Source organism: Paenibacillus amylolyticus (assembly GCF_047302515.1).
GTDB lineage: Bacteria > Bacillota > Bacilli > Paenibacillales > Paenibacillaceae > Paenibacillus > Paenibacillus amylolyticus_G.
Genome location: NZ_CP168019.1, coordinates 4094483 through 4148911 on the forward strand (window position 1 = coordinate 4094483; position 54429 = coordinate 4148911).

Sequence of the window (54429 nt, forward strand, 5' to 3'; positions counted from 1 at the left end):
TTGCACGGAACTCCACACATTCAAAGCCATCTTCCAGCATGTAGCGAAGCTTCTCCTCCGTGAATGCCAGACCACCGCGCATCGACTTCTCTTGATACACCTGCCAATCATTCATAACGATCTCAGGCCCACCAATATCGCCAAAACCAGGAGCGAAACAAGTCATTCCAAAGTATCCTCCAGGCCGGAGTGCATTGTGGATCATCTCTATGTAGGGAATGCGCTGATGTGGCAACAGATGGTGCAGACAACCCGAGTCGTAGACAAGATCATATTCTTGCTCTGGGGACAATTCGAACACAGATCGACATTCAAAATGCACGTCCAGTTGCTCCTCTGCCGCCCTCTCTTTAGCCCAAGCAATAGCTGTCTCCGAAAGATCATAAGCATCTACCTGATATCCTTGGCGGGTTAAATACAACGCATTTCTGCCCGGGCCACACCCCAGTTCCAGTGCCTTGCCGCCGCTCAGCACACCTTCGTTCACATGCGCTACCAGATTCTCATCCGGATTGTTTGGGAAAAAGGGGATTGGTCTGTTCCGATCCTCATAGAAAGGTTCCCAAAACTGCTTGGCAGATCTGAAATCCGCATCGAGCATATCATATAGATCCTGTACACTTTTAATCGTCTTTTCCACAACCACATTCCTCCTTAACTGCTCCATTCAAACCTTCATTTCCGACTTCATTCCTCATCATTTTCAATAAATCAGCCACACTCTATTATAACATTTTTACCCAGTAGTTCTCTATTTTTCTTGTGTTTTTCTACTCCAAAACAGAAGCTTTTTTCCAACAAAAAAACGACCGACATGAATGTCGATCGCTTGTAATGGTGCTGTTTTAAGTTGTAACTTACTTCGCCCGTTCCAAAACTGCAAAGTAATTTCCTTCATTATCAGCAAAGTTGAAAACACGCCCGGTTGGCATCTCTACAATCTCTCCAACCGTTACATGTTTACCAGACAAGTCGGCATATAACTGATCCAGATTTTCGGTGAAGAACATTAATGAAGGTGTGCCCATGTTTACACCCGCCGACATCCGCGCCACAAACTCCTTGTTTTGGAGAATAATGCTTGTCTGCGAATTTGGGGTAGGCGCAATCTCAATCCATCTCATACCCTCGTCAAGGTTTACTTCATCCACAATGTGGAATCCTGCAACTTCCGTCCAAAATGCCAGTGATTCATCTTGATTGTTAACATACAACATAACTTGGCCGACTTTGCTAAACATGGATCAATCACTCCTCTGATCATCTAATCTCTTAACATCCTGTTTATCATTCCTCAAATTCCAATAGAGTATAACATGCAAGACAGCTTTTTGATCATCTTTCTTTGCAAGTACATGCAACTTAAACTGAAGTACACTTTTATGCTTCCACTACAATTAGTTTTTTGAAGTTCCCTTATAATGTTTTAACAAGTGAAAGTCTATGAAACCCCGAGGTATAATAATTCATATCAACACCTTCTTTTTGAAAATTCATTCGTTCATAAAATACGAGCGCTGCTTCGTTTTCTTTATGATCAAGTGTGTAAAGCATGACATCACTACATCCAAATTCAGCTATTTTTATGCATATTTTTGTAATCAGTGTACGTGCTACTCCCTGTCGAAGGTGTGATTTGCATGTAACAACGCCAACGATTTCATACCGGTTAACAGTAGGATGAAAGATATAACCAGCATGACCTATGACAACATCTGCTTCGTCAACCATGACATAATAAGCACTGATACGTTCATCCGTCATTTTTAAAAATAAATCCCAGCGCGCAGGATACTGATCGCGTATAAACGAAGGGAATTGAAAATCATGATCCGTCATCATTTTCAGCACCGCTGGCTGATCAATCGCTTGAAAAAGGCGAATAGTCATCTTTTTATCCCCTACCCTTAGTGTGCATGTAGACATCTTTTAAGTTACCAGCTTCATAATATGGATACTCTAGTTTTTGTTGAACTTGAAGGACGATCTCCGTAGACGTTAACATTTCGACCAAGTATAGTCCCAGGTCAATGGAAGCCGTAACCCCCGCACCCGTTACCGTATTACCATCACGCACTACACGCTCTGAGATTACTTCTGCACAATAAGGATTCAATAAATCATAAGCAGATGAGTTGGTAGTAGCCCTTTTTCCATTCAGGAAACCTGCTGCCCCCAACAGTAAAGCCCCGGTACAAATAGATATTTTATATGTGACATTTTCTGCCGTTCGGACCCATCGCATAAAATCCTCATCAAATCGAAGCGTTCTAGTTGATAATCCACCAGGAAAAAATACTAGGTCAAAATCCCCTAGATGAGGTAATACTGCATCGGATTTCATTTTCAGCCCACGGTCATCCGAAATTTCCTCCTTATCTGCGCAGAATGTCCATGATACGTTTTCCTTTGCTTTCAGAATCGCTAGCCAAGTCACAGCTTCATAAAATCCAGCTAAATCCATGCTTGTCATTCCATCAAATAAAACAAACGCCATTTTCATTGCCGCCACCAGTCCTTTCGTTCCCTGAATAATAAATAAAGTGTTTGATCAAAAGATCAAACACTTTGCCCAGGCGTACGGCATATAATATATGTGCTCCCTCGTGGTTCACTCCACGTTTACGCCAGTCACACATAACAGATATTTACAACTAATATACATGACATCTTTCATAATTGTATATATTATGAAATTATTGCGTGGCTTTTAACTTCTTCGTAAGATAAAGTACAACATCGTCGTCCATAATCGTTTCTTCACCCGGCTGAATGTAATGATCATGTTTGTGTACACCGTGACCGTCTGGTATGTACCCGCGATGGGCATATAGAACTTGCGCTTTGCCATAATCGGAAAACACACCTACACCAATGCCTGCTACATCCGTTCGTTCCAGAATAACTTCCTCTGCTCGGTCCATCAACCGTGAACCAATACCTTGGCGCTGGAACTTCATTAGTACATTAAAATCGTTAATTTCGGGAATGCCTTGTTCCCTGAAAGACGGGTAGCTGGAATTCCACAATACATTCACGTATCCGGCAAATTCTCCATTCAACTCGGCTACCAAGGTTACGCGTTCCCCATTCTGTTGTTCAGCCAAGTAATGAAGATACTGCTCAGGGGATCTCCCCCAACCCTGCTCCTGAAACGCCTTTGATATGATTACAGGATCGTTCTCATTTAATAGTCTGATATGTACACTCATTGAGAATCCTCCTTAAAAGATATTTCTAATAGCTATATTCCCAATCTATCCCGAAGCGATGTGATGTGAGCAACATGGTGTTTGCCGTGCCAAGCATACATGCCCAGATTGTAATCCAGTCTTGTCGTTTCTTCCGATGAGGGATGATAAAATTGTTTGGCATAATCTGCATCTGTCAGCGCGTTTAACAGAAACACCCAACGACGATGGAGGGCATCCAGAATCTGAAGCGAGAATTCGACATCCAGGTCTCTTGAATCACTCAGTTCAGCCCAGCGCTCTTCATAATAAGGCCGAATCGTTGGTGTATCCTCTGTCAGCGCCAACTTGAAACGAATCATACTGTTCATGTGGCTGTCTGCCATGTGGTGAATAACCTGTTTGAGCATCCATCCACCTTCTCGATACGGTAGACTTAATTGCTCTTCACTCAATCCCTTTACCGCTTCTCGTGCGCGTTCAGGCAACTCAGCAATGTCCTGAATCCACTTCTCCCGTTGTGCCAAAGTAACTTCACCCGTGTGTACAAATGGTCCTATCGGAAATCTTTCATCCATCCCTTATTCCTCCTTGTTTACATGATTCAAATAACTTTAAGCAGGATCTACAGGGCATATTCCATAAGCCAACAGTCTCGCATCTGTCCTTCGTGCTGCTCATGTTTCTCCAACAGCTTAATCTTTTGGAAATCACATTTCTCGTAACAGGATATCGCTCTTAAGTTCCAGGATTGAGGGTCCATAACCACTTTACGGGCTTGTTTTTCATTAATCAGATAAGCCAGCATGGATTGCATCAACTGTGTACCAATGCCTTTATTCCAGTATTCTACCTCACCAATAAACTGATCCGTTCCATAGATGATCTCATCAGTGTCTCCATAACCATACTCCGTTCGCTCTTCTTCCTCAAGCTCATAGAACTGAATGTATCCAATCGGATGTCCTCCATACTCAACGATACAACGAGTAGCACCTTCTTTCTGATTGTAAAAATGCTCTCTCACCTGTTCCAGATCATGCGGCCGATCACGCCCTTCATAGTATTGAAGAACTTCCGGGTCTGACAGCCACTTCACCAGATGTTGTTCATCTTCTGAGTCCAAGAAACGTACAGTGATTTCATTCGATTCATATACATTCATCATTCTGATTACTCCTTATTGATCTCCAGATTCTCACTCGTAACCCAACTCAGATCCTTCCCTAACAAATGCTCGTTGTGAACATAATACACCACGGGATTCTCAAGCGGCTGAGTCGTTCCATCCAAAGATCTGAGCGTTAACCGCAACTTGTAGCTCCCTATCTCATCAGGTATCGCAAACCCTATCAGATTATCAGCTGATTTCATGCTTTTCCCCTGGGCCTTCAGATACTTTTCCAGAATGACTTGATCAAGATAGGAGCTGCCAACAGACGAGGGCATGTACCACGCATCATCTTGTTCTTCAGTGAATGTGACCCCTTCCCATCCAGGGACAACGGGATACACCATATGCTGGTCCTTGTCTTCTCTTTTTCGCGTTATCTCTAACTCTACCTCAACTACATCCGTATCAATCTGCCTGATTGTGCCTGCCATCACAACATCCTGGGCACTCACACTTGGAATAACATAGCTGTATATGAGCAGAGTCACCAAGAGAATTATCGTTACTCCCGTAATCCAAAATATTGTACTTTTACGCATCTGTCTGATCCTCCCGTCTAATTAATCATACTTCCGGAGTAGCTCCTTCTCTGTTAAAGATTGAGTTAACCTAGCCAACTCAGGGGATGCCGTCCAATCACTGGAGGTGTTCAATCCATGCTTGATGGTATGTATCGCGCTATGTGCAGACATGTATATATTATGGTGGATTCCAGGTTGGACAATGATGTGCTCTCCTGCACGCATCACTCGAATCGAAAACATCTGATCGTCTCCATAACTGGCATACGCTATCCATCCGGTTTGCACCACATAAAACTCCGTTAGATTGATATGTACATGACTGTTTTGCCATGCTCCCTGGAAAGAGGCAACGGTTCTACAATAATAACTGCCGTCTTCTGTTATCATTTTATATTTTTGTTCCCCGTTCGCCATCTGCTCAAAGCTGGTTTTGACACCCGTTTCACCATATTTCTGTTCTGAAAATTCTGTGTTCAATCGGCTTCATCTCCTTATGGCCTGCCAAATATACTTGCATTCTCTTACAGCAGTTCTACCATCAACCCGGTTCTCCTTCAGCTTGACTTTCAGCTGTTCCCGGTACTCAGGCTGTGAATAATCCGGGTTTCCGGGGATATCGGAGAGAAAGATGGCAAACTCTTTTTCATCCGAGAAAATCATAAGTGCTTCGTTATATTCCTCAATCTTGATCTCCTTAAATGCATTTCTTTCCAAACGCTCACGTACCTTTGTTATATCCGTATGAATACCAATCATAACTCCACCCTTTTGTAGCAATCTCCCATGATCAATAATGGAAGTTGGACCTCTGCGATCATAGATCAGACCAAATTGCTTATCTTCAAATGGCATCTTTTCTTTTGTGCTGACACAGACAAATTCTACATTTGTTATCCTGCTTGAATGAAGACTGTTCCGAGCTATCTTTATCATCTCTTCCGAATTATCAAACCCTATAATGTGATCGGTATATTCCGACATTTTCAACGTAAACTCCCCATGTCCACAGCCTGCATCGAGCACGGATGTATACTGAGGCAGAAGCTTAATCAACCGCTCTTCAAAAATATCTTCAGCAGAGTAACCTTCCAGCGTATACAAAGCTCTACCCTTGTACCCCCCATTACGTCGTGCAATCATATCGTACCAATCCATGCTCATAGACTTCCTCCTGACAAAAATTCCCTTTATTTAAACATTCGACATAGGTACGTCGATTCTCCTGTTTGGATATACGATATATCTTTGCTAAAATATGAAACGCTTCTCTTCCAGCTTCCGTATTAAGGTCGAAGCCGCATGTATCCCATATAATAAACCATCTGATCTGGAGGTTGAGCGCATGTCATTTTTCAAGAAAATGTTAGCTAGTGTAGGTGTTGGAGCAGCCAAAGTAAATACGGAATTGCATACACCAGAGGTCACGCCTGGAGGAATCATCTCGGGGGTTGTGTACATTGAAGGTGGAGATGTGGAACAGAACGTAGATCGAATCTATCTTTCAATCAAAACCCATTACATACGGGAGCACGATGATCGTAAAGTAAAAGAAACAGCCGTTATAGCCAAATATCTACTCACCGAAGGTTTTACATTACAGCCTGGAGCCAAATTGGAGAAAGAATTTTCATTTGACCTCCCAGAAAATCTGCCAATTACACTGCATCGTGCAGAGGTATGGGTGGAGACGGGCCTCGATATTTCAAGTGCTGTAGACCCCTCAGACCGGGACAGACTGCATGTTGTTCCTAGTAAAGACATGAACACCGTGCTCGATGCAATTGATATCCTTGGTTTCAAGCTCCGTGAAGTAACCAATGACTATGCGCCGAAGCTGGGTGGCAATCTGCCATTTGTGCAGGAATTCGAATTTGTACCAACAAACAAGTTCCGTGGGCATCTGGATGAGTTGGAAGTGCTGTTCTATCCCATGGGCGATTCGCTGGAGCTGCTATTACAGATCGATCGCCGCGCTCGTGGGCTCAGTGGAATATTCTCGGAAGCGATGGGCACGGATGAAAGTTTTGTCCGCCTGCATCTGTATGAAAGACATCTGGCGCGAGGGGCGCATTCTGTCGCTCAAGGATTGGAAGAAATCATTTCCAAACATATTTAATCTATAGTTTGTGTAAACGAATAAAAACCGTCCTTTATCAGACAAATCTGATGAAGGACGGTTTTTTTGGTTGGTTCAGTTTCACAAGACAATATTTCAGGAACGCTGTGTCCAACGCTGCATTCCTGATCGAAGACCGTAATATGCGGCGGCGAGCAAAATAAATCCGGCAACAGCCATAATCATGGATGTTGTATCCCATTGAACACGGCTTCCAAAAGCAACCTTGGATTGCAATAGAGTACCCGAAGAAGCGGTGTTCATGAGATCAGGTACGTAATTCATAGTCATGATCATGCCTTGAACGATGTTCCAAGCTACAAAACCGATGATGAATAACAAGGTAACCAAAAAGGATTCCAGCGCTAATCGTTTGTTCATGATTGTCATTTTGCCTCCTCTTCCCACTCAATTAGACAAAACGTGTTGCATCTCCTGTTTCAAACGTTCTTTATTTTCGTCCACATATTGATACAGCAGGTCAAAGCTTTCTTCGTTATCCGATTGCATGCTCAAATTCGCGGCTTCCAGTTCAATCTGCTGTAATACCTCATGAATCTGTTCCCCGTGTGTTTGCAGGCTTGTCGTGATGTCATCTTCGGACAGGCCATTCACATTATCTCGTAATTGCCCGTGCGTTACACCGCTTTTGGACAACATCTGCTCTATTTTCTTCAGGATCACGACATCTGCATCATTGCCGATCCGCTCCATAGTTGTTATCGTCTCACCCAGATACTGTCCGCTGGCATTCTCAAGGAAACTGGTCATCCCGTTCATGGACAGCTCGGTATCCAGATCAATGATTAGAATGATATCTCGCAATACTTGCGGAAGTTCTGACCCACTCTCTCGAATCGTCGCAAATTCAGCCCGATAAAGGTCCATGGCAATACTCCCCACCACTTCTTCACCTGACATCTCTTCAAGCTGATCAAGTGGTAACAACTCCTGCAATTCTTCTTGTAACTTGTTCATCTTTCTCTGCCTCCTGTATCTCTCTGTCTAAATAGTTTGAACGTGTTTTTTACACTGGACCCACTACGCGGTCAGAATAAACTTCCGATCGCTGTTATCCCCAGATTTTTTTCACTCCCTTTATTAAAGGGGAAAATCCGGTGATAAAGGCGAACGCTTCGCTTCTTCAGTTTTTTTCTGTCCTCTCCGTTATCGTGTAAATTTCAAGTTCAACTACGCCGACACGTTATTACATCATAGCAGAATACGCTATATAAGTTGAACTTATGGAAGTTTACATGTTCGTGCCGAAGTCATTTTACAGGGAATATCGTCAAGTTAACATGCACTTGACCTCGGGAAAATGTTCCGCTGTTATGATCTTGGCATCACGAGTCTTGGGAGGGGTAATGATGCGCCTGGCCTTGTTCACAGACACCTATCTTCCGGAAACCAATGGTGTTGCTGGCACGCTCCACCGCTTGAGTAACCATCTGAACCGCAGAAGAATTGAACATCTGCTGTTTACTCCGAACTCCGTCATTGAAGGAAGCCATGAGACTCAAGTCCGATCGGTTGCCAACATCCCTTTTTTTCTGTATCCTGAATGCCGCATTGCTCTACCCAACAGAGCAGACACGCACAAGCAGCTACAAACCTTTCAACCCGATCTGCTGCATATCGCCACGCCTTTTAATATGGGGCTGCTTGGTCTGAGGTATGCGCTCAAACACCATCTTCCGCATGTTGTCTCCTACCATACCCACTTCGATCGTTATCTCGAATACTACCGGTTGAAAAGTATGATTCCTCTCTACTGGAAGTATATCCAGTGGTTCCACCGTGCCTGTGATGCAACCCTAACTCCATCGCAGGAAACGTTAAACACCCTGCAAACCCAAGGCATTCAGCGTCTGAAACTTTGGTCTCGCGGGATTGATTGCAACCTGTACTCCCCTGATAAACGCAGCTCGGATATCCGTGAACGATACCACATCACCGCTCCCCTTATTCTACTCTACGTTGGACGCATTGCCCCGGAAAAAGATATCGCTACACTCACGACTACCATGCAGCAGTTGCCCCAGGAAATGCAGTCCCGTGTACACTGGATCATCGTTGGCGACGGCCCATCTCTCCCGAAAATGCGTCTGCAATCCCCACCCAATGTCACCTTTACAGGTTATATGCATGGCGAAGAACTTGCTGTTATGTATGCTTCGGCAGATCTGTTTGTGTTTCCTTCCTCTACGGAGACATTTGGCAATGTGGTACTGGAAGCGATGGCTTCAGGACTCCCTGTGGTGGCGGCCAATGCTGGAGGTGTAAAGGATCTGGTATCCCACCACCGCAATGGTGTATTATTCGAGCCAGGTCAGGCTGATGCACTGATTCGGGAGATATGTCTCTGGGGAAATCACGTGAACCAATTGAGGATGATGGGACTGGAAGGCAGAGAGCTGGCTGAGCAGCGGTCGTGGGAGCATATTTTTGATACACTGATCGGGGATTATGAGGAAGCGATAGAACGTCGGAACAGACAAACGAAAAATCGAATTATTACAGCGTAGTTTTATGAAATCATCTTCTTCCAACAACCCATAACTACCGCCTCTGCCCTATGCAAAATTAAACCGGTTCGCTCGTTCAGGCTGCCATAGTATTTACACTCTGCTACGGTCAGCCTGAAACATGTTTCCAATATGCTTCATAACAAACCCTGCATCTTGGATCGGGTTGAGCTATTTACACGGTATGTAGAAACATAGAAGCCGAAGTTATTGAAATTATTTAGAGTATTTTGAATGATTGTATATATAGAAAAAGACATGACCTCATTGAACTGGATCATGCCTTTTATTGCAAACAATCTATTGGTTGAATTTACTGAACGGGACTTTGATATCTACAAACCCTTTAGCGTAGGGTGCAACCTCATAAGGGTGGAATCGGATGACGATACCTTTGTCATATAAAAAGAATTCAGATGTTTGATCAAGCTGAAAATCATAAATATTCTCTTCAAAAATAGAAACTCCTGCATTATACATGGCTAATAGACTGTTGGAGATTGATTTCTCCACCTTCTCCATCTGAGTATCGTCTTTGACATACTCGCTTAGCTTCAGTTCTTTCCCCGTTCTTAAATCATAGTTATATGATTTTGTCGCATCCATTCCATGTGCTCCGCCAGTGTACACATGATCTTCATATACCACAGATAACTTTTCTTTTGCATTGTATTTTACACTGGCCATGGTGATGTAGAAATATTTTTTGTTTGATTTCTTTTCTTCTTTGTCCAGGCGAGCTACTTTCACTGCGTGGAGTTTAAATGTCTTGTTCAGTTTATCCGTCACAGATTTATTTCCACCTGTTAGATGTATGTATGGCTGTCCTTTATAATATTGGACCTTCGTTTTCACTGTAATCGTGCTGCCTGCCTCTACATGACTACTCGGAAGAATGATAGCAATCAGTACAGTGATCAACAGGTAATTTATCCATCTCAATTTTTTTCTTTCCATTCTATATTTCAACATTATCGATTAACCCCCTTTGGCTCAAATGATATCGTTTCCTGCATTCTGTTCCATATTACCTGTGGAGTACCCTTTAGGTCTGTTCCGCTCTGAACGTTTCCAACCCAGATGTCCTCTGCTCCTGGGTGTTGTAAATAGTGCCTAAGCGTTGCTTTGATCAGAATAGACGAATGTAAGTCCAACACCTCATCCAGTGGTATCCAGAATAACTCGCCTTCATCCGAGGGCACAAAATGTCGATGCGTGGTCTCTCCGAAATATACAAACTGCTGCCAAATCTCACCACCGTTAACTTCCAACAGAATATATCGAAGCCGAAAGTGTTCGACATCCTCTTGCTTGAACCCGGTCTCTTCTTCAATCTCCCGATAGCTGGCGGTCATGGGTGTGTTCAGTTCCCCTTGTTCCAGATGCCCGCCAATGCCACCCCAAAATTCAAAATCAAATAGTCTGCTGCCCGCCTTCTTCATCATCAGCATGTCTGAGCCATTGCTCAAAAACGCTGTAGCCATCTGTCTAATCTCCATATGTATGTTCCTCGCTTTCCAAACTGGGATTATAGTAGTCTTTATTTATTTAAACTGAACTAAAGAATATTTACACTAGCCACTCCGATGACAGAACAACCTTCCGATCGCTGTTATCCCCAGATTTTTTGATTCCTTTCCTAAGGGGAAAATCCGGGGATAAAGGCGAGGTTCATGCTTCCGAAGTAGCTTTCTTTCAGAAAGCTTTTAGCTCCGCTTCTTTAGGTTATTTCTGTCCTCTACGTTTTGTGTAAATGTTATATTCAATTTATATAATCGTCTTCTACAGCAGTTTCTTCAGCTCACTTAGATGCTCAATCGTATGTAAAGGACTAGTCGTAATCCTGTCCTGCCACGGCTGGTTGACCTTCATCCAGATGGTGCTCATGCCTACGCTTGCCGCTCCCTCAATATCGTTCACCGGATGATCGCCAATGTAGATGCATTGCTCTGGGCTTAGACCGAAATGATCTAGCGCAAGCTGAAATATGCGTGGATCGGGCTTTTTGACTCCAGCCTCTTCTGAAACAATAATATGGTCGTAATCCTCCCGAATACCGAGTTGATCGATTTTCCCATACTGAATATGGGTCTGCCCATTGGTGATTAACCCGGTTTGATATTTCCCCCGAAGATGCTGAACGACTTCTCGCGCCTGTTCCATCAGAACTGAACTTCGCACATACTCTCTGCCATAGAACTCCATCAGTTCTGCATGTGGCGGATGTTCTGCCCAAGGCAGTTCATTCAACAACTCGTTGAACAGAAGGGGTTTGTCCTTATAACCATCCTGGTCGAGTTCAATAATTCGTTTACTTATATCTTCGGTTGACTCAAGGTGACCAAAATAGGCCTTGATTAAACGCTGCGTGAAGCCGTCAAAGGTCATCGTTCTGTTCAGAATTGTATTGTCCAAATCAAAAATAACGGCTTTAATATGATCCATCTTTCTTCTCCCCCAATTCCAGTACATGCGTTATCTTCTCCATACTCGTCACTTCTCTAAATCCCAAGTCGCGATAAAAAGATCCAGCAACCGGTTGATCCGTGTACAGAACCAGTCGAGCGTAATGATTTTCCGCTTTTTGAATAACCGCATCCATCAACCTGCGCCCAACCCCATGTCTTCGAAATTCTCTCATCACATAAAGCCTGCGAATTCTTCCTGTATCAGTCACTTCAGAATAAGGATCTCTGTTCAGACCGCAGATCCCAACCACCTTATCGTGCACTCTGCATTCAAAAAGCGCTTCATCTTCTTGCTCGAATGTATTGATTCCTGTCTCATATTCATGGATTAATCGCTCGATATGTCTGAACCCCTCACTGGAGCTTTCGACCAGCATCGCCACTAAATCGTCATGATTCCACACCGATATCTCCTGTATCTGCATGGTGTAACCGCCTCCATCATTTTAAATCAATGGTACACATGCAAACCCAACCATACATTGAATGATGGCCGGGTTTATCTTGTACAGCTCATTATCATTTTTTCTTTTTGTGATAGTGATAACCCGTGCACAGACCCTTTTGTTTGGATTTGGCTGAACAGTTATGTCCACCGTTCTTATCCAGTCTGCCTGGATGAGCATAAGCGGAAGAGGATACACCAACAAGTACGACAAGAGACAGGATTACAATAACAACCTTTTTCATAAGTCACCCTTCGATCAACACCCTATGCTTTAGGGCTTAATACGTGCTATATCATTCTACATGATAATCCACAATTTGGATATCCTTCATCTTTTTAGCCGATCCATTCTCATAAAATCTTAAATTGCTTCAATGCATGGGTGACCCCATCTTCACTTGCCCGCAGGGTGACATAATCAGCGCTTTGTTTAATCCGTTCTCCGCCATTTCCCATCGCAATTCCGATTCCCGCATACACTAGCAGATCCACGTCATTCTCCCCATCGCCAAAGGCCATTGTATCCTCTCTGGATATCTTCAGGTAGTCGAGAACTTTCTCTGCGGCTATAGATTTGCTGACTTCGCTCGCTTCCAGCACATTCACTACATACGGATGGAATCTCACGAATCGTAAGGAAGGAAATCTGGATTGGAATTTCTCCGTCTCCGCTTCATCCGCATATAAACAAATGCAATATACGTCCTGTTCCAACGTGCTGATTTTCTGCGGGGAATTCATGAGTCCAAGTGTATCTCTTAACGCCTCAGTAACACGACCATCTGCTGTACACAACCCGTTTGTCTCAAATGACTCTGTAAAATATGAAATACTGTGCCCATGCAACTCGGCAAACTCACTGAATGCTCTAACCATCTGTGCTGAAAGTACAGACTTATGTATCACTTCATCACCTGCTTTGATCAATGCCCCATTAGCCGAAATGATTGTATCGATTCCGAGATTTCTGAATTCTTCGCATAAATTATAGGGCCTGCCTGTGACGAGTACGACTTGAACGCCTTTACGAATCAATTCCCGGATCGACTCAGCTGTACGCGGTGATAAACTCCGATCTATTTGGCTCAGCAACGTACCGTCCACATCAAAGAATACAGCTCTAATCAAAATGTACTTCCTCCTCTGTCTTCAATTAAAAAGAGCAAGCACAGAATAACCTTGTGTGGTCTTCCTGCACTTGCTCTTGCAATTAACGGGTCTGAACATCTTGGGTACGACCCATGTACCATGATTGAAATGATTTGGCCGTATCCAGGGAAATGTCATGTGCCCGATGATGCAGTACTGGCTTGGCGCGGTTTACCGTATGAATGGAAGCCACACCGAACCAACGCTGTAACACATTACGGGTGATCTGCACTTCGATGACTTTCTCACGTTTGGAGACGAAGAGGGTTGAAGTGAGCGCCCCGGTTCGAAGTTGAATGAAATTCTGATGCAGAATGTATCGGGTATGGAAAAAGTCCATCACTCTGCATGTTGCAATCCACACGAGCAGAATCGCGGAAATCATCCACCAGGCATGTTTCTGCCCAAACACCAATGGTTTGAAATACCACAATAAACCCGTGATCATGATCCATCCCCAACTTGGTTTGAGCAGGCGCAGCCATAGTGATATTCGTGGAAGTTTTTCCATCTCTTGCGTAACCCGATAGGATGGCAGGATCTCCTCAATCAGGGTATAGGCTTGCTTCACAGGCAAGAAGGGATAGAGCGAGTTCACTTCCTGCTCGGATTCTCCCAGACTACCTGCAGTGGTCAGTTCTACTTCCGCCAGTCCAAGCAGCCTTTTCATCGATGACTGTGTAATTTTGATGGCCTGGACTCGCTCTTTCAAGATTGAAAATGACGTTTGCTCCATCATGCCCTTCGAGATATAGATCCGTTTGGCATCCGAGGTGATCTGGAAATTTCCATACTTTACGAAGGTTCTGACTATGCCCAGAGCAATAGATATGATCAATAAAACTAAAATCATCAAACCGGCAATCCACCAGGAATCAAGCCAGGTTAATAACAAACTTTCCGTTACTTCTTCATCAGGGAAGAAGTCCTTCACCCAGGAATAGAGCGTAGCCAGAACCGGAATCAGTACGAGAAAACTAAGCGAGGTAAAGGATGCTTTGAATATGTCCTTGCGGGTGGAATGATAATGAACAACCCGTTCCTGTTTTTCTTTTGCAGGTAGAGACATGACTTCATCAGTTATAACAAGTTCGGATTGCGCCTCTCCCTCTTCCATAACCTGAACTGCATCCAACGTATCATGTTCCTCTGTTGCTCCTGCTGTTTCTGCTTCTTCAGCCATATGACCTGCTACAATCTTCTCCAGCTGTTCCGCTTCGGAAAGTGAAACAACGTGTAACTGAAAGGTAGCATCTTCTCCCTTAATCCCGGTCTCGAATCGGATCGACGTCACGCGGAACAACCGATGAAACAACGTCGTATGTCGGTTCACGTTCTGGACCTTGGTATACGGTATCGTTCTTCGAGTACGGTTGAACACACCACTGTAGATGTGAAAGGCCTTAACGTCTGCTGTATAACGAGAAGTAAACCACTTCCAGATGATTGACACGATGCCGATGGAAACACCTGCATAAAAGGCGATCCTTCCATAGAAAAGCCATTGGGACTCTGAGCCCTGACGGAAAACAAACAAAAACAGGACGATGGCGAACGAATTCTTCACCAATTTCCAAAGACTCCACAGCATCGTTAATGGATGATGTCGCTTCATATCGATCATTCATCCACCTCATTAATCCGCGCATAGGACGCAATCTGATGACGGAGTGCAAGCGCGACTTCCTCTGGCAAGGCCGGGATTTCATGCGATGAACCCATCGTGCCAACCGATACGGAATAGAGTCCATATTTTCGCATCAGAGGTCCCTGATTGGTCGTAACGGATTGCACTTTCGCCATGGGGATGATCTGATGTACCTTGGTTAGCGCCCCACGCTTCAGTTGCAGGAACTCCTCATTCACATCATAGAACCAATGCTTGTATAACCATGACGGCTGGATGAAAATATCCCACACCGCATAAAGCACCGATATGGCTGTAACGCCCCACAAAATCCAACCAATCCACGTCTTCCATCCATAGATGGAGTCGAGTATTAACAGTACGGCAAGGATCAGGAAACCTATTACATTCCATATGATGGCGCTAATTCTCCACAAGTTTACCGCATGAGGGGACAGCCGTTGCTCGGGTGTATTCCACTGGATTGACATTTGTTCACTCCTTTTGTCCTCGGGTACATAAAAACACACATGATACAATGTACGAACAATCGTTCACGATCGATGCAAAAAGATAAAGAGATGACCCCTATCCAATACAGGTCGTCATCTCTTTTGTTCATTTCATTTTACTATAAAATTCTGTACTTCACATAACCAAACCATATGGTCAGTTCCTTCGCCCCAGTAGTTGTTCGCCACCACATAGGGTTCACCGAATTTCCGTTGCCACTTCTTCTGTGCGATCTGGTAACCGCTATCTAGACAGAATTGCTGAATTCCCAGCCGTTGCAGTTCAGTAACCAGTGCGAGAATGAGCGCCGAACCAACCCCCTGTCCTTGTACTTCGGACAACACATACAGGCTACCCAGTTCTCCGATACCGTTCAGCCGGCCCTCTGTACATTCTCGAATCTCCTTACCACACGGTCCATACGAGATTGTGCCTACAATAACATCTCCCATTTTGGCGACGAGGAAAAACACACTTGCTTTGATGTTTTCCTTTGCTTGCAATGCCATGTGAATCATCGCTTTTTTATGGGCTATTTCCTCCTGAATATCAACCAGTAGCGAGCCTATTCCCTCCTGTTCGAATGCTGCCGGGATCGTTGTCTCGAATACCCGATACGCTCCCTCTGCATCTGATCGTGTCAAAGGTTCAATGGTAATTTTGTCATCCACAGGTTCTTCTCCGTTCCATATACCTTCTTAATCTGTACGTCTCTGAATCAGTCTTCTTAGTTGATTCGCATCTTCAAGAGGAATGCTATATCCAGTATGCGTGTCTTCCTCGTTTACTAACAAGCCTTGCATCTTGGGATCCGTTCCCAATGAAAAATCATACCGTGTAACCGAACCATCTGCATTATTAATACTCATCTTGTACTGCGTACCATAATCAATAATACCCGGCATACGCTCTGCCTTATGTATGGCTTTCATCATGATTCGAATCTCGTCAGGTCGATCAAACTCAACATCTTGGCATGGTTCCGAGGCGAGGTTGGGATTACACGTTAAAGTGATCAGTACAGGAAGCCCTTCTTCCGCGTTCGATTCATTCGGTTGACTGCACCCTGCAATGAACGTGGCAATGACGACTACGAGCAACACTCCTACATATCTCACCATACTGCGTGCCCCCTGACTTCGTGTTAAATAAACTAGTAATGAGTAGAGAAGTAATAAATACAGTATATAATGACTCAACTGCACTAACTAACTATCTATATTCATATCAAGTTACGTAATTCCGGGTCCCATGAAGACAACATAGAGATCAGTCGCTCTATGGTCTCTTCCACAAATACCTGAACTCTCTCACCCGTGATGAACTCAGGAGTAATTCCCGGTTCTTCCCCATTAAGAAAAGAAAACGTGTGGTCCCGCCAGCGTACAATCTCATCAGCAGTTAAACGACCCGTCATGTCATAACCTGGTGAACTGTTGAGCACCTGCCATACCTCTTCGCTCCAACTTGAACCTTGATAGAGATTAAAATCGATCTGGTCCGTCTCCTGGTAATATAAATGCGACAGTTCTTCCTTGGACCTACTAATGCCTGTATGTTGATCTACCTTGTTGACCCGTTCGACGAATTCAGGATGCACACTTCGGAACCAGTAATAGTCTGTCAGCACATGCATAAAGTATCCTCGCACAAACCACTTCCATCCTTCATCGGTAAGTTGTTGCATATAGCTTGAGTAGAAATATTTCAGTTCATCAACATAATCTCCATAATCTTTCGGGTTAAAATGGGTGTATTCCTTATCATCTCTAATTGTACCTTCGCGCATATGTATGGAATCCGGGGCGATATTCCCCAGATAGAATGAACCTCGATCAGCCTGCATTTGCAGCGAGTCTGCAATCAGATTAGCAATATTGAGATGAACCATAGGTAACGGCATAGAGTTAATCTCCTTTTATCGGGAAGTATTCTACTATACTTAGAAAAAGAAACGATATAACCTACTGGTGCAACGCAGATCACGCGAATAGTGAGACTTCGCTAGGTTCCACCTTTTTTCACCGTAGATGCGTGATTATCCCTGAATTCTCTCCACTTGCATGCGGTCAAACAGCTGCTCCAGATCCGTATGGTACTCCGGGTGCTCCTTCACAAGCAGACTAATGTATTCCGACCCACACTCATAGAATACCAGACGATTAAACGGAGCTGTATCTCCAAAATGATTGCTTTCCTGTCCAAATTTTGCCCGAATCAGATTCTCAATATAACGCGCGTAACCCTCGTTCCACTCCAACCAGCTCCAGTACTCGGCTTGCTCTTCATTTAATGAAGTGAACAACGCCTTTCTAGCTGTGTGTACTAGTGTCAGGTCTTTACTCTTCAAAGCAGACAACAATGAGTTAATCCGTTCCACAACGACTTCATCTTCATACGGAAACTCATAATCCAGTTCCCATGTTACGCGCTTCAGTTCGTCCATTTTATGCTTAATCTTGAGACGGTTGACGATCCGTTCATCATATTTCTCATATACATAACAATGAACATATTCGTGGAACAGATAGACTTTCTGCTCCAGATCTTTGAACGCTGTATCCGTTACAATCGCACACATTCGTCCGTCCATATGGTGCACCGGCATAGCAGCAAGGCATTCATCTGGAATATATAAATCGTCCGGTACCGTCTTCACCCACTCATATTGCTGTGTTTTGGACGAATAATCATAGATATATAATAAAGCTTCATAGGCTACAACCACTGGATAATGTTCTGCAAACAAAGGATGTAGGCTAACCAAGTCTTTCTGAAGCTCGTTTAACTCGTTAATTTGCTCTAAAAAAGCATCCATATCATTAACCTCTCTTTACTGGATTGATGCGTTAATCATACTAGAATAGAAAAGATAAAACACTGAGAGAAAAATGATAATTCTGTTCGAGTATGAGATGGTGAACGTTAGAAGCGCTCTCCGCGTTTCTCATACAGGTAGATATCCAGTGCCTGAATCCCACGTCGGGCTAGCTTAATAAACAGGATCAGCGCATACACGCCCAGTCCATATAACAACACATTAATCAACATTAGAAATATCGTAATCATAATTGTTATTCCTCCTATTAGACCCTTTTAAATGTTCACTCCCTATTCTAGCATATTTTTCCTCAGTTAACTTTTGGGTAGATGTGAGAGTCGCTTAGCGTACTTATTGGTTGAAAAACGAAAAAATCTCCCAGACCCGTATGTTAAAGGTGGAAGATTTTTTATCCGGTATACAGTTTCCTAAGTTCGCTCACCACTGACTATATGCCAATGTTGATGCTTGGAGTCTTGATAACTGCCCAAGTTAGTTACAATCTTCGACGAGCCTGTCTGTTCCACCATGTCAGCAGCAATCTTTTTAATGACACGCATCATCTCCAATAAAAGTTCATCATTATTCTCTGCTTCTTGGGAAATGAATGACTGGATATGAATCTTGGGAATCACCACGATATGGTGTTCGTAGTATGGACGGGTATGGTGATAGGCTAGTACTTGATTTGTTTCCCAAACAATATTTACTTTTGTTTTACCACTGAGCACTTCATCACAATAAAAATCCTCCGTCATCATGCTCCTCCTTCTTCAAAATACATACGTTTAAACGTATCCTTATGATTTGGTCAAGATTCCCTGATCCACGGATTTCTGAATAAGCTGCTGCGCATACTCCCACAATGTTTCGGAACCGTTCGCAATCTCACGGTTTCTGTTTAATATCTGATCACTGGTAATGTTATATTTCTGCCACGTATCTCCCTCATTCTGATGATTATGGATCAGAGGCTGCAACCGATCGAGAGATGAGGCAAATTGTGCTTCAGGCGTCTGCTTTGCTTCAAACTCTAACCATAACTGGAGTAGTTCTTCAGCCTGTTCCTTAGGCAACATACCAAACAGCCGATGAGCCGCTTGGAGTTCACGATCATATTTATCCGTATTCCCCACCGTATCGTAGGCAAAAGTATCTCCCGCATCAATCTCAACCAGATCATGAACGAGAAGCATCTTAATGACTTTGAGGATATCCACATCCTTGTTGGCATGACTCTGCAAAACCAAGGCCATCATCGCCAGATGCCAGGAATGCTCCGCATCATTTTCAAGTCTCTCACCATGCATAATTCTCGTTTTTCGTTCAATCGTTTTGAGTTTATCAATCTCAATAAGAAATTGAATCTGATCCTGTAATGATTCGCTCACAGCACATCCTCCTTCAGATCCATCTACGAGGATAGATCATACCAGTAAACTCTATAGTTAAAATCCAGTGACATGCCAACACCCTGTGCCAGACGGATTGAGCCCGCATTGTCCGGTGAACAATCCCAATATGGATGTATACCTACACGACCGCATTCTTCTACAAAAGCTTTTGCCACCATCGTACCATAATTTCTTCTTCTGTAGACTTCAACCGTTTCAATATCAACCGCATGTGTCTGATCTGCAATAAATGCCGAAAGGCAAACACTCGCGATATCATCGTTATGCACTGCAATGTAGCCACAGCCATGCTGTAAAAAATCATCTATTGTCGTCCAGAAGTGAGAGATTTTATCCATAAGAAAAGGAAAATTGTTATAGCTTTTCTCTTCTAATAGTACTTCATCTATCCTGAGAATTTTGACTTTCTCGTCCTGTGAAGCACATATGTCGAGAGGTACTTGCTGACTTATCGAATTTGGATTCAACTTGAATACATGCTGAATATCACTGGAGATATCTCTTTTCCCGGAGATGTGCCGAAGAACATCTTCCCAGGCTTCATCCACCACACCAATTTCAACAGCATGCATATGTAAGTCCAATAACTCAGGTTCAATACGTTCCCACATGTACTCTTTCAATTCATTCAGAAAGGGCTCACTTCGAGAGTCGCCGATCAACTGAAAACCAGATTGTCCATGTACCCAAATTAGAGCTGCTGTGATATTCTCTGCATCATCTACATATATCCGTCCCGGGTTCAAGCCAGACGCCACCGCCTTGACTTCAATATTCTTACACGAGTCCGTGAGATGTTTTACTTTGTGGAAATCATGTTTATTAATCTCGGTAATCATAGGTTCATTCCTCCCGAATTCAAAACAAAGCCATAAAACGTGTGTAACCTCTATCAAATCTTATATTCATAGATTCTCGTCTCTTCATCATCGAGCAGATATCCTTTACCGATATAGGCCCAGTTATTTTTTTCATAATAATCAGTCAGATCAGTACACAAATACAGCTTGTCATACCCTTTTGCTTTCACCTCATTCATCGCATGGGTCTGAAGTTGTCCACCCAGGTTTCGGCCCCGATATTCTGGATCAACATGAAGACACGCAAACCAGGGAAAGAGATCCTGCCTGCTATTCAGATCGCTTCGCAACAAAGCGTACCCACCGATAATTCGGTCTCCGTCCAACATCACGTAAAATCTCGGCACATCGCTCTCTGTATCCACAGAACGCTCTATACAATCCCGATAGAAATGGAAGCTTGATTCCGAGCCCCATTGTTTCCAGAAATACTGTACTGCTTCTTGCAGCACGTCCGGCTTCTGCCGAGTATCAAAAATTTGCAAAATGTTCATCTCCCTTCACGCTTTTTGCTTCCGTATAGGATCAAATGTCCAATTCAACGTTCAGTTCACGCACAAAAACAGCTGTCCCCTTCATTCTGACATCCATATCCTCACCATCCCGAATCACACTCACTTGAACCTTTCCATCTCTTCCAATCTCATGCCCTTGCTCTACCACAAACTGTACCTCATCAATTTCCGGTTTCACATACGTTAGATAATAGGCACCCATTACCCCGGAGGCTGTTCCAGTCACTGGATCTTCTGTAGTACCTGAGTACGGTGAAGAGAAATGTCTGGCATGCATCATCGCATCGGAATCACGGGTTTCAAAACAAAAGGGGTGTAGGGAAGCTTTGGGATTATCAATTAAAATTCCTGGGAACAGGGAAGAATCCGGTTTCATTTTCATAAAGGAGTTCAGTTCACGAATCGGGATTAATAACGTCCAGGCTCCCGTACTTCCATAAACGATTGGAGTTGAAAGGTCAACCTCATCCAGAGTGAGATTGATGGCGCTTACCAGCTTCTCGATATCCCCCTGGAACGGTATAAACTGCGGCTGATCCTGTTTCATTTCCATGTAAATGGTGTCGGCATTGCACTCAAATCGTATGGGTAATGTACCTACATTGGTTTCAATCGTGATTAACTCTTTGTCACTTAACATCCCACGCGTCTTCAATCCATACAGTGATGCCATTGTGGCATGACCACACAGATTAATCTCATGGCCCGGCGTAAAATAACGTAATCTGACGTCAGCTACTTCAGAATTCAACACAAATACTGTCTCATTAAAACCAACCTTATAAGCGATCTGCTGCATCTCCGTCTCACTGAAATGATCAGCATCAAAAACCACTCCTGCCGGGTTACCTTGACCCGGAACGGTAGAGAAAGCATCATAATGATAAACCGTAATTCTCCCCATGGTTATAACCACCCTTGCCCTAATTTACGAGAAACACAACAGAACCAACGTAGTCATCTTATTTCCTCCCGTACCTATTAGACTGACTTAAATTCTCTATCCAAAATCGAGAAAAAGTACTGGTCTGTCCACTGATTGTTCCACCATAGTTCTTCCTGGTAGACGGCCTCCCGTGTCATACCCACATGCTTCATCAGTGCTGCTGAGCGAACGTTTTGTGAATTGCACATACCGACGACCTTATGAGCTTGTAACTCTTGAAACGAAAATTGTAACAAAAGACGTGTAGCCTCGCTCCCATATCCGTTGCCTGCGTATTCTTGAAGCACACCGTATCCAAGTTCCCAGCTTTTTCGGTAATCCACATAACTCCACATTTGAACAATACCAATGGGTGTATCTTCCGGATCATTCAAGCGGCGTATAACAAAATCATAGGCATACGGTTTCTCATCTGCGACAGCAAAATGGCTGCCATATTTCTCACGGACCTTTTCCTCATCCGTTTCAACAGTTTCCTCAAAGCTCCATATATTTGTGTCACATTCAAGTTGACATATGAAGTCGAGGTCCTGCTCTGTGACCGTTGTTATTCTTACCTTCTCTCCCACGAATTCCATGTGGATTCATCTCCTTTCTGTAAGGATCATTCCTTTTCCCCATAGTCCTTTAACAATATCGACCTGATAGTTTGACTTAATCACTTTGCCCTCAGTGACTGCTGACCACAATCTCTTACTATCTTCATGAACCATACTAGAGTTCTTATAAAATAACTTAACCGTGTTAATGGCATATCTTTTATTTAACGAGTTCTCTCTATGATTATATCTCCCTTGGGGAATAACTCTGACATAACCATCCTCACACAGACCTAGAAAAGCAGTTCTGGGGCAGCCTTTCCGTTGTCCCCAACTTCCCTCACCGAACAACTCTCCAGTTGCAAAACTCCAAGCCTCAACTGGGTTAACAAATTTCTTGGTCTCTACGTAATGAACTGCATTAATAGCGGCTTGAACATATTTGTTTTGAGACATACCAACATCCCCTTTATAAAAAAGATCATTGCTTCGGAATCTCCCACTCTGTATCAAGCAAACCTCTACCAATATTCCATTTGGCGAGCAATGCTCTCTGTTTATTTTCCAGATCAAGGTATGGTGCTGCAACGCAGGATAATGTGTCAAACATATGGATAAAATGAGGCCCTTCCTTAAAACGTCGAAGCCCTCCATATTCTTCATCATCCGCTGCCCATACAATCTTTTTAATCCCCGACATTAATATGGTACAAGAGCACATAGGACAAGGTTCACAGGTAGTATAAAGCGTCAAGTCTTTCTTCTTCGAGAATTTCTTCTTCTCTACATCCAGCAAATGTTTTCCTGCCCGACGAATGGCATCCACCTCAGCATGTGCGGTGGGGTCGCAATCCGAGAAAACTCGGTTCCTGCCTTTACTCACGACAATCCCATCCACATCCACGATTATCGCACCAATCGGATACGTTCCTTCAATAAGTGATTGTTCTGCTTCTTCCAGAGCCAAAGTTAAATATTCATAATCCGATAACTTCATTGAAAGTCCCCCTGAGTACAGTTATAGTCGCTTATAAAGCAACTTCCTTGTGTTAATGTGTAGTAAAAGTGATTGATGGGATCTCCTTAGATCGTTAAAAGTTCCTGATCGTGTACTGCTCTGCTTCACCAAGAAAATCACTTTTGGTTAACTCTTTTTCTCCGAGTAATATCCTGTAGTTCGATATCGTACCGTCATGTGAAATGATAAACGTATTGCCGCTCTGTTGCCTGCACCATTCAAGAAGCTTTTCAGCTAATATCTGGAACCGATGTGCATCCATTTGATTAATACTTTCTTCCCAATAATCGAACCCCAATTCAACGATTCTTATGTCAGTATACTGATGACTGAGCTCTTCCTTGGAATAGATCTGATCACAGACGAAAGGAACAATCTCTGGATTCTGAGGAAACATTCTTGGGCCAACCAGCAGGCTGAAGAACGCAAGATTTTTGTTAGGGGTTAGAAGGAGTGCTGTTTCGATCGTACGTTTCGTTGGACTAACCAAAATGACGTCTTCAGGCGCAAAAACCACTTGTTTACGCAACGCTATGACTTGACTTTTTCCCAATTCAGTGAGGCCAGGATGCAGACAATTTAATTGGTTTGGATAATCCATCAAGTGTTCGCCATGACCATGACGAATAAATGTAATGTCCATAGGTACCTATTCCTCTATTTCTGAATGAAGTGTTTGATGCCTTTTGCATCAAGAAGGTTACTCAGTTCCTTTTTCAAAAACACAGGATATACTTCCATCCGCTCCAGTTGGTCCAAGGAAAACCATTGGAAAGTTAACTTACCGTTATCTTCTAAACCTTTGAATTCGGTTTCACTATATAGCTTATGGGCTTCCGGCAATGTGATGAGATAATAAAAGCCAACTTCATGATACTTCAGACCATCATATTCAAAGAAATCTTCACTAACATATGCGAGCCTTTGCGCTTCTACATGAACACCCAGTTCCTCCATCATCTCTCGCACAATAGCCGCTTCTGTTGTCTCGTTTAATTTCACCCGACCTCCGGGCAGATTCCAGAAATCATCCTGTTCAGTCGTATGCAAAAGAACTCTTCCCGCATCCATCACAATACCTGCCACACGGAAGTTGAATTTGTTGTTATTTTGTTCATACGATACATTATTGTTATCTGCAGTGGTCATCTCGCTGACCACCCATCAGCAAATCCGTCCATGAATCCCATGATGAATGAGGGAATGATGAGTACGAGCAATAAAATTAAACTGGCTATGCCCCATCTAAGAATTACTTTCCGTTTGCTTCGAACACCTATAATAATTAAGATTGCGGTTGTTGCAATTAAGGCTACTCCATAAAATGTCATAAAACTGACCTCCGGTATGTATTCGTATTTCATTAAGGTTACTGCAGAATCTTTTCTAGCTTGTGCCTACAAACCTCGCGGTCATAATCCGAATTATCCAGCCATACCTTATCCATTTGCAGTAACCCATAGATTTCGGACTCCAGCTTCTTTCTTTCCTGCAAAACCTGTACCGTACCCTTAACACCCTGATGACCCTGTGCATGCCCCAAACCCTGGTTCGTATAATAATTAATGAATCCCTCTGACCATTCTTTTGGTCTTTCACTAACCGCCTTATTAAAGGTATAGGATACATCTTTCTGGTCGATATAGATGAGAAGCGGATTCAGAGCATGAATGATACGCCCCAGTTCCAATACATACTGCACGTTCTGCTCTTTGGATTGATTGCATTTTACGAGACCCATGGTTAGTGGATTCTGGATAAAACAACACTCAAATATCGTGATGCAGTCATCCTTCGTGCTTAACACATTTTGGGTGAAATCTTGCCACTTCTCGGTGATCAGCTTAACATTTTGCTCAAAAGGAATTTCGTAAATATCTCGGCTGAAAATATTCTTTACAATGTGAACGGGCAGATCTATTCCCCACTGTTCTTTCATCTTACGATAAGGAATCAGGAAACCTTGATCATGAGCAATCGCATTGCTTTCCAGAATCTCTCTGTATTCTTCATGTGTTTTCAATAAAGCCTCGAAGTCTCCAGCATAATAAAAAGATACGCCTTCGTAATCAGCAGGGTGATCCAAGTCCCCTTCTTGAAATAGTTGTACCGTCTTGCCTTGTTCTATCAAAATTTCGGATACCATTTTGGCAACCGTCGACTTGCCTGAACCCGGTAATCCTTCAATGAGTATTAATCGCCCAGCCATCATTACATCATCCTTTAGGTTGTATAAAATTTTCAGCTCCATGATCAAGACAGTGTTCTACTGTGCTTAATCAATGTCTGCAAAAATCCATTGCGCGTTATCGCCATCTTCTTTCTTTTTCCAAAACACCATCGTATTGCTATACTCTTCGTCGTTCTCATTTAACTCATTAACTATCACCAATGCCTGATAGAGCTTCCTTTGCTCCTGTATAGTTATGTCGCTCATGGAAGTAACCTTTAGAACTTTGTATCTTCCCATGCCCGATATAGGAGATTCAGGATCAATCAAACTCATATATGCTTTTTCATCCTTTTCGTATAAATAACGCATACGGGCATTCATAAGTTTGACTATTTCCAATTTGTCACCGGTATAGTTTGTTTCATCGAGATACTCTGGTGGGATGTCTTCCTTCTCATGGGATGTCGATATTTCTTCATCCTGTTGTGTCTCTTTTGCTGTGACACTTTGAGCCGAGGAATCTATTGATTGTTGTGCATCTTCAGTGTTTTCCTGGTTCTGACAGGCCACTAGAAGTAGAAATAATAATGAAACTACGGTTAACTTTTTCATAGTCAGCCCTCCATTCAATCATGGATAATACTCCCCTGGTAAAGACCTTAAATGCCTTTAATTTAAAATAGAGACTTCCTATGTATGTAAAATTTTCTCTCAAGGTACATCATAACCCATAATGTGGAATTTGCGAATAAACGAAGTTAACCATCTCTGTTTCTATCGCATTTCGCGCAAAAAACCACGCTTCTCTGCACGAGTTACATCATGCAAAGCGCGTGGTTATCAGCAGAACTTTCACTCAACTTTTGTAACTGTCCACAATCAATCTACCTATCTATCAAATAACATATTCATTATGCCGACCGCTTCAATCTGGACCTCTTTTTCTTCATTATCCGAGAAAAGGTAACTATATGTTGAAAAGATTCCCATATGCAGTATATGTCCACCTTTATAATGAAGCGTCTTTTCTTCACCGTCGATCGTCTGCGTAAACGTCCTACCTTCATTCACATCATACGAAGAATGGATGTCATGTTCACTTGCGAGCCACGCAACAAAATCTTCTTCGTTTGGATTGGTCATTACTAGAATAACGAGCAGAACAACAAGAACAACAATGCCCGTTCTTAGTCCTGCGCCCTTCTTGCCACCATGCTGTGTGTTTTCACCCTTCATCCCGTTCACCCCGTTTCTTGAACAGTAATCTCTACGTTCTTCGCCAAAACCCAACCACTCAATCCATACGAGGATGAGATCACCATATACTTGTATTTCTCCTCGATCAGCCGGATTTGCAATTCGTCATAGGAATCATAACTGACAGGCCAACCATAGCCCTTCCCCGACTATAAGGGATAAAATGCTCTATATCCCACTCATCCAGATCCAAAATAATGCTGCCATGCAGCGGTGTATCAAACGCATGGGCCATTACACCAGAGAATAAGACATCCATATTTTTCGGTACAGCATGACTTGAACGAGTGCGCATCCTGATTCTTTTGTTCTCTAAATCAACTTCGTAACTTAATATGATGTTGTCATGCAAACTTGGCAGTTCCTCCTCATTCATACTTGTTCTCCTTACCTACTTGAGAATGTTATTTAACTCTTCCGCTTTTTTCCTGCTATCCATTCTAGCATAAAAATAAAAAGCGATGACGTGCAGCACGATAGATAACAACCACATGCCGGGGAACCAGGGAGCGATGAATTGGAACATGTCTACTGAGAATAACCATATCATCGCCATACCTCCTGCAATATTGAATGTGGAAGAAATGACGATATTCCATATCGGTTTTAACGTAAAATAGTTCCACAGTATGTTATACATCATTCCAAACAACACAGCTGCAATAAAAGCAATACCCGCTATGTTCCATAAATAGGACATCTGAATGGGCAGATCACCAAAGAATATTGTAGCCAAGAGCGTGATCCATAGCGTCATTATAGTGAATACTTGAAAAAAAGAATGTCTAAGTTGAGTAATCATGATAATTTCCCCCTAAAGTTTTTAATATAAAATCGGCTGACGAAGTAACTGGAGCTATCACTCAGGTCTACCTTAATTCGAGCATGGTCTGTTGCAGAGAATGAAGTGATATACCGCGTATTGATGATCGTTTGATTATTGATTTTTACAAAATGAAGGTCATCCAGATCCTCTTCTACAAATTTCAGACGTTTATGAAGCAAGTACCTCTCACCTGAGATCACCCGGACACAGCACATCCGATCCTCTGATTCAAAGGCAACCACCGAGCTCAATTGGATCTGTATATTGCGATTATTCTTGACATGGATGACCGTTAATTGAGTTTCCGATTCGCAGATTGCCTTCTGAATACGGTCCCACTTCGACTTCTCTGCCGGATGTGTTATGACCTTGGCTAACCTTTTTTCAACTGCCGTGTCCTCTTCAAAAATGACTTTCATGTGTTTCCCCTCCTCTCACAACTCATACTACAAGCATAGTTACGACAATCCCACTGTATTGCGTTTTGTTGCAGGATTTTGCAAGTTTGTTGCATCAGCACTACATAGATACGAAAAAGAACCACTCCATGGGAGCAGTTCTTCTATTATAAGGAGGTGCTACGTTAACCTTACTCAATCTCCAGATACATCTCCTGATTTTGCAGGATTATCTTATTCATATGTGCAATAGCTGCTTGCGCCACGGTCTGATAGGTCGCATATAACGCCTCTGTTCTCTGAAGCAAAATCGGGTCCTTATCCAGATCCGTTGCTAACACCTCACGCCACTCTTCACCCACTCTGTTTTTGTCCGTAATCAGGCATTCAATCTGTTCAAGTACATTCACCATTTCATCTAAATGAAAAAAGCGCATCCCATTTTCTATTCCATTCCAACTCTTGATCTCAATGATGTTATATGCCGAAAACCAATAAAATTCTGCCAGACTCTTCGTGTGATTGTGATAGGAATAGAACAGAAATAAAGCTTGTTGCCCTTCGTGTAACTGTCGGTATATCTCTGTTTTGGCTGCCATATCTCTGCCACGTACCGAAACAAGCATCGGTTCAATACACAGCCAGCTAAGTTGTTTTGAATATATATCTTCTGGTAGAAGTTTAGCCTTCATAACATGCTCCTTTCTTGTCACCACTTTAAGGATTCTCTGGTGCTTCCACTGCCGGGTCATTCTTTCTGCCCATTCTGCGTCTGGATGTCTCCATCTTCCCTGTCGAAGGCACATGTTCAGACGCTTTAGCTAATCCGAACTTGGGCATGTTGGCGTATACGGTCTCGAAGGAACCTGTCTGAGCCTTGTATGTTTCATGATAGATTCCTACTGTTCCGTCAGTACCAATGGATCTGTTGAATTTTTTCCAAGCTTCCAAGTGTAATCCGCCCCGTGCGTATTTCTCCAATTCATCGTAAGAGCGCCAGTATTGTAGTAACGTCACCCCGCGCCAGCTTATAAAATATTCTGTACTCAGAAAACCGGTCTCTGGATTCATATATAATTCTTTAATCATCGGACCCATGGACTTAAAGACAGGCAGCCATTTATGTATAGCCCACAGACGATTGATCCTCATGCCGATAATAAAAACAACAAATTCTTCCTCAATCTGAGCTGAATATCTTCCCTTATGAATGTTCGCCATGTCAATTCTCCTTCTCGTCAAACATGTACCTGGGTTCAATAAACTTGATCTTACTGGCAATATTAAAAGCTTGGCTTGTCGTCACACCCTTCTTAATTATATGACCCGCACTATCAAATAATCGGACGTTAGTCCATATTAATTCTAGTGATTTAGCACTCTTATCTGCTTCTTTTCGATCTTCATGGCTCCATTGCCATCCTCCTTTATGTGATTCTATTATGCAAGATTAATTGCTGGCCATGGATGCCCATCTTTCGAACGCCTCTGTCGAGAAAACCCAATTTCAGATATAACTGCTGTGCCGCAATATTTCTTTCATTTACAGCCAAAATAATCTCATCAATCTCCCGATAGCGATGGAGAACGAATTCAGGCAATGCCTTCATTGCTGCCTTCGCATACCCATTTCCTTGTTGTTCCATCGAAATGGATAGAGCGCGTATCAGTATGGTATTGAGATGCATCTTTATCTTCAACGTATTCAGAATTTTTATGTAATATAAAGAATCCAACAGGTTTCTCTTCATGAAGGATAACCATCGGGTCTTTGTCCGGATTTTGTATAGCTTCATCAATCACATCCGCAGGCATTGCAGTAAACTGAAGCTGATCTCCTCTTAGAGCGAAATCATCCAAATCTTGGTCATATTGTTCGTGATAAAGAGCCAACCGAATTGAGTTTTCCATTTCCAGACCCTCTCCTTTCATTATAATTATCTTCTACTGAGTCAGGTGGTAAAGCCACACCCCGATATCCCTACACAAGGGTATATACAAAATTCATCATAACGATAGATAATAAAAATGCTGCTCTCTTGGGATATTCTTCATTAGATCAGATCGGTCTATTATTGTTTTTCGCATGATAGGATCTCCTTTTTAAATAAAAATTACAGCCTTATTCTTCTACCTCAACCGAATGATAGAAGTTAATGATATTAGGTGAAGTAGTGAGTATATTGTTGTCGTTAGCAAAAACAGTGTATCATTCACCACAATTTTGCCGACTTGTTTCCTATATACCTTCAGGTAAATCGCTCCCCTAAAACGAAGAATTCAACGTTGGGTTGCACTAAACAGCCGGTTAACACCAATTAAGATGGAGAAAAGCGTTGTCACCGATGTTTTAACCATCGATCTTCTCTCCTCTCTGTCCATCAAATATTCGATAATTATTCTATGCGTTAAACGTTGGATATCAATGACAGATACCTCTGCTAAGATAAGCCACAGCTATTATTCATTTTCTCCCACTGCCAATCTCCAGTCGTTACATCGTATGGTCGTCCCCACAGGGTATTCAAAATCGCACTCACCAATATACGAAAAGCCCAGCTTACGACAAATGTTATTCGAAGCGGGATTCTTGGTTTTAGGAAAAGCGTGAATGAATTTATGTTTCTTCTTTTCAGAACGGATAGAAGCTATGGCCTTCGCTGTGGCTTCTGTCGCTATTCCTCTACCTTGATATTCAGATAAAACACTCCAACCTATCTCGTAAATAGATTCTTCTTTCCAGGTCTGATCCCAATACCCTACACTACCCACGACTTCAAGATGCGGAAGCAAGAGGATCTTGAACATTTTCCCAGTTCCATTTTGTGCAATTTCATAATAGCGCTTATGGCGAGCTAAGATTTTCTCCTCAGTCTCTGGTCCTCCGAAGTGTACTGTCATCTCAGGAGAATTTAATTGGCGAAGCAAACCTAGATCTCCTTCGTCCCATAGTTCAATTCTTACCTCTGGCGCATTCCTTTGTTCCATCTTTTCACTCACCTCACTGTTTTTATTTTTAACCAAATTCAGAGGGTCTTCGACCCTCTTTTGCATCATCTTCCGCCAGACCTAAAAGCGTCAGTGATGTTTCCTAAACTTTCTAAATTCTTTAATTCTTATAATGCATTACAATTTGCTTTGTCGTTTAAATCCTGACAATTCGTAAAAACCATCCAAATCCTCTGTACAAAACAAACTAATAACGTCAATATCTTTCAGTTCATCTAAAAGTCTTTTGACCATACTTACACAGTGCTGCGTAAATCTTTATAAACATCCCATTTCGTATACAATTGTTTTAGCGCTAACGCCGTTTTCTGTATGAACTCTTCCGTAACTTCCATGGATAAAATATTTAAATCACCCAAGAGTTCGTTGTCAGGGTTAGCTAAAAACTCCAGTTTCTCTCCTCTATACTGATACACCTCAGATTCCAGCAATCCGCCTAGATCAAATGCTCTCCCCACTTTCAGCTCAATTAACCAATCGTTGGCCCTGTTCAAATTCCGTAAAATCATAAACTCCAGCTTTGTGACATCCTGTGTATACATGCTTCTTCCATTGGGATGAACTTCATATGCAGGATAAATATCGAATGTCCACACACGGTCCGTATAGATATGGGCGATGTAACCGCACAGATATTGCATGAATTTGGGATCACTATAGGCTAACTTCTTTTGGGTTTCAAAAAAGTCTTTAAGTTCTTCGTCTGTTGTAAATCTTCCTGCCTCTGGCATGAGGTGGGTTTTTTCCTTTTCGGTACGAAGATTAGTTCTTACGTGAATGGAATCAGGAGCGAGGCTTCCCAGTAACAACTCAGGGGATGGCTTGGATATCAATTCGGATGCAATTGCAAAATGTACCATCGGCCAAGGCAATATAAAAACTCCCTTCTATAGTAAATTGGGTCTTAAAAGAGTTAAATTTCATATCCCAAAATGCACAATGCATTTCCCATATACCTCGGCATACTTTGCCATGTTCGCAAGCTTATGTAATTCGTTGATTAATTCAACTTTGTTGTACACAAGTTTCTCGTAACAGCCCTTCTGTTCTTCTCCATCAACACAGTAATTCCCTGTCAGAACAATCGGATCAGTCGCATGACTGAATAGTTCAATCCAAGCCCGAATCAGTTGATGAAACTTCAACAAAGCATCCTGCTCTTTAATAACGGTTATTCCATAGTTGTTCAGTCCACTACATCTCATACAGGTAGAGGGATTCCATGTATCCAACCAGCAAAGAGAATCATAGATGTACGCACTGAATTCGTCTTCCAAGGTCGCATGATTCTCTGTGGTTAATCCACTTCCATGTATTCTCCCTTGTGAATCCCATGAGTAGGAGGTATGAATATTTCCGTCTACTTGTGATTTTTTTTCTATAACAAAATGATGCTTTGGCATACCTACATTTGTCCCCTTTACACGCTCACTTTCATTCAATCCTCTTAATTCATCATAACCCATGTATTGGTAAATGCGAAGTTGTTTTGAATCGAAAACATCAAAAAGCCTCCACAGTCTTATTCGACAGTGGAGACTCTATTTGCTTCTACACTTTCATCAGAAAAGTCACTAATGAAAATGGTCTTCATACATAAATATTAAGGTGTAGCAGTAATCTCCCCCGTACCAACCATCTGCGTTTCTGGGGCAATATAATTTCCTGCATCTAGGCCTGTAAGAGTATACTTAATTGTTATTACTTTACTGGTACCAACGACTGCATTATTGTATCTCGCTACAGCATTTACTTGTACGTCATCCCCAGAGATCACGTTAGTTAATACTCCTGGTGTTACATTTGCTGCAAGAGTTCCGTCATATACTTTGGAGAGTATTAATGTCGGATCCGTGATCATCAATTGCTTTGCAGTGATCACACCTGTATTCACTTCGATACTGGTTGGCGGTAAATAATTTCCTGCACCACTACCCAATAGAGTATACGATATAGTTATCTTCTTATTTGTTCCTACATTTTCATTATCATAGACTCCTGAAGCACTTACCGTTACGTCATCCCCAGGACAAATACCTTGTTTACCTATTCCTGCACAAGATCCATTCCTAGAACCGGCTAATGCAGTTGTTGCAAAATTTCCATCATACACTTTGGAAGTTGTTATCAGATCTATGATAACACCTGTATCCTCACTGAATTGTACATAAACAGTGTAGTTCGTATTATTAGCTGGAGCAATATATTTGCCACTATCCGTACCAGCTATTGTGTAAGCCACAGTTACAAGCGCCGAATTAGGCCGGGAAGTTGTATCATATACCGCATCTGCACTCACGGTCACATCCTCACCTGGAACAACTCCAACTAAGGAACCTGCAGATACGACTACGGATGAATCTCCATTTATCTCATCAAGAGTCAACATCGGCTCCCCGATCGTCAACTGTGCGGCTGTAATGGCCCCTGTCTGGGTTGTATAGTTTGAAGGCGCAATATACTTGGCTGCATCTGCTCCGCCTAACGTATAAACTACAGTGATTGTTTTACCTGTGCCTATTATTGCATCATTGTAGGTGGCTGCTGCACTTACGGTTACATGGTCTCCAGCAGCAACCCCGGTTAGTGAATCTGCTATTACTGTAGCCGAAGACGTTCCATCGTACATTTTCTCGGTTGAGAGTACTGGAGCCGAAACGGTTAACTGATTTGTACCAATAACGATCTCTGCCGAAGCCATCGATATATTGTTCGCGAGATCAACGGCATATAAGACATACGTACCTGACGCTAAACCCGCTGTACTCATTGTCGTATCTACGTTTGCTGTCACCGACTGCTTCTTGCCAAACAACCCTGCAACAGATTGGTTTAGACTAGTGACTGTTTTTGGTGTTGCGGAAGGAACCAAATACAGATACCCATTTTCATTGCTTCTACCCACCACAGGATTTCCACCTGCAATATGACCACTCGTTACATTGGACAGAGTAGGAGCGATTGTATCCGTTCCTCCAGTGGAAGGTGAAGTCACAGGAGCAGTTGGAGTAGCTGGAGTCACTGTATTTATGACTTTATCCAACAGTCGAATTGTAGTTTCAAAAGTCGTACCACCTTTAGCAACGGAACTCAGCGTCACCTTTTCAATAGTACCCGTGCCTATAATCTTAGCGACTGCATCTAAGAAGAGGTTTACAATCGTTGCATCCGTACCTAAGTTAAGTGTCGTCCCCGTTGCTGTAACTGCTACGATAACGTCCTTAATACGGCCTTCAGGAATATCCACCTGAACCCCGCTGCCTTTAATGGTTAAGGAATCAAATGTTCCTTTCAAACCTACTTTTGAACCCGCAGGTAACCGCTCGGATAACGTAATCTTGCCGAAGCCATTCCCCGTAGTATCCGATTCTTGTAGCGTAGCAGGGGATTGAATGCTTACTTCTCCAACTGTCGTTGAACCTTCTGTAATAATGAGAACGGGTCCTTTTTTCTTATCAACGATAAGGGTAGATGTTACGGTATTTTTTAAATAGATGGTACTAACTCCCCCACCCTCTACCCGTGTCACACCTTTAATCGTAACATTCGTAAGGTGTACATCTCCTTCTTGGATACCTTCACTAAATAATAGGTTTCCTTTGATGATCATATTCTTCAATGTAACCCCAGCCGTGCTAATGAGCACATCCCCATCAATGGTCTGCGTTCCCGCCTCAGGGCCATATGTTCCAGCTAAGCTGTAATCCGTTGCTCTTGCATTCACTGAACGATCCAGCGCAACGACTGCTTCAGCACGAGTGATCGGTTTATTCGGATTGAAGTTATTATCGTAGCCCTGTAAAATTCCTTTGGCCACAATAGCATCTACCGAATTTTTAGCCCATAAGGCTATCATATTGGAATCCGTAAAGTGATTTCCAATACTAGCTTCATTCGATAGATCTAGAAGATCATCGATAATAACTGCAACTTCTTGTCTACTAATGGGTTTATTGGCACCGATTGTACCGTCCCTATAACCCTTTATGTATCCAGCTTTTACAGCTTTGGAGACCTCAGCATATGCCCAGTTAGATGAAGTAACATCCTTGAAGGATACAGATGCTGTTTCAGTAAATCCATATGAACGATTAACCAATGAGAAAAATTCTGCTCTTGTTATAGTATTGTTCGGTTTAAAGCTGCCGTCTTCATAACCATGAATAAAACCTTTGTCGATCCATTTCGTAATTTGGCTTTCTGCCCAGTTTCCCTCGATGTCTGATGCCGAAGATTCAGCGGCACCAGATACTACATTAAACGATGAAAACAACATAACTGTAATCAATAGAGTGGTCACAAGCTTTTTAGCACAATTCATGATATTAGTCCTCTCACTCATAGTATGATTACTGGATCTTATTCGCTCAACTTATCACAAAGATCAGCAATAGTATACATAAAATACTGACCATGAAATATGGCTGCAAAACCCAGTCTGTTAAAGAGTTTAGAGCCCAAATTTGGATGTATACAGTATACATTTTCTTCTGCTCCTCTCTAACAAAATCAGAGCTGAAATATAACAAAAAAGGACACCTCATTGTCGCATCCATAGGTATCCTCGTGTATTAAATTAGGTGGTGAACTAAAGTGCTGGATCACTAGTTTCTTCAATTCTCGCATTCATAAAATCCTTCGTCTAATCAGAAACGCTGTTCTTTCTTCTCGGTACATCTCTATAGATTCATTGGTCACATGATCATGCCTAAGCATTCCCATATAATCTGTTCCAGGTTTCATTGGTCTATAATCTGAATCCACCGTGTAGATATTGAAGTGCACCTCATCTTCATCCTCTGACACATCTGTTTTATCAAAAAGTGAAATCACTTCATCTTTACCAAGAAACCTAAATGGAGAATGCTGACGCTCTATAATATAAAATGGATATGTGATGTTCTCTATCTGAATGAATTCATGGTACACCTTAAGCTCATCAGGTATGAGATCCATATACTGTCTAGCTACATCTTCTGCCTGGAATACACCCGAAACCCACTTCAAACTCCCCTTGGTTGCTACGATAATGAACAAACTAATCACCTTCTAATTTAAATATTATTTCTCTCTTTCACGCACAAAAGTCTGAGACAAAATCCGATGCCTGCCAGCGATGTTGTCAATCTCAATGTTATATTCAGACTCAGTATATTCAATCTGATGTTGCTCATAATATTTTTTCCAGAACGAAACTGCTGCCGCATTGTTAGCAAGCTGTTCTACTTTGAATGTACCCTCAAATTGAGCAAAAACCAAGTCAACTGCTTTTGCTGCCAGCCCCTGCCCGCGATATTTTTTGACCAAGAACAGCTCTTGCACGGTATAATCCATACCTTCCGGCACATATGGAGGTGAGCAGACCAGTACGAATCCAATAACCTTTCCTTCATACTGAATCAAAAACGGATGTAATTCATCACGTTCCAGATATAAATAGGTGTTCGTTGGATCATATTTCCCCTCTTCTATTAGATCCTCGCCAGAAAATTCAGACAGATCATATAAGTACAAGTTGAACAGGTTGAGAAACAATTCCTTTTGTTCTGCCAAAATACTCGTAATTTGTACATTCATCTTCATGCCACATCTCCCTTAGTTAATGAATTGGTTAGTATTCCATACACAACTTTCCCGATATCCACAACGAGCTTGCTGTGCCCTGTTCTCAATATATCGTTTCACCCCCGAGCAGATATAGGCAAAGTTTGGTTTAAACCATGGAGTAACCTTACTTTCACAGTGGACATGAACATTTGGACAAAAAAAGACTCCCTAAAGAGTCCGATTATTGGTCTTGTCTTTATTTTTCACCAAATATCCACTGGCAAGCGCTGCGGGAGCGATAAAAGGTAAGAACGTCAACCAATCCATGAAAAGAAGTATAGGAACGAAAATAAATATTACACTGATATACATCATGACTGGAGATTTTTTCTTCACCCCCTGAACACCGAAAACAACTCCTGCCAATGAGATCAATAGGACAAAAGCAACGTTAAGCACGTTCATAACCATCACCTCCACTGGCATTTAGCCAACACTTATTGAATCAGATAATCAACCACAGGATATGAGATCACATTGCTATCTCTGTACGTTGAAGTCACTGCTTCGGGATGTGTGCTAAGAATTCCGTTTTGCAACATCACCGGCCGGAAACCTCGCTCCATCGCTCCGTTATAGGTGAATAGAACACATTCCTCTGCGGCAAACCCGGAGATAATCACCAATTCAATTCCATGACTCTTCAAAACCTGCTCCAGGTTCGTCTGCCAGAAAGCATTGGAAGCTTCTTTGGTAACTGTGATATCCTTCTCATTCACATCTACCTCGGGAATAATACGATATTCTTCCGGTGGTGCCTCCTCCATGCCCTCCATATCCTGCACGTGAACGACCACATGATCATTCGAGCGCAGCACGTTAGCTACATGGTTAATATACTCGCAAGCATGTTCTATCGAAGCCGAAGTCTGATCCATCTTTTTCCGCACAATACTCTCCTGCATATCAACAATAAGCAAACCTACTTTCATCCAATCTCTCCTCACAAATGAATATTACGCCTCATGGTTTAGTATCTTCCCTTGTTAAACTGAGAACTTAATCTTTAAATAATTCATTCAGCATCCGGTCACGGTTCTCCAGAAAGCTGCGGGTAATCTGATAGTGATCGGTCTCCTCATAGGCTACCTCTTGAATATGGCTATCGTCAAAACTTAAAATCTCTGCCCCCGGATACCCCAGTAAAATGGGTGAGTGCGTCGCAATAATAAATTGCGAAGTGCCCGACAGATCGTGGAGGATACGCAATAAGGAGAGCTGCCTTGCTGGAGATAAAGCGGCTTCGGGCTCGTCAAGCAGATAGATGCCTTTGGAACTGAAGCGATTGACGAACAGACTGAGAAAAGACTCCCCATGTGATTGTTCATGTAATGAACGCCCGCCATAATATTGAAGCGATGCCGGCATCTCATCGACATGTGATGCGAATTGATAGAACGATTCAGAGCGCATGAAGAAACCATTCGTTATTTTGGGCAACCAGGCCAGCCTGAGATAATTCCCGAGCGAGGATTCCGAAGCATGTGTCTCATAGGTATTATTCCTGCCGCCCCCTGCGGTATTGAATCCACATTGATGAGCGATGCCTTCGAGCAGCGTAGATTTCCCTGAACCATTTTCACCTACAAAAAAAGTAACGTTATTCGTGAGCTCCAATCGTTCCAAGGACCGGATCGCGGGGATGTCAAAAGGATATTGGTTCCGATTCTCGATCTTGGCCGACAGGAGTTCCACACTTCGAAGATACATAATCATCCTCCCACATTTATTTTTTTATAAGTTCAACTAAAGAATATTTACACTCGAACTTCGCAACTATCTTCAAATTAACATTCAGTTTACTCTGATTGGTCCAGCCACGGACGAATGATATCCTTGCGGGTTATGATCTCCATCGTTTTCATGAAAAACCAGGTAAACCCCGCATAAAAACCGATATGAGGATAACGAAAAGCTGCGGGTTTATTGCCTTCATAATAGAAGTGCCCAATCCAGGATAAAGCGTAATGGATGAGGGCGAGTAGCAGCGTGACTTTGATATCAATAAACAAAAAAATCCATGCCACAAACGCCGACAAAAACGCAAAATAATGCAAAATGAGGTTGTTCCGATCCTGATGCTCCTGAAGGTAATAACGCAAGTCCTTGCGCACACGATCCAACATCAGCCCACATCCATTTCACCTAAAATAAGGCTCCTTATTTCCCACTCCATCGTAACCTATTTCGGGGTACATATGAAACCGTTTCAACCAAAAAAGAGCAAGCCATAGGCTTACTCTTTCTTCAGAGTTAATAGACAAATCTGCGCTGTGCCCAATAGCTGAATACAAAGATGGATACCTCGGTCAGCAGCTTGGCTGCGAGTAGTGGGATAATTAATTTTTCATTATAAAAATACAATAAACCGTAGTTTAATAGCAGCACCAGTAGGACAAGTGAGAAGTATTTGGGCAAAGACTGCCGAACCTTAGAGGTTCGTCCAGCGGAAAATACATACTTCCGATTAATCGTATAGTTGAAGATGGAGCTGCATAGTCTTGCTGCGACAACCGACAGAAACAGATTATGCGTGAAATATTGGATGACAAATAATAGTCCAAAATCAATCAGAGCGGACAGCACCGAAGATGTGCTGAACATCAGAATTGGCATATAGATTCGGAATGAATCAACCAGCGGGCGGAAATGGGAGGACTCATTGTGATCCAGATACACCGTATCTATGAACTCCTCCGTAATCTCATACCCTTCCTTGTGTGCCGTTAACAGCATGTTCATCTCGTATTCAAACCGATCCCCGGGAATCTGGTTCAGCCAGTCCAGCATGGAGTAGGGAAAACCGCGTAGACCGGTCTGCGTGTCATATACTTTGGTACCTGTCGTGAGGGAAAAGACCGCCCGTGTGATTGTGTTGCCAAAACGGCTGCGTGCTGGAATTTGTCCGCTGAAGCGACGGCTGCCGAGTACAATTCCTGGTGTCGTCTGTGCGAGCAGCACTTCGAAGATACGCTTAATATCGTGTGGGAGATGCTGTCCGTCACTATCTGCGCACACCAAACCTCCCTGTGGTCCGTACTCCTTAATATACTGAAAGCCTGTCTTCAACGCCCTGCCCTTACCCAGATTGACGGGATGTGTCAGGACTGTACAGCCGTAGGCTTCTGCCGTTTCAAAAATTCCACGGTAACCTGGACCACTACCATCATCTACAATCACAATGGGTCCAAGCTTAAATGTCTGTAACTGCAGAACAAGATTTAGTAAACGCACATCGGGTTCATATGATGGAATTAATATCGTCATGATCCTTGTCCCTCCGTCAGATATAAAATGTCACTTACGCCACGTTCCTGGTTACGCCCCAGCGGATTATTGACAACTCTGCCCATAAAATACATCGTGGATGAACCGCCGCCGTCCAGATTGTAGGCTTCGGTTGCTCCGAGGCCTTTCATGACATCAGCCAGTTCTGCCAAGGTCATGCCACGGCTGTCGTCCTGCCGTCCGTCCACCACCACGAAGACATAATGATTCGGAGCAATCATGCCGATCGCAGTTCTTGGATTCGCATCCTGAATGGAGCGGTTGCCGAAGTTATTATCGATTTTCACACTGCTAAAATCACTGACAATCTCACCATCCTGAATCAGAATGGGTCCAAAGGATAACGTATTGGTTGCCCCTTCGGCCAGCAGTTCCGAGGAAGTAATCTCGTTCTCGTTATAGGTTTTCATCGTTCCGTCATTGAACAGGGCAAGTGCATCCCGCGTAGGGCTGTCTCGATACAATGTTCCATTGCGGATAATGACACCATCATTGCGGAATCCGTAGTAGTCACCATTAATGGCAAAGATCGCATTGTTGGCAGCGGCAATCTCTGACGTATTCTCGGTAATGTTAGTACCAAAACTATTATCTGCCAGCGCAGTTCGCAGGCTACTTGCATCCGTTAGCTGAACATCAGCGACATAATACGTAATCTGATCCGAGCTAGAACCCGTCTGCACCTTTTCAATATTGACTTTCATATCATCACTCGAATAATTCCAATCATCTGACGTTGCATTCACTTCAGTTGCGGTGGTCGAAGTATTGCTGGAATCATTGGTGTTGCCTGTTATTGGCGTTCCTGTGTTTCCATCCGCTACAACCACCTGTACATGCCGGATCAGGTAGCGGTCAGCCAGACTATACAGGATTCCACCTACCGCAAGCACGATGACAAGTGTGATGATGAGCCATCTGCGCTTTCTTGGAGAGATGGGCCTTTTATGTGGGTCTTTCCGGGTTGGTTTCTCATAGATCTTCATCATGTGAATCTCACCTCTTCATCTAAGTCTTAAGGCCATATTAGGCCGGGTAGCTTAAATGAATCTGAAACCATATCAATTGAACTAAAGAATATTCACACTGACACTACGATGACAGAACAACCTTCCAATCGCAGTTATTGTGTAAATGAATAGTTCAATCAAAAAAGGTGATCCGTTTTCCTATTAAGGAAATCAGATCACCTTGATTTTTTAATCTATAGAACCCTAAATGTCAACGTTATCGTGTACATATTTCGTTCAACATTCATATCACATATCTTCAACAAAGCTTCCTGTTATGCATCTGCAAAAAGAGCATCGTATGCGGGACATGGCCGCTTTTCCAAAAATTCCGTTAACGCCGGCGGCTGTTGGGCATAAATATCCTTCAAAGACGTTCCAGTATAGATGTTGCCAATCACAACTGGATGGCATAACTCACAGATGAGAATATCCCCGTTGCCGTGCAGATGCAGCTGTTTCGTGCCATCCACACAATTAGAGAAATACACACCCGGTTGTTCGCGCAAATTCAAATGTTCAGCGAAGCGGTCCATACAGGTGAAATAGAGCGTTGTATCTGGCTTTTTATGTTTAATTAATTCCGTAACAGATCGAACAAGGGACTCTTTGGATACAATCTGGGTCCAGTCGGTATGCGGCATCTTAATACTGTTCTGAATCTCATGGATGCGCACACCCAGATCATACACCTTATCGCTAATGGCCCGCATGTTCGCTTGATTACCTTCAAATAGTAACGTTTCCAGCACCGTCTCCAGACCGGCTTCCGTGCACAGACGGATATTCTGCTCCAACCTTTCATACATGCGAGGATGCACGCGGTAGTACGCAGCATACGACTCCGCATCCGTATAATTGAACGAGATATGAATGTTGGACAAGCCTGCATCACGCAACGCAAGAATCCGTTCTTCTGTCAGCAGACTGGCATTACTGTTCAATTGTGTATCAATGCCATGTGCTGCACAGTACGTCACAATCTCCAGGCAATCCTGGAATTTCAGAGTAACTTCTCCCCCTGACAATCGCACTCGCTTGAGACGAGGAAGTTCACGAATAATACGGATGACTTCCTGACTATTGATGCACGCTCCATCATCCCGATTGTAGGCGCAACAATAGTCGCATTTATAATTGCAGTTTGATGTCACTCCCACTTCAAGCCCTTCTAGCTCATATACGCCGGGTGTTTCCAGTTCGAGTGATTTATATCTGTTTTTGGTCGTCAATTCGTTGTACCTCCTGGTTCCTTCATTCAATCCACATTTGGATAACTTGAAGATTATAGCGGAAGGCATCCAGTTCACGATATGACATTATGTACGTTGCTTGATGAAAACAAAAATAAAACCATTTCCTCAACGATCGGGATTGATGTTAAGTAATACCATAATCCTCTATTGTATGTCATCCATGTTGAACTCAGGATTATAGGCAAACTCATGGCTCGCCAGCATGATGAATGACACACGCCCCTTCTGATCAAATGCCATGGACAATACTTTCATGTTCTCATATCCTCCTTCCAATATTGCATGATCAAAGGACGGTATAACATGGTAATTACCTTGTTTATTTTTCTCCATGACATATGTAATACTTTTTACTTTTCCTTTTTTAGTATCTATAAAAGCTGTCTTACCATATTGTTTGAAAACCTCCTGGACTGTACTGCCATAACCTATCCCGCTTGGCGTTTTGTACGTTTTGAACTTTGCCGGGTCATCAATCATGATGCCATCCACAATGCCATCCTTGTAATGAATTATCATATCTTTGTACTGGTAGACATTCGTATGCTTATAATAATCTACATGTGTTCCAAGTTGCTGCTCAACCACTTCACGAGTACTTCCTAATTTAATCGTAATATCTTTGGATTTAATCTGAAATTGGAATTCATCCTCAGTAAATATCTTAGTCGATTGAGATGCAGGAGGTTCTTTTGAAACGGCATTACGATTGTATGTCACTTCTGAGCTACTTAAAAAGGTCATGAATAACATAAGATACAGAATTCCTTTGTTCAACCTCGATCGCCCTTTCAATAACACGTTCTTTATTTAACACGAGTAGAAGTCTTCTTTTACGATAGCATACATCTTCAGATCTTGAAGCTCATTTTTTACCTTCATGTATTTCCTCAGCAAACCTTCGAATCGCATGCCTGCCTTCTCCATGACCTTGGCAGAACCTGTGTTTTCCACAAAACATCTGGCCTGGATTCGCTCGAGCCCCACTTCGTCAAATCCAAATTGGATGATTCGTTTCACTACTTCGGTCATGTAGCCTTGATTCCAAAATTGATCAGATAACACATATCCCAGTTCAACTCTTCTGTTATCGCTATCACACCCTAGATAGTTACAACTACCAATCAGCCTCTTGGTGTGTTTATCTTCAATCCCCCATGGGCCTATTAGATCCGTCTCATAGCGACTCATGACAAAATCTAAAAAAGCTTTGGTGTCTTCTTTGCTCTGATGCGCGTCCCAGGTCGTGAACTCCGATACAACAGGTACAACGCAGTAACTGTACATATCCTCCAGATCATCATAGGTAAGAGGTCGGAGTAACGTCCGTTCGGTTTCCAACACGGGAAATGGTTCGAAGAAACTTTCAATCGTTTTCATAGATTTATCCTCCCTCAGATTGTTAGGAAAAAGAAACACACAGCAGTTCGGTCCGTGTTGCCTGACTCATCTGTTCTAAAATCAAGGCCACAATCTGAGTGACTTCCACTGCCCATCTTGCATCACATATTGGACTCGTACATGCTTGCGCTCCGAATCTCCCTGCCAAAACTCCACCTCTTGTGCATTCACGGCATATAAACGCCAATGAGGTGTAACGACATCGGGGTCATGACTTATCTTTTCCTTCTGAGCTTCAATGGAACTATCCAACACTTCCTCGCTATCCAAAACCTCACTCTGATGCCCTATCATAGCAACTGCTCTCGCTCCAGCTGAACGTTTGCGGAAATCATCAGCGCCCGCTTCATCTCCCCGATCCTCCGCAATTCCCCTTATCCGAATCTGTCTTCCAAGGGAAGGCCAGTAGAATGTCAGAGCGACATGAGGATTCTCCTTCAACTGCTGCCCTTTTCGACTCTCCGAACTGGAGGCAAAATAAAACGTTTCGTCGATTACGTTTTTCAAAATCAACACCCGCGCATCGGGATAACCGTCTTGATCCACGGTTGAAATCGTCATGGCATGAGGTTCTTTCACTTCGTTCTCAACCGCCAATCTCAACCACTCCAAAAATAGCTTCCCCGGCCGCTCCAGCAACTGCCCCGTATCCCAGGTTGGAAATGGGCCGGATAAAGATTTTAAACGTTGCAACAGTTCAATTGGTTTATCGCTCATGTCATCGCCTCCGTCTTCTATTTAACATGGAAAAACAACTAACCTAGATGACTTAACACATTTACGCTGCTAAGTTTCCAACCATGCCTTCCCTTTTCAACGGTATGTACACTGGTGTTGTCCATGGGATAAAAGCTGGACTTATTGCTCCATTCCTTCTTCTCAAGCAGATAATACAGAATATTAATCACTCCGCCGTGAGTAATTAATAGAACATTGGACTCTACTGTTTTCTCCTCTAAACCTCTGAAAAGACTCTCGAAAGCTGTGCTTATCCGGTTATAAAAATCCCTTGGGCTTTCTCCTCCCGGAAACGGGGAGTCCATCTCAAGAGTATTGAAATAAATCCCTGGGTAATGCTCTTCAGCATCCTTATGGAGCATGCCTGCCAAATCTCCGTTATTCATCTCCCGCCAATCTTTCATTAAGCTAGCCTGCATGTTTAATTTTTTCTCAATTTCCCGTGTAGTCTGCACTGCACGAGGAAGATCACTGCTAATAATCGTATGTATGTTGTACTCCTCAGCATGATGATGCAAATGCTCTCCCAGTTTCCTGGATTGATTGATTCCCTGTTCCGTAAGTCCACGATCACTCCATCCGCCTCGATACCCTTCCTCATCCATCCCATGCCTTACCAGGTAAATTTTCAAGATCTCTCCTCCTTTTCACTTCTATGATGAACAATATACCTTTACACTGTATGACTAGTCCGGCATATATACAATAAACCCGATCTCAGATAGCTTCTATCCAAGATCGGGTATTTCCTGCTTACCAATTATCTTACAAATGTGTTATGAACTCGCTCTGATTTGATAAAATAAGGAATCCAGATGGCACAAGTAAGTACCGACTTGCCAATATCTCTTAACGAGCTTCCATCCTCAAGTTCTCTTGCCATTGGAATCTGAAGCAACAATAAATAATCAATGATACTAACGGCTAGACTGACACTATAAAACATGATCATAAGACGAGGAAAGATCGATTTTTTACTATACAAAGCAATGATAGTATATATGCTAAACACTAAAAACAGTGCGTTATATACCGTTTCAAAAATAACGACCGGTCCCCATAACGGGTGATAATATTCAGATTGCTTCGAAGTTAGCAACTCCCAAGTCTCTGTTGTAAGCATGGGCAAACAATATAGAACCAATTGGAGTGCCAGGAAAATCAACGTAAGAAATAATCCAATCTGGACGAGAATCAGCCAACCACCTAAGCCCGATACGCCTAGTGGACGGTAGTCTGTCTTTTGCTCTTGAATATGTGGTTCCACCTTGTAACACTTCCTTAACCAGTTTTGTTTTTCTGAGATGAGTCTTCCTCGTAATTGCAAATTGAATCTACGGGTGATTCTTACCCCTTACTTCACGTGCGTTGTATGTATTTTAACACTCTCCTTATAACGATTTCTCCGCCCTCCTCTTATATAGAATTTTACACAACTTCCTTATTGTACTACACGTGTCAAGGACGAATCAGCCATTTCAAAACATCATACTTATAAGCTGTAAAGGCCAAAGTAGACCTTCGCTATACTTCCGCCATGTTCAGTTTAGTACGTGTACGTCATAATCCTTTTATACAGATACAGATGGTGACTCTGCATTGGACTACGAAGGAGGATATGGAGATGCCCATTCCCAAAGTAAAACTTTTACCTTTTGCCGACATTTCAAATTATGTCGAGGGCTTCGATATCGTTTCCACCCAGTGGGGCGGTGATGGCCTTGTTTATGTACTGCTGATGAATCAGATCCCCGAAAGAGAGCGAGGTATGTTCGTCCAAAGTAAATTGAAGCAAAGCTATACGTACAAAGTTCTCATTGTGACAGATCAAAATATCGAGGAAGTTGTCATTTGGGGACAGACGTTCAATTATCATTACGTACAACCATTACATGATCATCTGCTGCTCGTCGGAGCACGCTGTACGAATTACGGAAATGAACAGTATGATCTGAACGCCAAAGTGTGTGATTTAGACGGAAATACAATTCGCGAGTTTCTGTTGGGAGACGGTATCCAAAGTGTGCAGGTCACAGAGAAGGGCACGATCTGGACCAGTTACTTCGATGAAGGGGTTTTTGGTAACTACGGATGGAGCGATCCAATTGGATCAAGCGGTCTGTTGGCCTGGGATGAACATGGCAATAAACTGTATGAAAATCGTGAAGCTGACATCGCGGATTGTTACGCACTCAATGTGGTGAATGAGAAGCAGATCTGGTTCTACTTCTATACCGATTTTGAACTCGGTTGTATCTCAGGTGGCACCAGTGAACCCAACGTTACATTTATGAATCCAAACATCTCCGGTTCCTCTGGCTTCAGTACGGATGGTTATCATTTCTTGTTCGACGCCGGGTACCGTAAACATGGGACGTTTGTGCTTAAGAAAATGGAGAAGCCCGGAAGATTGAGCAAGGGGCAGAAGATTGATTTGTTAAATGAAGATGATCAACCCTTCAAGCAGGCACGGCAGGATTTTCGCCAACATCGTCTGCTACTCAGTGAAGGTAACTTGTTGTATCGGGTAACGATGGAGGAGATTACTTCCGTCTTGGATTAGTGGAACAGCGTGAAGAGGGTTATTTCTTAAAAGACAATCCCTCTTCTTCCAAAGCGCTTCGCAGTTTGGGCATGGCAGATGGCCCGATTCCGTGAAGTTTCAAGATCTCTTTCTCCGTGTACTCTGCAAGTTGCTGTAGTGTTGTAATCCCTTCATTCTCCAAGGCACGTCTGGCGGGAGCCGACAGCAAGGCTAGAAATCCCTCTGTCGGTTTACGTTCAGCTTCGCACGTTGGACAGGTTGGGCAATCACTTTTTTTATAATACAAATGTCCTTTTTCGCATGTTTTGAGTGTTCCTTTATCGTTTGCCATGTGGGCATCCCCTCCTGAATTAAGTATTCAACCAGTTCTTAATATCTGAAATCATATTTTCATATTGTTTTAAAGCCTCTAAAGTCCAAATGACTTGTGATGTACCACTAACTGTTCCTCTATATCCGTACATTCAATCCACAGTGACCGTTTAAGACTATACTCGAGCCAGTCCAACTTTCCAGCAAAACCAATATCCAGAACCACTTCCCAATTGGCTGTTAGACTCCCCACTCGCTTCTTATATCCACTTATAAAAGCCAAGAACTTTTCCTCGTTTATACTTCCAGCGCTATCTACTGACCAATACACAGCTGTTTCTACCAGATCATGCATCGGATTAATATAACCTGCCGATTCCCAATCTATAATAATAGGTATGTCTTGTCTCCACATCACATTCTTAGGTTCCAGATCTCTGTGACTAATAACATTATTGGATGCTAGCATTGAAGATGAATTCTTAGCTTTCATGCTCCACTCATACAGCTTATCCATATTGGAGTCCAAAATCTTAATCCATTCCGAATTCTCATTTCTTCCTTTGTTCAGATAAAACATCCAATCTATTTTTTTAGAATTAGTCGCCTGTGAACTATCCAATTCTAGTTGTCTAAAATCCGTTTTATGGATATCTGCAAGGATCGTTCCCATCAGAGAACTGTTATTGATAGTAACTTCATCTTGTTCCAAGCGTTGCCCCTCAATCCAATCAAAAATTAGATAGAATTGATTATCAAGGTTATGCATAGAAGCACCCTTTAACCTTTTTGCAGGTTGAGCATGGATATGTTCAGCTGCCACGCTTGCGATTTTTTCTGAATCAATATAATTTTGCACAGCAGTAGGTCTTATCATAATCTGGGGATTCAATGCCTTAACTGCATAATTAGCTTGCGTCGTTTCAATGGCGTACATTCGATGAAGAAGTCCACCTGAAATCGGTTTGGGTGAACTGATCAATTCACCAAGCTGTAATTCATTACACAGTTTCTCAAAATTTAAATTATATTGAGTATCGTTCATATGTTATCCCCTCTCATTTTGGCTATTTGTCTGGAGCAAAACTTACATTCCGTACTCGGCAAAAACGGCTGCATATTTCTTTTCTAATATCGTCCAGCGCTTTTCGGATCCGTATTTGGCGTACAGTTGCTGTAAATAATGCTTGGCTTCTTCCGTTTCGCCGGCTTTTAGCAGGAAGCGGAAGGTTACTTCGCTTAAATGTAGCGCTGTCTTATCCATATAATAATGGACTATATCTCTGGCCCCTGTTAGCGAGTGTAAAAATGACATGCCCTCTTCCAAATGTGACACTAGTTCTTTCGATAAAGCGTCTGGATCGATATCAGGCGTTAAGGTATAGTGGGCCGGAGCGGCAGGGGCTATTTCTCTGATTCGGCAGGTGAAATGAGATACGAACTCCAATATGTCTCCATTCAATCCAACGGAATGCAACTCCGCAAGTTCGGTGGAATGAACACCACAATTAACATAAAACTGGACTTGACGACTGGTGTTATACTTTGCTCTTTGAATGTTGAACTTGTATGCGAGATTTCCATCTGCTTTGTAGAAATTCAGATTTTTCTTGGAATAGCCGTGTTTGGCAAATACGGGTTTGACTTCTGTATTGATGATCTTCTTAAAAAGTTCCTGCACTAGATATCACTCCCAAGGCAAAGTTTTCAGAATCATGCCTGTTCCATTTTATAAAAATACTATTTAGCTTCTTCTCGTAGCATATGAGCCAGTTTGTACATTTCTGCAATGTCATGTCTGTTCTGTTCCTGGAATCTTCGGATCGCTTCATCAATCTCTACCACTTCCACCGCGACCACCTGCTCGCCATCCTCCGGATTCAGCGGATCACCGACAAGTTCAACATCTCCATATCCGATGATTCGTACAAAATGGGGATGCGGAATATGCGGTCGATACGGTTCCAAAGCACTGGATGTGCAATAGAATTGACCAAAGATCTGATAGGACCGCATTTCTGCCCCAAGTTCCTCCATCAGTTCGCGTTTCAGTCCATCCATGTAATGCTCACCTGCTTCAAGCGTGCCCCCAGGCAGCTCCCAGTCTCCATTATCCAGTTGGAAGACCACACATTGATCCCCGACAAACGGAATGATGCTAATATTACTCACCAGCGTTTCATCCACGATCTCGTTTAATCTGAACTCTGCCTCAATAATTCCCCAATGAATTGACGTACTCAGCGCCGGAAATAATTCCGCACTCAAGCTACTCATCCGCACCCGATCCTCTCTATCTAATTCCACTATTCTTCCAATTATAGTCGAAAACACAGAAAGAAGGCCACCATCCCACCGGGAATACGTGACCCTCTTCTTACGTGCTCTGCCCTTAAGCCTTGGAACAGTGTTCTCTCCAGACTCTCAGGCCATTCTCCTTCTAATCCTGCACTAGTTTCCCATTTTCCAAAAAAAGAACCCGGCTACAGAGCGGCAAAATCCGCTCATCATGCGTAACCATCACTGCACTCTTGCCCTGCTCTTTCACGAGCCGTGCAATCATGCCGACAATATCCAGCCCACGTTCCGCATCCAGACTGGCTGTCGGTTCATCTGCGAGCAGGACAGCCGGATCGTTCATCAACGCCCTTGCAATGGCGACCCGCTGACGTTCCCCGCCAGACAGCTTCTCCGCATATGCCTTCCTCCGATGGGTCAACCCCACCGTATCCAGCAGCTCATCCACTCGTTTCTCCGCCTTATTTTTATCCGTTCCGGCGAGCTTTGCGACCACCATCAGTTGTTCTTCTACTTTCAGATACGGAATGAGGTTGGCACTTTGAAAGATAAAACCGAGTTGCTGAAGCCGCATATCGGATATATCTTGTTTGCTTTTGCCCATAATAGAAGCCCCGTCCAGCAAAACCTGTCCTTCCGTTGGTTCAAGAAGTGCGCCAGCAATGGACAGGAATGTACTTTTACCCGAGCCGGAAGGCCCCATTACGGCCACAAGTTCCCCTTCAGCAACCTCAAGATCCAGCTTGTCCAGAATCGTGCGTTTGCTGCCGCCATCTTCAAAGGTCTGTGTAATTCCCTGTAATACCAATCGGTTTCTCATGCTGCTGTCCTCCCAATCGCATCAAGTGCATCAATTTTGGTAACCTTCCACACCGAGAATAACGAACCCGCCACAGACATGAGTATGAATAACACACAGGTCAGAGCAAGGGTGGACAAGCCTAATTGAAACGGCATCGATGCAGGAAGAATGGACTCGAACAGTCGAACCAACAGTACACTAATGACCAGACTACCAACTGACAAGACCAAGACTTGTAACGAAACGCTACCCGCCAGATAACCATTCCGCGTTCCGATGGCTTTTAATATGCCGAACTGACTTGTTTTCTGAATCGTGATGACATAGAAGAATACCGCAAGCACAAACGCCGAGATGACATATAGAAAAGCGATCATCATGAGCAATGATCCCTGTTCTTCCTTATATCCAGGAATAGCCGATACGGCATCCGACTTTGTGATGACTTCCGTATTAGGCATTGCAGTACTCAAGCGGTCTACCTGCTCGCCCCCATCCTTGATAGCAATGGCATTGTACATCGGAGCATTGGCATTGGTGTCCGTTGAACCTTGCGAAGTTCGTGAACTTCCCTGGAGTGCGAGCCATTCCTGTTCATTCAGGAATACCACCGGGGAGTGACTGAAGGACTCATTTTGTACAAATCCACCAACGGTCCACTCCGTTCCCGAAGCTTGATCGACCAAGACGGTACCAATTGTGACACCAGATTCAGACAACTTTTGGTCCACCACAACCTGCCCTTTTGTCTGATCCGTAATCGGAGACCCTTCAGTCACCGTTGGAGCAAGCCAGCCCTCCGGATTAACCATGAACAGCGTGACATCAATCTTTTTTGTGTCGCCGGTTGGACTGACGGTTGTCATTTTCACACCGAGTGGCTCAGCGTTCTCTTGCCCCACCACGGAGCGAGCTTGATTAAGTTGATCCTGATCCACTTGTGACCGGGTGAACCGATGATTCGAATCCTGCTCCAGCACAAAGTGGGTTGCTGCCATATTTTTGACCGAAGCTGCGTTATCATAAGCCAGCCCCTGTGCAAGACCTGTAACAAACAGTACCAGAAATGAAACCAGTACCATGATTGTAGCGATTAAGGCATAGCGCCCTTTGGCATACCTCATTTCCCGAATAGCCAAGTACATGTTCTGTGACCTCCCTCTTGATAACCCAAGTATAGGAGGCGAAAATGAACGGCAAATGAATAACAGATTACATCTGCGGAAGTGTCACGATAAAGACCGTACCCTCTGGCGAACTGGAAACCTCGATTGTACCGTCATGAATTCGGATAATTTTCTGCACAATGGCAAGTCCAAGTCCGGTTCGTCCAGAAGAACGTTCCCTCGCACGATCCACCCGATAGAATCGATCGAACAGGAAAGGTAGATGCTCTGCAGCAATCCCGTCTCCTGTATCCCGAATCTGAATCACACACTGGTTATCCGTCTGCTCTGCGTGAATCTCGATGCTTCTTCCCTGTGGTAGATGGTTCACCGCATTGCCCAATAGATTCATCCAAACTTGCATGAGCAGCACTTCATTGCCAACCAGCTGGATGGACTCGGGCACCGAAATCCGAAGCAATAGTTCTTTTTCTTCCAATTGCCATTGCAACACCTGAACCGCTTGCCGGAATTGATCTCGCAAAGAGAACTTTACTTTGGACAGATCTTCGTTGCCTTGTTCAAGGGAGGACAGGAGAAGCAGTTGTTTGCTGAGCAAAGAGAGATGACGACTCTCCTCCTCAATGATTGATGCATAGTGCTCTCGTTCCTGTTCGGGCAGATCCCGATCCGCCACCAATTGGGCAAAACCCTGAATCGAGGTCAGCGGCGATTGAATCTCATGCGATACGTTGGATACAAACTGCTGCCGCGCCTGATCGACCCTCTCCAATTCACGACTCATGGTCATGAAATGCTGGGCCAGCTGTCCAATCTCATCCCGCCTTGCGGTAGGCAATTTCAAATTATATTTTCCTTGCGCAACGCGCTTGGTCGCCTCGGACAGACGTTCAATCGGATTGACCAGATAGCGGGTACTGATCAGAAAGATCAGGATACTAATACCTATCGTCAATGCTCCAATCAGCGCAAAAAAGATCCGCAGCTCACCGAATTGCAAAATTACATCTGGGCGCATAAAGAGAGCGTAATTGGCATTGCCCAACTGTAGATGAACACCCACGGTATTGCTTAATTGATTATCGAAGAATCCGGTAATGAACGGTTTGCTTGGAAACTGGGCGACGCCATGGTATACCTCACCATTCAACACCAGTTCTACGGCTTGCTTGTCCAAATCTTTCTCTCGAAATTCGCGGCCGTAGAATTGGTCGTTGCCTTTTCCATCCGTCACATAGATTTCGTACCCAAGTGCGGCGGCATTGTTCAAATACTGCTCCATCGTGCCGGGTTGCTGCTCCACAAATTGCTTCATATGCGTCGCGATGCCCACCAGCTTCTCATCATTGAAATCCTTGAGCTTTGTATGATAGTAGATGTTGGACAAAAGAAAACCGAGCATGCCGCTGACCATAATCACCGCAATTGTAATGAGGAATACCCGGACGTACAAGGTCCTCAAGGTGCTTTCACCTCCATCTTGTAACCAATACCCCGCACAGTCTGGATGATGAAATCGTCCGTATAATCGGCAAATCGATCACGCAGCCGCTTGATGTGCACATCAACGGTACGGTCATCTCCTTCGTAATCTGCTCCCCATACGAGCCGAATGAGCTCATCCCGCGAGAACAAACGCCCCGGAAACTGGGCAAGCTGTGAGAGTAATTCAAATTCTTTCATTGGCAAAAAGAGAATGGATTGCCCATCCGTAACTTCCACATTGTTGCGGTCAATGACGATTCGGTTCATACGGATGATATCGCTGGATGTGCGATGGTACCGACGAAATAACGCCTTTACCCGGTAGACCAGTTCTTCAGGTTCAAACGGCTTGGTCACATATTCATCCGTTCCTTTCAGATAACCGTTTCTCTTGTCGGATAGCTGATCTCGTGCCGTCAGCAACATAATTGGAATATCGTAGTGCTGCCGTATGAAATCACATAACTCCAGTCCGTCCATGCCGGGCATCATCACATCGAGGATTGCCAGATCGATCGGTGTTTCTTGCATCAGCTTGACCGCTTCCAATCCATCCTGCGCTTCATGAACCCGATACCCTTCCTTGGTCATGACATGCCGCAGGAGTGCTCGAATATTGGCATCATCGTCTGCCAGCAGCAGATGTTTCATATCGTTGTCCGCCCTTCTATGTAACAAGTACATCTCACTTTGATTCTGCACAGATGGTAGCATAAAAACAAACGCATTAGCTAGTACATACGCGCCGAGACACACCGGTCATGTTTATATTTCCTTAAATCTGGTTGACACTACTATGAGGCGCAACTATAATAAAATCATAACATATGAACAAGCGCTCATATATTCATTTGTAGACGATCAAACATTGCCAAGAATCATCTATATTCCACACTAGAAATCATATTACATAACGGAGCAAGGCTCCAAAGGAGAGGATTTATATGTCCGGACATCATCACGATCAGAACCATGGGCACGATCATGGACACAACCACGCTAACACAACCAATAACAAGAAAGTACTGTTGTTTTCCTTCATTAT

General features: G+C 43.2%; 75 protein-coding genes and 1 riboswitch (2 of these 76 only partly in view). Of the genes, 4 read left to right on the forward strand and 71 right to left on the reverse strand.

Going from position 1 to position 54429, the window contains the following annotated elements; genetic code table 11:
- The 10 genes from ACDJ59_RS17620 to ACDJ59_RS17665 all read right to left on the reverse strand — a co-directional run.
- Window positions 1–667, reverse strand: the 5' portion of a protein-coding gene (locus tag ACDJ59_RS17620; RefSeq protein ID WP_413404491.1) for a class I SAM-dependent methyltransferase. It extends 80 nt beyond the left edge of the window; the window shows 667 of its 747 coding nt (coding positions 1–667); it begins with the start codon at window positions 665–667; its stop codon lies off the left edge, out of view.
- Between the two features lie 190 nt (window positions 668–857).
- Window positions 858–1241 (reverse strand): VOC family protein, encoded by a 384-nt coding sequence (locus ACDJ59_RS17625; RefSeq protein ID WP_413404493.1) that lies wholly within the window; start codon window positions 1239–1241, stop codon window positions 858–860.
- A gap of 175 nt (window positions 1242–1416) precedes the next feature.
- Entirely contained in the window at window positions 1417–1890 is a 474-nt protein-coding gene (locus ACDJ59_RS17630; protein ID WP_413404495.1) for a GNAT family N-acetyltransferase, read from the reverse strand.
- A 4-nt stretch (window positions 1891–1894) separates the two neighbouring features.
- The gene (locus tag ACDJ59_RS17635; protein WP_413404497.1) at window positions 1895–2503 is read right to left on the reverse strand and encodes a DJ-1/PfpI family protein; all 609 of its coding nucleotides are present in this window, start codon (window positions 2501–2503) and stop codon (window positions 1895–1897) included.
- Window positions 2504–2563: 60 nt separating this feature from the next.
- A riboswitch (ZMP/ZTP riboswitch) is annotated at window positions 2564–2645 on the reverse strand.
- A 51-nt stretch (window positions 2646–2696) separates the two neighbouring features.
- Window positions 2697–3212, reverse strand: a complete 516-nt coding sequence (locus tag ACDJ59_RS17640; RefSeq protein ID WP_017689739.1) for a GNAT family N-acetyltransferase — start codon at window positions 3210–3212, stop codon at window positions 2697–2699.
- A gap of 32 nt (window positions 3213–3244) precedes the next feature.
- Complete coding sequence (locus ACDJ59_RS17645; RefSeq protein WP_036610311.1) at window positions 3245–3769, reverse strand: YfiT family bacillithiol transferase; 525 nt, start codon at window positions 3767–3769, stop codon at window positions 3245–3247.
- A gap of 47 nt (window positions 3770–3816) precedes the next feature.
- Entirely contained in the window at window positions 3817–4356 is a 540-nt protein-coding gene (locus tag ACDJ59_RS17650) for a GNAT family N-acetyltransferase (RefSeq protein ID WP_340030184.1), read from the reverse strand.
- An 8-nt stretch (window positions 4357–4364) separates the two neighbouring features.
- Window positions 4365–4904: a hypothetical protein gene (locus ACDJ59_RS17655; protein WP_413404500.1), complete on the reverse strand. Its 540-nt coding sequence runs from the start codon at window positions 4902–4904 to the stop codon at window positions 4365–4367.
- A gap of 21 nt (window positions 4905–4925) precedes the next feature.
- Window positions 4926–5366, reverse strand: coding sequence for a hypothetical protein (locus ACDJ59_RS17660; RefSeq protein WP_413404502.1), 441 nt, complete (start codon window positions 5364–5366; stop codon window positions 4926–4928).
- A gap of 6 nt (window positions 5367–5372) precedes the next feature.
- Window positions 5373–6050: a class I SAM-dependent methyltransferase gene (locus ACDJ59_RS17665; protein WP_413404504.1), complete on the reverse strand. Its 678-nt coding sequence runs from the start codon at window positions 6048–6050 to the stop codon at window positions 5373–5375.
- 181 nt (window positions 6051–6231) lie between these two features.
- On the opposite strand from ACDJ59_RS17665, the gene ACDJ59_RS17670 reads away from it, so the two are divergent.
- Window positions 6232–7005 (forward strand): sporulation protein, encoded by a 774-nt coding sequence (locus ACDJ59_RS17670; protein WP_413404507.1) that lies wholly within the window; start codon window positions 6232–6234, stop codon window positions 7003–7005.
- A 96-nt stretch (window positions 7006–7101) separates the two neighbouring features.
- On the opposite strand, the gene ACDJ59_RS17675 is transcribed toward ACDJ59_RS17670, so the two are convergent.
- Together ACDJ59_RS17675 and ACDJ59_RS17680 are read right to left on the reverse strand one after the other, a co-directional pair.
- Window positions 7102–7386: a hypothetical protein gene (locus ACDJ59_RS17675; protein WP_413404509.1), complete on the reverse strand. Its 285-nt coding sequence runs from the start codon at window positions 7384–7386 to the stop codon at window positions 7102–7104.
- Window positions 7387–7413: 27 nt separating this feature from the next.
- Window positions 7414–7983, reverse strand: coding sequence for a hypothetical protein (locus tag ACDJ59_RS17680; RefSeq protein WP_413404511.1), 570 nt, complete (start codon window positions 7981–7983; stop codon window positions 7414–7416).
- A 389-nt stretch (window positions 7984–8372) separates the two neighbouring features.
- On the opposite strand from ACDJ59_RS17680, the gene ACDJ59_RS17685 reads away from it, so the two are divergent.
- On the forward strand, window positions 8373–9533 hold the full coding sequence (locus ACDJ59_RS17685) for a glycosyltransferase family 4 protein (protein ID WP_413404513.1): 1161 nt from the start codon (window positions 8373–8375) through the stop codon (window positions 9531–9533).
- Between the two features lie 300 nt (window positions 9534–9833).
- On the opposite strand, the gene ACDJ59_RS17690 is transcribed toward ACDJ59_RS17685, so the two are convergent.
- The 51 genes from ACDJ59_RS17690 to ACDJ59_RS17940 all read right to left on the reverse strand — a co-directional run bounded on the left by ACDJ59_RS17690 (window position 9834) and on the right by ACDJ59_RS17940 (window position 46082).
- Entirely contained in the window at window positions 9834–10505 is a 672-nt protein-coding gene (locus tag ACDJ59_RS17690; RefSeq protein WP_413404515.1) for a DUF3298 domain-containing protein, read from the reverse strand.
- Window positions 10505–11032: an NUDIX domain-containing protein gene (locus ACDJ59_RS17695; RefSeq protein ID WP_413404517.1), complete on the reverse strand. Its 528-nt coding sequence runs from the start codon at window positions 11030–11032 to the stop codon at window positions 10505–10507. Before ACDJ59_RS17695 ends, ACDJ59_RS17690 begins: the two co-directional genes overlap by 1 nt.
- Before the next feature lie 283 nt (window positions 11033–11315).
- The gene (locus tag ACDJ59_RS17700) at window positions 11316–11978 is read right to left on the reverse strand and encodes an HAD family hydrolase (RefSeq protein WP_413404519.1); all 663 of its coding nucleotides are present in this window, start codon (window positions 11976–11978) and stop codon (window positions 11316–11318) included.
- On the reverse strand, window positions 11965–12426 hold the full coding sequence (locus tag ACDJ59_RS17705; protein ID WP_413404521.1) for a GNAT family N-acetyltransferase: 462 nt from the start codon (window positions 12424–12426) through the stop codon (window positions 11965–11967). Before ACDJ59_RS17705 ends, ACDJ59_RS17700 begins: the two co-directional genes overlap by 14 nt.
- 94 nt (window positions 12427–12520) lie before the next feature.
- Window positions 12521–12691: a YHYH domain-containing protein gene (locus ACDJ59_RS17710; protein WP_094030640.1), complete on the reverse strand. Its 171-nt coding sequence runs from the start codon at window positions 12689–12691 to the stop codon at window positions 12521–12523.
- A 109-nt stretch (window positions 12692–12800) separates the two neighbouring features.
- Window positions 12801–13577: a Cof-type HAD-IIB family hydrolase gene (locus ACDJ59_RS17715; RefSeq protein ID WP_413404523.1), complete on the reverse strand. Its 777-nt coding sequence runs from the start codon at window positions 13575–13577 to the stop codon at window positions 12801–12803.
- Between the two features lie 82 nt (window positions 13578–13659).
- A complete protein-coding gene (locus ACDJ59_RS17720) occupies window positions 13660–15222 on the reverse strand; it encodes a PH domain-containing protein (protein ID WP_413404525.1) in 1563 nt (520 codons plus the stop codon).
- Window positions 15219–15716, reverse strand: coding sequence for a PH domain-containing protein (locus ACDJ59_RS17725; protein ID WP_413404529.1), 498 nt, complete (start codon window positions 15714–15716; stop codon window positions 15219–15221). The genes ACDJ59_RS17720 and ACDJ59_RS17725 overlap by 4 nt, the downstream gene beginning before the upstream one ends.
- Before the next feature lie 132 nt (window positions 15717–15848).
- A complete protein-coding gene (locus tag ACDJ59_RS17730; RefSeq protein WP_413404531.1) occupies window positions 15849–16409 on the reverse strand; it encodes a GNAT family N-acetyltransferase in 561 nt (186 codons plus the stop codon).
- 27 nt (window positions 16410–16436) lie between these two features.
- Window positions 16437–16859 carry a hypothetical protein gene (locus ACDJ59_RS17735; protein ID WP_413404533.1) on the reverse strand — a complete coding sequence of 141 codons (423 nt, stop codon included), beginning with the start codon at window positions 16857–16859 and terminating at the stop codon, window positions 16437–16439.
- 101 nt (window positions 16860–16960) lie between these two features.
- Window positions 16961–17641 (reverse strand): zinc dependent phospholipase C family protein, encoded by a 681-nt coding sequence (locus tag ACDJ59_RS17740; RefSeq protein WP_413404535.1) that lies wholly within the window; start codon window positions 17639–17641, stop codon window positions 16961–16963.
- Between the two features lie 135 nt (window positions 17642–17776).
- Window positions 17777–18556, reverse strand: coding sequence for a hypothetical protein (locus tag ACDJ59_RS17745; RefSeq protein WP_413404536.1), 780 nt, complete (start codon window positions 18554–18556; stop codon window positions 17777–17779).
- Between the two features lie 107 nt (window positions 18557–18663).
- Window positions 18664–18807, reverse strand: coding sequence for a hypothetical protein (locus ACDJ59_RS17750; protein WP_165790066.1), 144 nt, complete (start codon window positions 18805–18807; stop codon window positions 18664–18666).
- A 180-nt stretch (window positions 18808–18987) separates the two neighbouring features.
- Complete coding sequence (locus tag ACDJ59_RS17755; RefSeq protein WP_413404538.1) at window positions 18988–19320, reverse strand: HIT family protein; 333 nt, start codon at window positions 19318–19320, stop codon at window positions 18988–18990.
- 39 nt (window positions 19321–19359) lie between these two features.
- On the reverse strand, window positions 19360–19950 hold the full coding sequence (locus tag ACDJ59_RS17760; RefSeq protein ID WP_413404540.1) for an HD domain-containing protein: 591 nt from the start codon (window positions 19948–19950) through the stop codon (window positions 19360–19362).
- A 23-nt stretch (window positions 19951–19973) separates the two neighbouring features.
- Window positions 19974–20813, reverse strand: a complete 840-nt coding sequence (locus ACDJ59_RS17765) for a GNAT family N-acetyltransferase (RefSeq protein ID WP_413404542.1) — start codon at window positions 20811–20813, stop codon at window positions 19974–19976.
- A 53-nt stretch (window positions 20814–20866) separates the two neighbouring features.
- Window positions 20867–21328, reverse strand: a complete 462-nt coding sequence (locus ACDJ59_RS17770) for a GNAT family N-acetyltransferase (protein ID WP_413404544.1) — start codon at window positions 21326–21328, stop codon at window positions 20867–20869.
- Between the two features lie 31 nt (window positions 21329–21359).
- Window positions 21360–22253, reverse strand: coding sequence for a PhzF family phenazine biosynthesis isomerase (locus ACDJ59_RS17775; RefSeq protein ID WP_413404546.1), 894 nt, complete (start codon window positions 22251–22253; stop codon window positions 21360–21362).
- 77 nt (window positions 22254–22330) lie between these two features.
- The gene (locus ACDJ59_RS17780; RefSeq protein ID WP_413404548.1) at window positions 22331–22873 is read right to left on the reverse strand and encodes a GNAT family N-acetyltransferase; all 543 of its coding nucleotides are present in this window, start codon (window positions 22871–22873) and stop codon (window positions 22331–22333) included.
- Between the two features lie 6 nt (window positions 22874–22879).
- Window positions 22880–23290, reverse strand: coding sequence for a DUF6979 family protein (locus tag ACDJ59_RS17785; protein ID WP_413404550.1), 411 nt, complete (start codon window positions 23288–23290; stop codon window positions 22880–22882).
- A 25-nt stretch (window positions 23291–23315) separates the two neighbouring features.
- Window positions 23316–23831, reverse strand: coding sequence for a nucleoside deaminase (locus tag ACDJ59_RS17790; RefSeq protein WP_413404552.1), 516 nt, complete (start codon window positions 23829–23831; stop codon window positions 23316–23318).
- 94 nt (window positions 23832–23925) lie between these two features.
- Window positions 23926–24495 (reverse strand): phosphoglycerate mutase family protein, encoded by a 570-nt coding sequence (locus ACDJ59_RS17795; RefSeq protein WP_413404554.1) that lies wholly within the window; start codon window positions 24493–24495, stop codon window positions 23926–23928.
- A 14-nt stretch (window positions 24496–24509) separates the two neighbouring features.
- Window positions 24510–25001 carry an NUDIX hydrolase gene (locus ACDJ59_RS17800; protein ID WP_413404556.1) on the reverse strand — a complete coding sequence of 164 codons (492 nt, stop codon included), beginning with the start codon at window positions 24999–25001 and terminating at the stop codon, window positions 24510–24512.
- 220 nt (window positions 25002–25221) lie between these two features.
- Window positions 25222–26103 carry an adenylyl-sulfate kinase gene (locus ACDJ59_RS17805; RefSeq protein ID WP_413404558.1) on the reverse strand — a complete coding sequence of 294 codons (882 nt, stop codon included), beginning with the start codon at window positions 26101–26103 and terminating at the stop codon, window positions 25222–25224.
- Window positions 26104–26127: 24 nt separating this feature from the next.
- Window positions 26128–26637, reverse strand: coding sequence for a hypothetical protein (locus ACDJ59_RS17810; RefSeq protein ID WP_413404560.1), 510 nt, complete (start codon window positions 26635–26637; stop codon window positions 26128–26130).
- A 276-nt stretch (window positions 26638–26913) separates the two neighbouring features.
- Complete coding sequence (locus ACDJ59_RS17815; protein ID WP_413404562.1) at window positions 26914–27261, reverse strand: hypothetical protein; 348 nt, start codon at window positions 27259–27261, stop codon at window positions 26914–26916.
- Window positions 27262–27367: 106 nt separating this feature from the next.
- Complete coding sequence (locus ACDJ59_RS17820; protein ID WP_413404564.1) at window positions 27368–27658, reverse strand: hypothetical protein; 291 nt, start codon at window positions 27656–27658, stop codon at window positions 27368–27370.
- Window positions 27659–27673: 15 nt separating this feature from the next.
- Window positions 27674–28084 (reverse strand): hypothetical protein, encoded by a 411-nt coding sequence (locus ACDJ59_RS17825; RefSeq protein ID WP_413404566.1) that lies wholly within the window; start codon window positions 28082–28084, stop codon window positions 27674–27676.
- A complete protein-coding gene (locus ACDJ59_RS17830; protein ID WP_413404568.1) occupies window positions 28081–28527 on the reverse strand; it encodes a LytTR family DNA-binding domain-containing protein in 447 nt (148 codons plus the stop codon). The genes ACDJ59_RS17825 and ACDJ59_RS17830 overlap by 4 nt, the downstream gene beginning before the upstream one ends.
- A gap of 170 nt (window positions 28528–28697) precedes the next feature.
- Entirely contained in the window at window positions 28698–29198 is a 501-nt protein-coding gene (locus ACDJ59_RS17835) for a hypothetical protein (protein WP_413404570.1), read from the reverse strand.
- Window positions 29199–29223: 25 nt separating this feature from the next.
- A complete protein-coding gene (locus ACDJ59_RS17840; RefSeq protein ID WP_413404572.1) occupies window positions 29224–29727 on the reverse strand; it encodes a DUF4188 domain-containing protein in 504 nt (167 codons plus the stop codon).
- Window positions 29728–29933: 206 nt separating this feature from the next.
- Entirely contained in the window at window positions 29934–30152 is a 219-nt protein-coding gene (locus tag ACDJ59_RS17845) for a GNAT family N-acetyltransferase (protein ID WP_413404574.1), read from the reverse strand.
- On the reverse strand, window positions 30100–30438 hold the full coding sequence (locus ACDJ59_RS17850) for a hypothetical protein (protein ID WP_413404576.1): 339 nt from the start codon (window positions 30436–30438) through the stop codon (window positions 30100–30102). The genes ACDJ59_RS17845 and ACDJ59_RS17850 overlap by 53 nt, the downstream gene beginning before the upstream one ends.
- 528 nt (window positions 30439–30966) lie before the next feature.
- A complete protein-coding gene (locus tag ACDJ59_RS17855; protein WP_413409848.1) occupies window positions 30967–31494 on the reverse strand; it encodes a GNAT family N-acetyltransferase in 528 nt (175 codons plus the stop codon).
- A gap of 257 nt (window positions 31495–31751) precedes the next feature.
- Window positions 31752–32387 (reverse strand): zinc dependent phospholipase C family protein, encoded by a 636-nt coding sequence (locus ACDJ59_RS17860; RefSeq protein WP_413404578.1) that lies wholly within the window; start codon window positions 32385–32387, stop codon window positions 31752–31754.
- Window positions 32388–32435: 48 nt separating this feature from the next.
- Window positions 32436–32981, reverse strand: coding sequence for a hypothetical protein (locus ACDJ59_RS17865; RefSeq protein WP_413404580.1), 546 nt, complete (start codon window positions 32979–32981; stop codon window positions 32436–32438).
- Window positions 32982–33118: 137 nt separating this feature from the next.
- Complete coding sequence (locus ACDJ59_RS17870) at window positions 33119–35836, reverse strand: YDG domain-containing protein (protein ID WP_413404582.1); 2718 nt, start codon at window positions 35834–35836, stop codon at window positions 33119–33121.
- A 305-nt stretch (window positions 35837–36141) separates the two neighbouring features.
- Window positions 36142–36552, reverse strand: a complete 411-nt coding sequence (locus tag ACDJ59_RS17875; RefSeq protein WP_413404584.1) for a hypothetical protein — start codon at window positions 36550–36552, stop codon at window positions 36142–36144.
- A 24-nt stretch (window positions 36553–36576) separates the two neighbouring features.
- Window positions 36577–37098, reverse strand: a complete 522-nt coding sequence (locus tag ACDJ59_RS17880; protein ID WP_413404586.1) for a GNAT family N-acetyltransferase — start codon at window positions 37096–37098, stop codon at window positions 36577–36579.
- Window positions 37099–37290: 192 nt separating this feature from the next.
- Window positions 37291–37527 (reverse strand): hypothetical protein, encoded by a 237-nt coding sequence (locus ACDJ59_RS17885; protein ID WP_413404588.1) that lies wholly within the window; start codon window positions 37525–37527, stop codon window positions 37291–37293.
- Between the two features lie 32 nt (window positions 37528–37559).
- Complete coding sequence (locus ACDJ59_RS17890) at window positions 37560–38054, reverse strand: cysteine hydrolase family protein (protein WP_413404590.1); 495 nt, start codon at window positions 38052–38054, stop codon at window positions 37560–37562.
- A gap of 67 nt (window positions 38055–38121) precedes the next feature.
- Window positions 38122–38832 carry an AAA family ATPase gene (locus ACDJ59_RS17895; protein ID WP_036611058.1) on the reverse strand — a complete coding sequence of 237 codons (711 nt, stop codon included), beginning with the start codon at window positions 38830–38832 and terminating at the stop codon, window positions 38122–38124.
- An 89-nt stretch (window positions 38833–38921) separates the two neighbouring features.
- Entirely contained in the window at window positions 38922–39248 is a 327-nt protein-coding gene (locus ACDJ59_RS17900; protein WP_413404592.1) for a DUF962 domain-containing protein, read from the reverse strand.
- Window positions 39249–39375: 127 nt separating this feature from the next.
- Window positions 39376–40389 carry a GtrA family protein gene (locus ACDJ59_RS17905; protein ID WP_413404594.1) on the reverse strand — a complete coding sequence of 338 codons (1014 nt, stop codon included), beginning with the start codon at window positions 40387–40389 and terminating at the stop codon, window positions 39376–39378.
- Entirely contained in the window at window positions 40386–41399 is a 1014-nt protein-coding gene (locus tag ACDJ59_RS17910) for a phosphodiester glycosidase family protein (RefSeq protein ID WP_413404596.1), read from the reverse strand. Before ACDJ59_RS17910 ends, ACDJ59_RS17905 begins: the two co-directional genes overlap by 4 nt.
- 296 nt (window positions 41400–41695) lie before the next feature.
- The gene (locus tag ACDJ59_RS17915) at window positions 41696–42652 is read right to left on the reverse strand and encodes a radical SAM protein (RefSeq protein ID WP_413404598.1); all 957 of its coding nucleotides are present in this window, start codon (window positions 42650–42652) and stop codon (window positions 41696–41698) included.
- A gap of 168 nt (window positions 42653–42820) precedes the next feature.
- Complete coding sequence (locus ACDJ59_RS17920; protein WP_413404600.1) at window positions 42821–43453, reverse strand: hypothetical protein; 633 nt, start codon at window positions 43451–43453, stop codon at window positions 42821–42823.
- 33 nt (window positions 43454–43486) lie between these two features.
- Complete coding sequence (locus ACDJ59_RS17925; protein WP_413404602.1) at window positions 43487–44056, reverse strand: GNAT family N-acetyltransferase; 570 nt, start codon at window positions 44054–44056, stop codon at window positions 43487–43489.
- An 81-nt stretch (window positions 44057–44137) separates the two neighbouring features.
- Window positions 44138–44794: a pyridoxal 5'-phosphate synthase gene (locus tag ACDJ59_RS17930; protein ID WP_413404604.1), complete on the reverse strand. Its 657-nt coding sequence runs from the start codon at window positions 44792–44794 to the stop codon at window positions 44138–44140.
- Between the two features lie 38 nt (window positions 44795–44832).
- The gene (locus ACDJ59_RS17935; protein WP_413404606.1) at window positions 44833–45447 is read right to left on the reverse strand and encodes a histidine phosphatase family protein; all 615 of its coding nucleotides are present in this window, start codon (window positions 45445–45447) and stop codon (window positions 44833–44835) included.
- Between the two features lie 128 nt (window positions 45448–45575).
- On the reverse strand, window positions 45576–46082 hold the full coding sequence (locus ACDJ59_RS17940) for a DUF2569 domain-containing protein (RefSeq protein WP_413404607.1): 507 nt from the start codon (window positions 46080–46082) through the stop codon (window positions 45576–45578).
- A 357-nt stretch (window positions 46083–46439) separates the two neighbouring features.
- On the opposite strand from ACDJ59_RS17940, the gene ACDJ59_RS17945 reads away from it, so the two are divergent.
- Window positions 46440–47378, forward strand: coding sequence for a hypothetical protein (locus tag ACDJ59_RS17945; protein WP_413404609.1), 939 nt, complete (start codon window positions 46440–46442; stop codon window positions 47376–47378).
- Between the two features lie 19 nt (window positions 47379–47397).
- On the opposite strand, the gene ACDJ59_RS17950 is transcribed toward ACDJ59_RS17945, so the two are convergent.
- The 8 genes from ACDJ59_RS17950 to ACDJ59_RS17985 form a co-directional block, all read right to left on the reverse strand.
- Complete coding sequence (locus ACDJ59_RS17950; RefSeq protein WP_413404611.1) at window positions 47398–47691, reverse strand: RNA polymerase alpha subunit C-terminal domain-containing protein; 294 nt, start codon at window positions 47689–47691, stop codon at window positions 47398–47400.
- A 78-nt stretch (window positions 47692–47769) separates the two neighbouring features.
- Complete coding sequence (locus tag ACDJ59_RS17955; RefSeq protein ID WP_413404613.1) at window positions 47770–48717, reverse strand: phosphotransferase; 948 nt, start codon at window positions 48715–48717, stop codon at window positions 47770–47772.
- A 42-nt stretch (window positions 48718–48759) separates the two neighbouring features.
- Complete coding sequence (locus tag ACDJ59_RS17960) at window positions 48760–49353, reverse strand: DUF4304 domain-containing protein (RefSeq protein ID WP_413404615.1); 594 nt, start codon at window positions 49351–49353, stop codon at window positions 48760–48762.
- Between the two features lie 59 nt (window positions 49354–49412).
- Window positions 49413–49949, reverse strand: a complete 537-nt coding sequence (locus tag ACDJ59_RS17965; RefSeq protein ID WP_413404617.1) for an NUDIX hydrolase — start codon at window positions 49947–49949, stop codon at window positions 49413–49415.
- A gap of 163 nt (window positions 49950–50112) precedes the next feature.
- Window positions 50113–50790, reverse strand: a complete 678-nt coding sequence (locus ACDJ59_RS17970; RefSeq protein ID WP_413404619.1) for an ABC transporter ATP-binding protein — start codon at window positions 50788–50790, stop codon at window positions 50113–50115.
- Window positions 50787–51917 carry an ABC transporter permease gene (locus tag ACDJ59_RS17975; RefSeq protein ID WP_413404621.1) on the reverse strand — a complete coding sequence of 377 codons (1131 nt, stop codon included), beginning with the start codon at window positions 51915–51917 and terminating at the stop codon, window positions 50787–50789. Before ACDJ59_RS17975 ends, ACDJ59_RS17970 begins: the two co-directional genes overlap by 4 nt.
- A 67-nt stretch (window positions 51918–51984) precedes the next feature.
- Window positions 51985–53361 (reverse strand): ATP-binding protein, encoded by a 1377-nt coding sequence (locus ACDJ59_RS17980; RefSeq protein ID WP_413404623.1) that lies wholly within the window; start codon window positions 53359–53361, stop codon window positions 51985–51987.
- A complete protein-coding gene (locus ACDJ59_RS17985; protein ID WP_413404625.1) occupies window positions 53358–54035 on the reverse strand; it encodes a response regulator transcription factor in 678 nt (225 codons plus the stop codon). Before ACDJ59_RS17985 ends, ACDJ59_RS17980 begins: the two co-directional genes overlap by 4 nt.
- Before the next feature lie 293 nt (window positions 54036–54328).
- On the opposite strand from ACDJ59_RS17985, the gene ACDJ59_RS17990 reads away from it, so the two are divergent.
- Window positions 54329–54429, forward strand: partial view of a cation diffusion facilitator family transporter gene (locus ACDJ59_RS17990; protein WP_413404627.1) — the 5' portion only. 883 nt of this gene lie beyond the right edge of the window; only the first 101 of its 984 coding nucleotides appear in the window; it begins with the start codon at window positions 54329–54331; its stop codon lies beyond the right edge, outside the window.

What these genes read in the sequence shown, in the direction of transcription:
- ACDJ59_RS17625 (WP_413404493.1), bottom strand. Translation starts at nt 1,241, where the DNA reads ATGTTTAGCAAAGTCGGCCAAGTTATGTTGTATGTTAACAATCAAGAT.
- ACDJ59_RS17630 (WP_413404495.1), bottom strand. Translation starts at nt 1,890, where the DNA reads ATGACTATTCGCCTTTTTCAAGCGATTGATCAGCCAGCGGTGCTGAAA.
- ACDJ59_RS17635 (WP_413404497.1), bottom strand. Translation starts at nt 2,503, where the DNA reads ATGAAAATGGCGTTTGTTTTATTTGATGGAATGACAAGCATGGATTTA.
- ACDJ59_RS17640 (WP_017689739.1), bottom strand. Translation starts at nt 3,212, where the DNA reads ATGAGTGTACATATCAGACTATTAAATGAGAACGATCCTGTAATCATA.
- ACDJ59_RS17645 (WP_036610311.1), bottom strand. Translation starts at nt 3,769, where the DNA reads ATGGATGAAAGATTTCCGATAGGACCATTTGTACACACGGGTGAAGTT.
- ACDJ59_RS17650 (WP_340030184.1), bottom strand. Translation starts at nt 4,356, where the DNA reads ATGAATGTATATGAATCGAATGAAATCACTGTACGTTTCTTGGACTCA.
- ACDJ59_RS17655 (WP_413404500.1), bottom strand. Translation starts at nt 4,904, where the DNA reads ATGCGTAAAAGTACAATATTTTGGATTACGGGAGTAACGATAATTCTC.
- ACDJ59_RS17665 (WP_413404504.1), bottom strand. Translation starts at nt 6,050, where the DNA reads ATGAGCATGGATTGGTACGATATGATTGCACGACGTAATGGGGGGTAC.
- ACDJ59_RS17670 (WP_413404507.1), top strand. Translation starts at nt 6,232, where the DNA reads ATGTCATTTTTCAAGAAAATGTTAGCTAGTGTAGGTGTTGGAGCAGCC.
- ACDJ59_RS17675 (WP_413404509.1), bottom strand. Translation starts at nt 7,386, where the DNA reads ATGAACAAACGATTAGCGCTGGAATCCTTTTTGGTTACCTTGTTATTC.
- ACDJ59_RS17680 (WP_413404511.1), bottom strand. Translation starts at nt 7,983, where the DNA reads ATGAACAAGTTACAAGAAGAATTGCAGGAGTTGTTACCACTTGATCAG.
- ACDJ59_RS17685 (WP_413404513.1), top strand. Translation starts at nt 8,373, where the DNA reads ATGATGCGCCTGGCCTTGTTCACAGACACCTATCTTCCGGAAACCAAT.
- ACDJ59_RS17690 (WP_413404515.1), bottom strand. Translation starts at nt 10,505, where the DNA reads ATGTTGAAATATAGAATGGAAAGAAAAAAATTGAGATGGATAAATTAC.
- ACDJ59_RS17695 (WP_413404517.1), bottom strand. Translation starts at nt 11,032, where the DNA reads ATGGAGATTAGACAGATGGCTACAGCGTTTTTGAGCAATGGCTCAGAC.
- ACDJ59_RS17700 (WP_413404519.1), bottom strand. Translation starts at nt 11,978, where the DNA reads ATGGATCATATTAAAGCCGTTATTTTTGATTTGGACAATACAATTCTG.
- ACDJ59_RS17705 (WP_413404521.1), bottom strand. Translation starts at nt 12,426, where the DNA reads ATGCAGATACAGGAGATATCGGTGTGGAATCATGACGATTTAGTGGCG.
- ACDJ59_RS17710 (WP_094030640.1), bottom strand. Translation starts at nt 12,691, where the DNA reads ATGAAAAAGGTTGTTATTGTAATCCTGTCTCTTGTCGTACTTGTTGGT.
- ACDJ59_RS17720 (WP_413404525.1), bottom strand. Translation starts at nt 15,222, where the DNA reads ATGATCGATATGAAGCGACATCATCCATTAACGATGCTGTGGAGTCTT.
- ACDJ59_RS17725 (WP_413404529.1), bottom strand. Translation starts at nt 15,716, where the DNA reads ATGTCAATCCAGTGGAATACACCCGAGCAACGGCTGTCCCCTCATGCG.
- ACDJ59_RS17735 (WP_413404533.1), bottom strand. Translation starts at nt 16,859, where the DNA reads ATGGTGAGATATGTAGGAGTGTTGCTCGTAGTCGTCATTGCCACGTTC.
- ACDJ59_RS17740 (WP_413404535.1), bottom strand. Translation starts at nt 17,641, where the DNA reads ATGCCGTTACCTATGGTTCATCTCAATATTGCTAATCTGATTGCAGAC.
- ACDJ59_RS17745 (WP_413404536.1), bottom strand. Translation starts at nt 18,556, where the DNA reads ATGGATGCTTTTTTAGAGCAAATTAACGAGTTAAACGAGCTTCAGAAA.
- ACDJ59_RS17750 (WP_165790066.1), bottom strand. Translation starts at nt 18,807, where the DNA reads ATGATTACGATATTTCTAATGTTGATTAATGTGTTGTTATATGGACTG.
- ACDJ59_RS17755 (WP_413404538.1), bottom strand. Translation starts at nt 19,320, where the DNA reads ATGATGACGGAGGATTTTTATTGTGATGAAGTGCTCAGTGGTAAAACA.
- ACDJ59_RS17765 (WP_413404542.1), bottom strand. Translation starts at nt 20,813, where the DNA reads ATGATTACCGAGATTAATAAACATGATTTCCACAAAGTAAAACATCTC.
- ACDJ59_RS17770 (WP_413404544.1), bottom strand. Translation starts at nt 21,328, where the DNA reads ATGAACATTTTGCAAATTTTTGATACTCGGCAGAAGCCGGACGTGCTG.
- ACDJ59_RS17775 (WP_413404546.1), bottom strand. Translation starts at nt 22,253, where the DNA reads ATGGGGAGAATTACGGTTTATCATTATGATGCTTTCTCTACCGTTCCG.
- ACDJ59_RS17780 (WP_413404548.1), bottom strand. Translation starts at nt 22,873, where the DNA reads ATGGAATTCGTGGGAGAGAAGGTAAGAATAACAACGGTCACAGAGCAG.
- ACDJ59_RS17785 (WP_413404550.1), bottom strand. Translation starts at nt 23,290, where the DNA reads ATGTCTCAAAACAAATATGTTCAAGCCGCTATTAATGCAGTTCATTAC.
- ACDJ59_RS17790 (WP_413404552.1), bottom strand. Translation starts at nt 23,831, where the DNA reads ATGAAGTTATCGGATTATGAATATTTAACTTTGGCTCTGGAAGAAGCA.
- ACDJ59_RS17795 (WP_413404554.1), bottom strand. Translation starts at nt 24,495, where the DNA reads ATGGACATTACATTTATTCGTCATGGTCATGGCGAACACTTGATGGAT.
- ACDJ59_RS17800 (WP_413404556.1), bottom strand. Translation starts at nt 25,001, where the DNA reads ATGACCACTGCAGATAACAATAATGTATCGTATGAACAAAATAACAAC.
- ACDJ59_RS17805 (WP_413404558.1), bottom strand. Translation starts at nt 26,103, where the DNA reads ATGGAGCTGAAAATTTTATACAACCTAAAGGATGATGTAATGATGGCT.
- ACDJ59_RS17810 (WP_413404560.1), bottom strand. Translation starts at nt 26,637, where the DNA reads ATGAAAAAGTTAACCGTAGTTTCATTATTATTTCTACTTCTAGTGGCC.
- ACDJ59_RS17815 (WP_413404562.1), bottom strand. Translation starts at nt 27,261, where the DNA reads ATGAAGGGTGAAAACACACAGCATGGTGGCAAGAAGGGCGCAGGACTA.
- ACDJ59_RS17820 (WP_413404564.1), bottom strand. Translation starts at nt 27,658, where the DNA reads ATGAATGAGGAGGAACTGCCAAGTTTGCATGACAACATCATATTAAGT.
- ACDJ59_RS17825 (WP_413404566.1), bottom strand. Translation starts at nt 28,084, where the DNA reads ATGATTACTCAACTTAGACATTCTTTTTTTCAAGTATTCACTATAATG.
- ACDJ59_RS17830 (WP_413404568.1), bottom strand. Translation starts at nt 28,527, where the DNA reads ATGAAAGTCATTTTTGAAGAGGACACGGCAGTTGAAAAAAGGTTAGCC.
- ACDJ59_RS17835 (WP_413404570.1), bottom strand. Translation starts at nt 29,198, where the DNA reads ATGAAGGCTAAACTTCTACCAGAAGATATATATTCAAAACAACTTAGC.
- ACDJ59_RS17840 (WP_413404572.1), bottom strand. Translation starts at nt 29,727, where the DNA reads ATGGCGAACATTCATAAGGGAAGATATTCAGCTCAGATTGAGGAAGAA.
- ACDJ59_RS17845 (WP_413404574.1), bottom strand. Translation starts at nt 30,152, where the DNA reads ATGGAACAACAAGGAAATGGGTATGCGAAGGCAGCAATGAAGGCATTG.
- ACDJ59_RS17850 (WP_413404576.1), bottom strand. Translation starts at nt 30,438, where the DNA reads ATGAAAGGAGAGGGTCTGGAAATGGAAAACTCAATTCGGTTGGCTCTT.
- ACDJ59_RS17855 (WP_413409848.1), bottom strand. Translation starts at nt 31,494, where the DNA reads ATGGAACAAAGGAATGCGCCAGAGGTAAGAATTGAACTATGGGACGAA.
- ACDJ59_RS17865 (WP_413404580.1), bottom strand. Translation starts at nt 32,981, where the DNA reads ATGGGTTATGATGAATTAAGAGGATTGAATGAAAGTGAGCGTGTAAAG.
- ACDJ59_RS17870 (WP_413404582.1), bottom strand. Translation starts at nt 35,836, where the DNA reads ATGAATTGTGCTAAAAAGCTTGTGACCACTCTATTGATTACAGTTATG.
- ACDJ59_RS17880 (WP_413404586.1), bottom strand. Translation starts at nt 37,098, where the DNA reads ATGAAGATGAATGTACAAATTACGAGTATTTTGGCAGAACAAAAGGAA.
- ACDJ59_RS17885 (WP_413404588.1), bottom strand. Translation starts at nt 37,527, where the DNA reads ATGAACGTGCTTAACGTTGCTTTTGTCCTATTGATCTCATTGGCAGGA.
- ACDJ59_RS17890 (WP_413404590.1), bottom strand. Translation starts at nt 38,054, where the DNA reads ATGAAAGTAGGTTTGCTTATTGTTGATATGCAGGAGAGTATTGTGCGG.
- ACDJ59_RS17895 (WP_036611058.1), bottom strand. Translation starts at nt 38,832, where the DNA reads ATGTATCTTCGAAGTGTGGAACTCCTGTCGGCCAAGATCGAGAATCGG.
- ACDJ59_RS17900 (WP_413404592.1), bottom strand. Translation starts at nt 39,248, where the DNA reads ATGTTGGATCGTGTGCGCAAGGACTTGCGTTATTACCTTCAGGAGCAT.
- ACDJ59_RS17905 (WP_413404594.1), bottom strand. Translation starts at nt 40,389, where the DNA reads ATGACGATATTAATTCCATCATATGAACCCGATGTGCGTTTACTAAAT.
- ACDJ59_RS17910 (WP_413404596.1), bottom strand. Translation starts at nt 41,399, where the DNA reads ATGATGAAGATCTATGAGAAACCAACCCGGAAAGACCCACATAAAAGG.
- ACDJ59_RS17925 (WP_413404602.1), bottom strand. Translation starts at nt 44,056, where the DNA reads ATGAAAACGATTGAAAGTTTCTTCGAACCATTTCCCGTGTTGGAAACC.
- ACDJ59_RS17930 (WP_413404604.1), bottom strand. Translation starts at nt 44,794, where the DNA reads ATGAGCGATAAACCAATTGAACTGTTGCAACGTTTAAAATCTTTATCC.
- ACDJ59_RS17945 (WP_413404609.1), top strand. Translation starts at nt 46,440, where the DNA reads ATGCCCATTCCCAAAGTAAAACTTTTACCTTTTGCCGACATTTCAAAT.
- ACDJ59_RS17950 (WP_413404611.1), bottom strand. Translation starts at nt 47,691, where the DNA reads ATGGCAAACGATAAAGGAACACTCAAAACATGCGAAAAAGGACATTTG.
- ACDJ59_RS17955 (WP_413404613.1), bottom strand. Translation starts at nt 48,717, where the DNA reads ATGAACGATACTCAATATAATTTAAATTTTGAGAAACTGTGTAATGAA.
- ACDJ59_RS17965 (WP_413404617.1), bottom strand. Translation starts at nt 49,949, where the DNA reads ATGAGTAGCTTGAGTGCGGAATTATTTCCGGCGCTGAGTACGTCAATT.
- ACDJ59_RS17970 (WP_413404619.1), bottom strand. Translation starts at nt 50,790, where the DNA reads ATGAGAAACCGATTGGTATTACAGGGAATTACACAGACCTTTGAAGAT.
- ACDJ59_RS17975 (WP_413404621.1), bottom strand. Translation starts at nt 51,917, where the DNA reads ATGTACTTGGCTATTCGGGAAATGAGGTATGCCAAAGGGCGCTATGCC.
- ACDJ59_RS17985 (WP_413404625.1), bottom strand. Translation starts at nt 54,035, where the DNA reads ATGAAACATCTGCTGCTGGCAGACGATGATGCCAATATTCGAGCACTC.